49 protein-coding genes and 3 tRNA genes (1 of these 52 running past the window's edge) are annotated in these 56,831 nt (G+C 65.4%); 17 read left to right on the top strand and 35 right to left on the bottom strand.

Features of this window, described 5'->3' with window-relative positions:
- Positions 1-184, top strand: partial view of a hypothetical protein gene (locus KK488_RS08330; RefSeq protein WP_214622706.1) — the 3' portion only. It extends 110 nt beyond the left edge of the window; the window shows 184 of its 294 coding nt (coding positions 111-294); its start codon lies beyond the left edge, outside the window; it ends in the stop codon at positions 182-184.
- Between the two features lie 62 nt (positions 185-246).
- Here the strand turns inward: KK488_RS08330 and recR are convergent, their stop codons facing one another.
- Positions 247-843 carry a recombination mediator RecR gene (recR, locus tag KK488_RS08325; RefSeq protein WP_214622705.1) on the bottom strand — a complete coding sequence of 199 codons (597 nt, stop codon included), beginning with the start codon at positions 841-843 and terminating at the stop codon, positions 247-249.
- 52 nt (positions 844-895) lie between these two features.
- On the opposite strand from recR, the gene fmt reads away from it, so the two are divergent.
- The 3 genes from fmt (at position 896) to KK488_RS08310 (ending at position 3,042) form a co-directional block, all read left to right on the top strand.
- Positions 896-1,801 carry a methionyl-tRNA formyltransferase gene (gene fmt / locus KK488_RS08320; protein WP_214622704.1) on the top strand — a complete coding sequence of 302 codons (906 nt, stop codon included), beginning with the start codon at positions 896-898 and terminating at the stop codon, positions 1,799-1,801.
- A complete protein-coding gene (gene truA / locus KK488_RS08315; RefSeq protein ID WP_214622703.1) occupies positions 1,798-2,541 on the top strand; it encodes a tRNA pseudouridine(38-40) synthase TruA in 744 nt (247 codons plus the stop codon). The genes fmt and truA overlap by 4 nt, the downstream gene beginning before the upstream one ends.
- 87 nt (positions 2,542-2,628) lie before the next feature.
- Positions 2,629-3,042, top strand: a complete 414-nt coding sequence (locus tag KK488_RS08310; RefSeq protein WP_214622702.1) for a hemerythrin domain-containing protein — start codon at positions 2,629-2,631, stop codon at positions 3,040-3,042.
- Between the two features lie 46 nt (positions 3,043-3,088).
- Here the strand turns inward: KK488_RS08310 and KK488_RS08305 are convergent, their stop codons facing one another.
- From KK488_RS08305 to KK488_RS08245, 13 genes are all read right to left on the bottom strand, one after another.
- Complete coding sequence (locus KK488_RS08305) at positions 3,089-3,994, bottom strand: NADP-dependent oxidoreductase (RefSeq protein ID WP_214622701.1); 906 nt, start codon at positions 3,992-3,994, stop codon at positions 3,089-3,091.
- A gap of 238 nt (positions 3,995-4,232) precedes the next feature.
- Complete coding sequence (locus KK488_RS08300; protein WP_214622700.1) at positions 4,233-6,131, bottom strand: XrtA/PEP-CTERM system amidotransferase; 1,899 nt, start codon at positions 6,129-6,131, stop codon at positions 4,233-4,235.
- 11 nt (positions 6,132-6,142) lie between these two features.
- Positions 6,143-7,705: an exosortase A gene (xrtA, locus tag KK488_RS08295; RefSeq protein WP_214622699.1), complete on the bottom strand. Its 1,563-nt coding sequence runs from the start codon at positions 7,703-7,705 to the stop codon at positions 6,143-6,145.
- On the bottom strand, positions 7,702-8,958 hold the full coding sequence (locus KK488_RS08290) for a TIGR03087 family PEP-CTERM/XrtA system glycosyltransferase (protein WP_214622698.1): 1,257 nt from the start codon (positions 8,956-8,958) through the stop codon (positions 7,702-7,704). The genes xrtA and KK488_RS08290 overlap by 4 nt, the downstream gene beginning before the upstream one ends.
- On the bottom strand, positions 8,958-10,016 hold the full coding sequence (locus tag KK488_RS08285) for a FemAB family XrtA/PEP-CTERM system-associated protein (RefSeq protein ID WP_214622697.1): 1,059 nt from the start codon (positions 10,014-10,016) through the stop codon (positions 8,958-8,960). The genes KK488_RS08290 and KK488_RS08285 overlap by 1 nt, the downstream gene beginning before the upstream one ends.
- A 14-nt stretch (positions 10,017-10,030) precedes the next feature.
- Positions 10,031-10,894 carry an XrtA system polysaccharide deacetylase gene (locus tag KK488_RS08280; RefSeq protein ID WP_214622696.1) on the bottom strand — a complete coding sequence of 288 codons (864 nt, stop codon included), beginning with the start codon at positions 10,892-10,894 and terminating at the stop codon, positions 10,031-10,033.
- Positions 10,895-10,931: 37 nt separating this feature from the next.
- Positions 10,932-12,104: an XrtA/PEP-CTERM system-associated ATPase gene (locus tag KK488_RS08275; protein WP_214622695.1), complete on the bottom strand. Its 1,173-nt coding sequence runs from the start codon at positions 12,102-12,104 to the stop codon at positions 10,932-10,934.
- Between the two features lie 20 nt (positions 12,105-12,124).
- A complete protein-coding gene (locus KK488_RS08270) occupies positions 12,125-13,855 on the bottom strand; it encodes a TonB-dependent receptor (RefSeq protein ID WP_214622694.1) in 1,731 nt (576 codons plus the stop codon).
- A complete protein-coding gene (locus KK488_RS08265; RefSeq protein WP_214622693.1) occupies positions 13,852-14,826 on the bottom strand; it encodes a P-loop NTPase family protein in 975 nt (324 codons plus the stop codon). The genes KK488_RS08270 and KK488_RS08265 overlap by 4 nt, the downstream gene beginning before the upstream one ends.
- A gap of 17 nt (positions 14,827-14,843) precedes the next feature.
- Positions 14,844-16,358, bottom strand: coding sequence for an XrtA system polysaccharide chain length determinant (locus KK488_RS08260; protein ID WP_214622692.1), 1,515 nt, complete (start codon positions 16,356-16,358; stop codon positions 14,844-14,846).
- Between the two features lie 32 nt (positions 16,359-16,390).
- The gene (locus tag KK488_RS08255; RefSeq protein WP_432653845.1) at positions 16,391-17,044 is read right to left on the bottom strand and encodes an XrtA/PEP-CTERM system exopolysaccharide export protein; all 654 of its coding nucleotides are present in this window, start codon (positions 17,042-17,044) and stop codon (positions 16,391-16,393) included.
- 263 nt (positions 17,045-17,307) lie between these two features.
- The gene (locus KK488_RS08250) at positions 17,308-18,537 is read right to left on the bottom strand and encodes a pyridoxal-dependent decarboxylase, exosortase A system-associated (protein ID WP_214622951.1); all 1,230 of its coding nucleotides are present in this window, start codon (positions 18,535-18,537) and stop codon (positions 17,308-17,310) included.
- Positions 18,538-18,557: 20 nt separating this feature from the next.
- A complete protein-coding gene (locus tag KK488_RS08245; protein WP_214622690.1) occupies positions 18,558-20,090 on the bottom strand; it encodes an acyl-CoA ligase (AMP-forming), exosortase A system-associated in 1,533 nt (510 codons plus the stop codon).
- Between the two features lie 56 nt (positions 20,091-20,146).
- On the opposite strand from KK488_RS08245, the gene KK488_RS08240 reads away from it, so the two are divergent.
- From KK488_RS08240 to KK488_RS08230, 3 genes are all read left to right on the top strand, one after another.
- Positions 20,147-21,262 carry a GNAT family N-acetyltransferase gene (locus KK488_RS08240; protein ID WP_214622689.1) on the top strand — a complete coding sequence of 372 codons (1,116 nt, stop codon included), beginning with the start codon at positions 20,147-20,149 and terminating at the stop codon, positions 21,260-21,262.
- Positions 21,263-21,302: 40 nt separating this feature from the next.
- Positions 21,303-21,605: a phosphopantetheine-binding protein gene (locus KK488_RS08235; RefSeq protein WP_214622688.1), complete on the top strand. Its 303-nt coding sequence runs from the start codon at positions 21,303-21,305 to the stop codon at positions 21,603-21,605.
- A 156-nt stretch (positions 21,606-21,761) separates the two neighbouring features.
- Positions 21,762-22,067 carry a hypothetical protein gene (locus KK488_RS08230; protein WP_214622687.1) on the top strand — a complete coding sequence of 102 codons (306 nt, stop codon included), beginning with the start codon at positions 21,762-21,764 and terminating at the stop codon, positions 22,065-22,067.
- A 54-nt stretch (positions 22,068-22,121) separates the two neighbouring features.
- Here KK488_RS08230 and trxB read toward each other — a convergent pair whose 3' ends face one another.
- The 5 genes from trxB to KK488_RS08205 form a co-directional block, all read right to left on the bottom strand.
- A complete protein-coding gene (gene trxB, locus KK488_RS08225; protein WP_214622686.1) occupies positions 22,122-23,084 on the bottom strand; it encodes a thioredoxin-disulfide reductase in 963 nt (320 codons plus the stop codon).
- A gap of 907 nt (positions 23,085-23,991) precedes the next feature.
- On the bottom strand, positions 23,992-24,729 hold the full coding sequence (locus KK488_RS08220) for a proteasome-type protease (protein WP_214622685.1): 738 nt from the start codon (positions 24,727-24,729) through the stop codon (positions 23,992-23,994).
- Between the two features lie 45 nt (positions 24,730-24,774).
- Entirely contained in the window at positions 24,775-25,614 is an 840-nt protein-coding gene (locus KK488_RS08215; RefSeq protein WP_214622684.1) for a transglutaminase family protein, read from the bottom strand.
- 21 nt (positions 25,615-25,635) lie between these two features.
- Complete coding sequence (locus KK488_RS08210) at positions 25,636-26,568, bottom strand: alpha-E domain-containing protein (RefSeq protein ID WP_214622683.1); 933 nt, start codon at positions 26,566-26,568, stop codon at positions 25,636-25,638.
- Positions 26,569-26,596: 28 nt separating this feature from the next.
- Positions 26,597-28,003, bottom strand: coding sequence for a circularly permuted type 2 ATP-grasp protein (locus KK488_RS08205; protein ID WP_214622682.1), 1,407 nt, complete (start codon positions 28,001-28,003; stop codon positions 26,597-26,599).
- Positions 28,004-28,352: 349 nt separating this feature from the next.
- On the opposite strand from KK488_RS08205, the gene leuA reads away from it, so the two are divergent.
- Complete coding sequence (leuA, locus tag KK488_RS08200) at positions 28,353-30,047, top strand: 2-isopropylmalate synthase (RefSeq protein WP_214622681.1); 1,695 nt, start codon at positions 28,353-28,355, stop codon at positions 30,045-30,047.
- Between the two features lie 163 nt (positions 30,048-30,210).
- Here the strand turns inward: leuA and KK488_RS08195 are convergent, their stop codons facing one another.
- The gene (locus tag KK488_RS08195) at positions 30,211-32,256 is read right to left on the bottom strand and encodes a TonB-dependent receptor (RefSeq protein WP_214622680.1); all 2,046 of its coding nucleotides are present in this window, start codon (positions 32,254-32,256) and stop codon (positions 30,211-30,213) included.
- Positions 32,257-32,342: 86 nt separating this feature from the next.
- Between KK488_RS08195 and KK488_RS08190 the strand changes: the two genes are divergently transcribed.
- Positions 32,343-33,335, top strand: a complete 993-nt coding sequence (locus tag KK488_RS08190) for a helix-turn-helix domain-containing protein (RefSeq protein ID WP_214622679.1) — start codon at positions 32,343-32,345, stop codon at positions 33,333-33,335.
- Between the two features lie 41 nt (positions 33,336-33,376).
- On the opposite strand, the gene KK488_RS08185 is transcribed toward KK488_RS08190, so the two are convergent.
- From KK488_RS08185 to KK488_RS08145, 9 genes are all read right to left on the bottom strand, one after another.
- The gene (locus KK488_RS08185) at positions 33,377-35,098 is read right to left on the bottom strand and encodes a PQQ-dependent sugar dehydrogenase (protein WP_214622678.1); all 1,722 of its coding nucleotides are present in this window, start codon (positions 35,096-35,098) and stop codon (positions 33,377-33,379) included.
- Between the two features lie 19 nt (positions 35,099-35,117).
- Positions 35,118-36,092, bottom strand: a complete 975-nt coding sequence (locus KK488_RS08180) for an SMP-30/gluconolactonase/LRE family protein (protein ID WP_214622677.1) — start codon at positions 36,090-36,092, stop codon at positions 35,118-35,120.
- An 88-nt stretch (positions 36,093-36,180) separates the two neighbouring features.
- Positions 36,181-37,146: an NHL repeat-containing protein gene (locus KK488_RS08175; RefSeq protein ID WP_214622676.1), complete on the bottom strand. Its 966-nt coding sequence runs from the start codon at positions 37,144-37,146 to the stop codon at positions 36,181-36,183.
- A gap of 53 nt (positions 37,147-37,199) precedes the next feature.
- Positions 37,200-38,192 carry a bile acid:sodium symporter family protein gene (locus KK488_RS08170; RefSeq protein WP_214622675.1) on the bottom strand — a complete coding sequence of 331 codons (993 nt, stop codon included), beginning with the start codon at positions 38,190-38,192 and terminating at the stop codon, positions 37,200-37,202.
- Between the two features lie 127 nt (positions 38,193-38,319).
- Entirely contained in the window at positions 38,320-39,084 is a 765-nt protein-coding gene (locus KK488_RS08165; RefSeq protein ID WP_214622674.1) for an HD domain-containing protein, read from the bottom strand.
- 285 nt (positions 39,085-39,369) lie between these two features.
- Positions 39,370-40,842, bottom strand: a complete 1,473-nt coding sequence (locus tag KK488_RS08160; protein ID WP_214622673.1) for an aldehyde dehydrogenase — start codon at positions 40,840-40,842, stop codon at positions 39,370-39,372.
- A gap of 209 nt (positions 40,843-41,051) precedes the next feature.
- Positions 41,052-41,936 (bottom strand): SDR family NAD(P)-dependent oxidoreductase, encoded by an 885-nt coding sequence (locus KK488_RS08155; protein ID WP_214622672.1) that lies wholly within the window; start codon positions 41,934-41,936, stop codon positions 41,052-41,054.
- A 230-nt stretch (positions 41,937-42,166) separates the two neighbouring features.
- Entirely contained in the window at positions 42,167-43,633 is a 1,467-nt protein-coding gene (locus tag KK488_RS08150; protein WP_214622671.1) for an ArnT family glycosyltransferase, read from the bottom strand.
- A gap of 92 nt (positions 43,634-43,725) precedes the next feature.
- Positions 43,726-45,009, bottom strand: coding sequence for an HD-GYP domain-containing protein (locus KK488_RS08145; protein WP_250890221.1), 1,284 nt, complete (start codon positions 45,007-45,009; stop codon positions 43,726-43,728).
- Between the two features lie 198 nt (positions 45,010-45,207).
- On the opposite strand from KK488_RS08145, the gene ybaK reads away from it, so the two are divergent.
- Positions 45,208-45,681 (top strand): Cys-tRNA(Pro) deacylase, encoded by a 474-nt coding sequence (gene ybaK / locus KK488_RS08140; protein WP_214622669.1) that lies wholly within the window; start codon positions 45,208-45,210, stop codon positions 45,679-45,681.
- Between the two features lies 1 nt (position 45,682).
- Here the strand turns inward: ybaK and KK488_RS08135 are convergent, their stop codons facing one another.
- From KK488_RS08135 to cpdR, 3 genes are all read right to left on the bottom strand, one after another.
- Positions 45,683-45,832 carry a lmo0937 family membrane protein gene (locus tag KK488_RS08135; protein ID WP_214622668.1) on the bottom strand — a complete coding sequence of 50 codons (150 nt, stop codon included), beginning with the start codon at positions 45,830-45,832 and terminating at the stop codon, positions 45,683-45,685.
- Between the two features lie 117 nt (positions 45,833-45,949).
- A tRNA-Val gene (locus KK488_RS08130) sits at positions 45,950-46,024 on the bottom strand.
- A gap of 64 nt (positions 46,025-46,088) precedes the next feature.
- Positions 46,089-46,466: a cell cycle two-component system response regulator CpdR gene (gene cpdR / locus KK488_RS08125; RefSeq protein WP_214622667.1), complete on the bottom strand. Its 378-nt coding sequence runs from the start codon at positions 46,464-46,466 to the stop codon at positions 46,089-46,091.
- Positions 46,467-46,620: 154 nt separating this feature from the next.
- Here cpdR and KK488_RS08120 point away from each other — a divergent pair, with 154 nt between their 5' ends.
- Entirely contained in the window at positions 46,621-47,526 is a 906-nt protein-coding gene (locus KK488_RS08120) for an N-formylglutamate amidohydrolase (protein ID WP_214622666.1), read from the top strand.
- 318 nt (positions 47,527-47,844) lie between these two features.
- Here KK488_RS08120 and KK488_RS08115 read toward each other — a convergent pair whose 3' ends face one another.
- On the bottom strand, positions 47,845-48,624 hold the full coding sequence (locus KK488_RS08115) for a SapC family protein (RefSeq protein WP_214622665.1): 780 nt from the start codon (positions 48,622-48,624) through the stop codon (positions 47,845-47,847).
- A 78-nt stretch (positions 48,625-48,702) separates the two neighbouring features.
- Positions 48,703-50,151, bottom strand: coding sequence for an FAD-binding oxidoreductase (locus KK488_RS08110; RefSeq protein WP_214622664.1), 1,449 nt, complete (start codon positions 50,149-50,151; stop codon positions 48,703-48,705).
- 149 nt (positions 50,152-50,300) lie between these two features.
- Between KK488_RS08110 and KK488_RS08105 the strand changes: the two genes are divergently transcribed.
- Positions 50,301-50,837 carry a hypothetical protein gene (locus KK488_RS08105; RefSeq protein ID WP_250890193.1) on the top strand — a complete coding sequence of 179 codons (537 nt, stop codon included), beginning with the start codon at positions 50,301-50,303 and terminating at the stop codon, positions 50,835-50,837.
- Positions 50,838-50,861: 24 nt separating this feature from the next.
- Here the strand turns inward: KK488_RS08105 and KK488_RS08100 are convergent, their stop codons facing one another.
- Positions 50,862-51,311, bottom strand: coding sequence for a GNAT family N-acetyltransferase (locus KK488_RS08100; protein WP_214622663.1), 450 nt, complete (start codon positions 51,309-51,311; stop codon positions 50,862-50,864).
- 188 nt (positions 51,312-51,499) lie between these two features.
- Between KK488_RS08100 and KK488_RS08095 the strand changes: the two genes are divergently transcribed.
- From KK488_RS08095 to KK488_RS08075, 5 genes are all read left to right on the top strand, one after another.
- Positions 51,500-52,936 carry a DEAD/DEAH box helicase gene (locus tag KK488_RS08095; RefSeq protein WP_214622662.1) on the top strand — a complete coding sequence of 479 codons (1,437 nt, stop codon included), beginning with the start codon at positions 51,500-51,502 and terminating at the stop codon, positions 52,934-52,936.
- Positions 52,937-52,951: 15 nt separating this feature from the next.
- On the top strand, positions 52,952-53,998 hold the full coding sequence (locus tag KK488_RS08090) for a phosphotransferase family protein (protein WP_214622661.1): 1,047 nt from the start codon (positions 52,952-52,954) through the stop codon (positions 53,996-53,998).
- Positions 53,989-54,064, top strand: a tRNA-Ala gene (locus tag KK488_RS08085). The genes KK488_RS08090 and KK488_RS08085 overlap by 10 nt, the downstream gene beginning before the upstream one ends.
- A gap of 241 nt (positions 54,065-54,305) precedes the next feature.
- A tRNA-Glu gene (locus KK488_RS08080) sits at positions 54,306-54,380 on the top strand.
- A 98-nt stretch (positions 54,381-54,478) separates the two neighbouring features.
- Positions 54,479-56,386: a DUF6538 domain-containing protein gene (locus KK488_RS08075; protein WP_214622660.1), complete on the top strand. Its 1,908-nt coding sequence runs from the start codon at positions 54,479-54,481 to the stop codon at positions 56,384-56,386.
- Positions 56,387-56,831 lie beyond the last annotated feature (445 nt).

The raw sequence follows: 56,831 nt of genomic DNA, 5'->3' as shown, positions 1-56,831 counted from the left end.
GCTCAAGGTCGAGGTCAAGGACCATAAGGGTAAAACGCTCTATTGCGTCACGCAACAGGTCACGGGCTCGATCATGCCCCAGAAGACATGCCGCACGCGCGCCCAGTGGATCGAGGCTGGCGCCACTTTTCGCACAACCGCCAAGCTCGCGCTGAACGAGACCGAGGCGAACAAGCGCGACTGAGCTCGGTATGATCGGCGTCGCGCATCCCTCCCGCGCGGCGCCGGCCGATTAGGGTTATATGCTTAGCCGATGGGCCGCCGCGCCCGGAGCGCCTGTGCCAGCGTGCCCTCATCGAGATAGTCAAGTTCGCCGCCGACCGGTACGCCGTGCGCGAGCTGGGTCAGCCGGATCGGATAGGATTCCAGCCGTTCGGCGATGTAATGCGCGGTGGTCTGGCCCTCCAGCGTCGCGTTCATCGCCAGCACCACCTCGTCGATGCCGCCCGCCGCGACGCGCTGGATGAGCGCGGCGATCGACAGATCCTCCGGCCGCACGCCGTCCAGCGCAGAGAGCCGCCCGCCCAGAACATGGAAACGCCCCGGAAAGAGCCGTGACTTGTCCAGCGCCCAGAGGTCGGCGACATCCTCCACGACGCACAGCGCGCGCGCATCACGCCGCGGATCGGAGCACACGCCGCAGGGATCGACCGTGTCGACATTCCCGCACACCGAGCAATGTACCATGTTTGCGTTGACGCTCTCCAGCGCGCGCAGCAGCGGGGTCAGCGCGGTGTCGCGCCGCTGGAGCAGATGCAGCACCGCACGGCGGGCCGATCTGGGGCCAAGTCCGGGCAGTCGGGCGAGCGCCTGGGTCAGGGCATCGATTTCGGGAGAGGACATGGCGCTCAAATAGGGGCTTGCGCTCGCGCGTTACAAGCGTTTCAGCAGCGCCATGCGGATCATCTTCATGGGAACGCCGGATTTCGCGGTGCCGACACTCGATACGCTGATCGCAGCCGGGCACGAGATCGTCGCGGTCTATACCCAGCCGCCTCGCCCTGCCGGCCGCGGCAAGGCGCAGCGTCCAAGCCCGGTGCAGGCGCGCGCCCAGGCGCTCGGCCTCCCCGTCCGCTCGCCCGCATCGCTTCGGGATGCGGCAGAGCAGGATGCGTTCGACGAACTCGATGCCGAAGTGGCGGTGGTCGCCGCTTATGGCCTCATCCTGCCGCTGGCGGTGTTGCATGCGCCGCGCCTCGGCTGCCTCAACGTCCACGCCTCGCTCCTCCCCCGCTGGCGCGGCGCCGCGCCGATCCAGCGAGCGATCCTGGCGGGTGACGTGGAGACCGGCGTCACCATCATGGCGATGGGTAAAGGCCTCGACACCGGGCCGATGCTGGCCAGGGTGACGACGCCCGTCGCGGGCAAGACCGCCGGCGAGTTGACCGAGGAGCTGGCGCGAAGCGGCGCGGCGTTGATGGCGCAGGTGCTCGCCGATATTGGCGCCTATCCGCCCGTCGTGCAGCCGGAGGACGGGGTCACATATGCCGCCAAGATCGACAAGGCCGAGAGTCGGATCGATTTCTCGGCCGGGCCGATCCAGGCCGAGCGACAGCTGCGGGCCTTCAATCCAACGCCCGGTGCCTGGACCGCGCTGGGCGAGGAACGGATCAAGATCCTCGCCGCGACGATCGATGCAGCACCGGGCCAGCCGGGCTTCGTCCTGGATGATGCGCTGCTGATCGGCTGCGGCAACGGCTCACTTCGGCCGACCCTCGTGCAGCGGGCCGGCAAGGGCGTCATGAGCGCCGAGGAGCTGCTGCGCGGCTTCCCCATCCCCGCTGGCACCCGGCTGGCATGAGCCGGTTCGCCTTCACTGTGGAGTTTGACGGCCGGCCCTATATGGGCTGGCAGCGGCAGGCCCATGGCGCCACCGTTCAGCAATGCATCGAGGAAGCGCTCGGCCGCATCACCGGCACGGAACCAGTGATCCATTGCGCGGGCCGCACCGATGCCGGCGTTCATGCGCTCGGCATGCGCGCCCATGTCGATCTCGACAAGGAGATCGCCCCCTTTCGCCTGATGGAAGCGCTCAATGCCCATCTGCGTCCCGAACCAATCGCGATCTTGGGCTGCGAGGTCGTGCCGGAGGACTGGCACGCCCGCTTCTCCTGCATCGCGCGCGCTTACGAATATCGCATCCGCAATCGCCGCGCACCGCTCACGGTCGAAGCGGGTCTCGTCTGGCGGGTGCCGCAGGTGCTGGATAGCGAGGCCATGCACGAGGCCGCCCAACAGCTCCTCGGCCGCCACGACTTCACCACGTTCCGCTCAGCTCACTGCCAGGCCGACAGTCCGGTGCGCACCCTCGACCGGCTCGACGTGACCCGCGCGGGCGAGCGCATCACTGTCCAGGCCCAGGCGCGCAGCTTCCTGCATCACCAGGTGCGCTCGATGGTTGGCTGCCTGGCGCTGGTCGGCATGGGGACATGGTCGGTGGCGGATCTCAAGGCGGCGCTCGACGCCCGCGACCGCGCCGCGCTCGGCCACAATGCGCCGCCGGATGGGCTCTACTTCATGCGAGCCGATTACCCGGGGTGATACGGTCCTAAGACAATCTAAAGGGATGACGCATAAATTCGTGTCCGAACGATTGGCGACATATGCGCCAACGACGGAACCGGTCGCATGGAAGTCGATTTCCTGAAGGCCGAGCACGCCGCCCTGATGGATCTGCGGGCTCGATTGCTGAACCTGCTGGACGGCCCGCCCGATCCAGCCGTCGTCACGCAACTGCGCGCGACGATGAACCGCATCCTCCTCAGCCATCTCGCCAAGGAAGATGCGCATCTCTATCCCTATCTCAAGCGCGATCCCGAAACGGCACCGGTCGCCGAGCGCTTCGAGCGCGAACTGGGCGGCCTCGCCCTGAGCTGGGGGGCACTGATGACCGACTGGACACCCGAGCGGATCGCGACGGACTGGCGCGGCTTTGGCGCGACGGCGCGCCCGGTGCTCGATATGCTGGCCGAGCGCGCCCGACGCGAGGAGGAAGAACTGTACCCCCTTCTCGCGAAGAAGGGCTGGTCGGACGCAGCTTAGCAGGACTCCGCTCGCAGGGAGGGCACGGAACGAGCTTTTTTGCCGTCTAGTCGACACGGACGATGAGCTTGCCAGTAACGTGGCCCGATTGGCTGGCCTCCTGGGCCTCCCTTGCCCGATCGAGCGGATAGGTCCGCTCTATGCGCAGCGTGAAAGCGCCGATCGCGCACAGGTGCGCCATGTTGGCAAACAGCCGGACGGGATCGGCCGGCGGCCCCCGCGAGAATTTCGCGCCATATTGCTCGGCCGAGAAGTCGGCGACGGACAGGACGCGCCGGGGATCGCCGACGATGCGGATCAGCTCAGGAATGATCCCCGAGCCGGCGACGTCGATCGCGGCATCGACGCCCGCTGGCGCCAGTGCGCGCAGGCGCGCCTCCAGCCCGGCGCCATAACTGGTGGGCATGGCGGCAAGGGTGCGAAGATAGTCGTGCTTCGCCGCGCTCGCGGTGCCGATCACGGCAATGCCGCGCCGCTTCGCCAGTTGCAGGATCGCGGTGCCGACGCCGCCCGCTGCGCCGCTGACCAGCAGGGTCTGCCCCTCCCCGACACCGACCTGATCGAGCGCGCGAGTGGCAGTGTCCGAGATCACCGGCAGACCCGCCGCAACCTCGAACGAGAGATCGTCAGGCTTTTTCGCCCAATGCGTGAGGATCGCCTGTTCGGCCATCATGGCGACGCCAAATCCGAACACCGCGTCACCGGTCGCGACGTCGGTGACGCCCGCGCCGAGCTGGTCCACGATGCCTGCGCCTTCCACGCCCAGGCCGGCAGGGAAATCCACCTCCTCGAAGGCGCGATATTGCCCTTCGCGCCGTTTCCAGTCGGAGGGGTTTACCCCGGCGGCACGAACCCTGATCCGGACCTCGCCGGGTCCGGCATGGGGTGCCTCGACCTCGACCATGTGCAGCACCTCGGGACCGCCATATGTCTGGAATTCAATCGCCTTCATCCTTGCGCTCCAACTGTCACGGCGTCGGGTAACGCCCGGAAAGTGCCTGTGGCCGGCAGGCCAGAGACGAATTGTTTGGAGACGCTGGCCGACCATCGCGAACGGATGATTGGCTTGTATTCGAACGATGAGGGTAAGAGACCTATCCTCGATCAGTCGTTTTTCGCGACATTGTTCATGTAAAGCGGCCGCGTGGACGAAGCAACCTCAACGCTGTGTCGCCAGCGATCCGCCCGCCTCACCCCAGCCCGAACAGTCGCCCCAGCGACTTGTCGAGCATCACCAGTTGCCAGAGCAGCCGGCCATGGTCCGACGTGCCGTTGCGATGCGCCTCGGCGAGCCGCGCGATGCGGCGCATGTCGAACCATTCGGTACGCGCCAGCGCCGACCCACCGGCGATCGCCCGCGCCTCGCTGGCGAGCGCGCCGCGGAACCAGTCGCTGATCGGCGTGACGAAGCCCATCTTCTGTCGATAGAGAATGTCCATCGGTAGCATGTCTTCCATCGTTTTCTTGAGCAGATATTTGCCGGACTTGCCGTGGATGCGCTGGCGCACCGGCAAGCGCGCGGCGAACTCGATCAGGCGATGGTCGAGCAAGGGTTCGCGCGCTTCAAGGCTGACCGCCATGCTCATCCGGTCGGTTTTGGTGAGGATGTCGCCGGGCAGCCAGATCTTGAGATCGGCATATTGCGCGCGGTCGATCGAGTCGCGCGTGGGCGCATCGCGCATCGCCTTGATGTAGCGATCCTCGGCACGATGGCCGTTGAACGCCGCCTTGGCTTCGTCGGTGAAGAGCTGCGCGCGGATCGCGGCGGGCGTGATGCTGACCGAGGCGGCATAGGCCTCGGCGCCATCGGCCGCGAGCCCCTGAAAGGTCGATTTGGCGCGCAGGAAGCGCGGCGCCCAGTCCGCCTTGGGATAGAGGCTGCCGAGCGTGCCGAACAGGCCGCGCCGCACCGGCCCCGGGATGAGGCGGCGGATCATCTCCTCACGATGCTGGAAGAGATGGCGCCGATAGCCGGCAAAGCCCTCGTCCGCGCCGTCGCCCGACAGAGCCACCGTCACATTCTCGCGCGCCAGCTCGCAGACCCGATAGGTCGGCAGGGCGGAGGCATCGGCGAAGGGCTCGTCGAAATGGCCGGCGATCGTGTCGATCAGGCCATAATCGTCGGGCGAGACGATCCGCGTGCGATGGTCGGTGCCGAAGCGCCGTGCGATCCGCTCGGCATAGTCGGTCTCGTCGAGCGCCGCGACGTCGAAGCCGATCGTGCAGGTCTTGACCGGCTGGCTGCTGACCTCCGCCATCAGCGCGACCACGGTGCTGCTGTCCACGCCACCGGATAGGAAGGCGCCGAGCGGCACGTCCGCCACCATGCGCGAGCGCACGGCGTCGCGCAGGCGCGCCAACAGCTCGTCCTCGAGATCCTCCTGCCGGCCCTTCTCGCGATCGGCAAAGCTGATGTCCCAGTAGCGCCGCGGTGCCGGCAGCGGACGGCCCCGGACAACGAGCAAGGTCTCTCCGGCTCCGAGCTTCTTGACGCCCTTCACGATCGACGTGTCGTCTGGCACATAGCCAAACGCCAGATAATCCTCGACCGCGCTGAGCTCCGGCTCGCGCCGCATCGCGGGATGGGCGAGCAGGCCCTTCATCTCCGAAGCGAAGATCAGACCTCCGTCGGACAGGCTCGCATAGTGCAGCGGTTTGACCCCGAACCGGTCGCGCGCCAGCCACAGCGACTGGGTGCGCGCGTCATACAGCGCCAGCGCGAACATGCCGTGCAGATGCTCGACACAGGCCTCGCCCCATTGCCGCCAGCCATGCAGAATGACCTCGGTGTCGCTCTCGGTATGGAAGACATGGCCGCGCGCTTCCAACTCCGCGCGCAACTCGCGATAATTGTAGATCTCGCCATTATAGGTGACGGTGACGTCGCCCTCGGCGGTCTGCATCGGCTGGGCACCACCGCCCAGATCGATGATCGACAGGCGCAGATGGCCGAAGCCGACGCCCGGCCCCGTCCAGGCTCCCGTCCCGTCCGGCCCGCGATAGGCCATCGGCGCGAGCATGGCGCGCACACGCCCCTCATCGACCGGCTTGGCCGTCTGGACGTGAAAGATCCCCGCGATGCCGCACATGGCGAGAGCGCCTAGCGGATCGCGAGGCTGCGGTCAGCCAAATCTTCGACCGGACCGAGCGCGGCGAGGAAATCGGCCAGGGTCTGCGCCGCGCGCACATCGCCCTGCTGCTCGCGCTGTGCCACCGTGCTGACGATAATCGCCATCGCGCGCTGATCCCGCCCGAGCAGCCGGGCCTTCAACGTTTCCAGCTTCACGCGCCCAGACTGGCCAGTGAGCGTGCCGTTTACGTCGTAGAAGGTGTAGGCCAGACGCCGCTGCGCCTGCGGTCCGGCCAGCATGTCGCCGCGCGCATCATCGGGCGCCTGCGCGGGCTCGGCCCAGATCCAGCCGGCCGCCCCGTCTGGCGCAGCCGCTCCCTGGCCGAAGCCGACCAGCTCCTTGCCATCTTCCTGATGCGCGAAGAAGACCAGTGCCAGATCGACAACGCGATTGGTGGAATCGCGATAATGATAGACGAGCATCCGGTCCGCGCCGCTGAAATGCGGCTCCCAGCCCGGGATGAGGCCGACCGGGTCCAGCGTCCAGCCCGGCACCGCCGGCGCGCCACGCTCCGGCGGCAGGGGCGTCGCGAAAGCGCGTGCTGCGACCGACCAGCCGACCGGCAGCAGCATCACCGCCAGCGCTGCCAGCATCAGCGTGGGGCCGAGGCCGCGCGGATTCTCGACCGCGCCCTGCAGCCGGGACGGATCGAACCAGATGTCGAACGGCGAGCGATCGAAGAAGGGCCAGCCAAGCGCCAGCACGAGTGCGATCACGCTGGCGAAGAACAGCCAGCCATAGACGACATGATCGACGACCACCGCCGAATGGACGCTGGTCTGGAAGGCGATGTAGATGATCCCGAAGGCGCGCACGCTGTTGGCCAGCAGGCAGACGAGCAGCGCACCGCCGATGAACAGCAGCCGCCGGAGCATCGACTTGAAGCAGAGATGCGCGACCAGGGTCGAGAAAGCGGCCATGGCGATGAGGAAGCCGGTGCCGCTGCACGCCTCGGCGACGCGGAAATAGCCATTGGGCGTCGTGATGAAGATGCCGGAAATCTGCGCCGGGACGCCGACCAGCCAGAGTATGCGCACCGCCATGCGTGCCGTGAAGATCTGCAGCACCGGCTCGGCCTCGGTACCGACCGGGATCATGAAGAAGGCGTAGAAAAGCGGAAAGGTCAGCGCGCGCGCCACCGCCGGCCCCAGCGCAAGCAGCACGAGGCCCTGCCCCATCACCACCACCCCGGCGTGGCGGAACAAAGCGACGCCGGCCGCCCAGCCGAGTAGCCAGGCGAGCGCGCCCAGTCCCAGCCAGGCAAGCGCCGGCCACCAGCCGCGGGGTTCCAGCCGGGCCAGCCCCTCGCGCCGCTGCCACACGAGCCAGCCGATGATGAAGGGCAGGAAGACGCAATGGCTGTAAGGCTGGCTGTTGAGCCAGACCCGCACCATGCCGATGATGTCGGCGTGGAAGATCAGGGTGAAGCAGGCCGCGAGCAGAACGAGCCGCGCGAGCGACGCCTGCCAGCCGCTGGCCTCGCGAAGGACGAGATGCTGCCAGCGCGGACGCGGGGGCGACGGCGCGGTCATGCCGCCTCGATCGGGGCGGCGACTGTCCTGGACGATCTGCCGAACAAAAGCTCTTCCAGCGGCGCCATCGCAGCCGCCCAGCTATAGCGCGCCTCGACCCGTGCCCGCGCGGCTCGGCCGATCGCCGCCGCCCGTGTCGGATCGGCCAGCAGATCGAGCACCAGCCCCGCCTCCGCATCGGGATCGCGCGCGACCAGCAGGTCGCGCCCCTCGACCGCGTCGATGCCTTCGGCCGCCTGCGTCGAGGCGATCACCGGCCGGGCCATGGCCATGGCCTCAAGAATCTTGTTCTGGATGCCACGCGCGATGCGCAGCGGCGCCACGACGACATCGGCCGCGGCGAGCCAGGGCCGCACATCGTCGACCGCACCGGTCATCACGACGCCCGCCTCGCCGCACAGCGAGCGAACCTGCGCCACGGGATTGCGCCCGACGATCGCGAAGCGCGCATCCTTGTAGACGTTGCGGATCGCCGGCAGGCTGCGCTGGGCGAAATCGATCACCGCCTCGATGTTCGGGCGATAGTCCATCTGCCCCGTGAACACGATCAACGGCCCGCTTCCCCGCTCTCCCGGGAGCAGCGGTATCATGGTCGCCACGGACGAGAAATAGTCGAGCGCGACGCCATTCTCGAGTGCGATAACGCGATCCGGGGAGAAGCCATGCAATTCCCGGAACAGTCCGGCCTCGGCATCGCTGACGAACAGCGACCTGTCAGCCTGACGCGCGATCTGCCCCTCATAGGCGCCGAGCACGCGGCCCTCGCGCCGGTGCACCCAGCCCATCGGGCCGCCTTTGGCCACTCCGTAGCTGGCGAACTTGGCGGAATCGATGTCGACGAAATCCATGACGAAGCGGCAGCCGGCGGGCAGATCATGCACATATTGGGCGATCTGACTGGAGAAGCCAAAGACCGCACGGATTGGTCGATCCCGGAGCGTCCGGCGCACATAATCCTGCATCGCCGCGCTCTCGAACAAGGCGACGGAAAGCGGCGCATGCCGGGCCAGCCCACGCAGCGCCGCGACCGGCTTCCTGCCCGGCCGCCGCATGATGCACTGGCTGGCGGTGATCTCCGCCATGTCCGGGCCGAAACTCTCATCACGCGCATCGTCGGCAAAGCAGCCGACATGGACCGGCGCCAGCGCCGCCAGCGCGCGCAACTCATGATGCGAGCGGATCTTGTCGCCCCGATCGGGCGGCCAGGGAATGCGATGGCTGAGGAAGAGGATCTCTCCCCGATCGGCGGACATCAGCCAAGGCCCCGCGCGATCCACGGCCCAACGAAATCCGCCACCCCTTTGGGCAGCGCCTTCCACAGCGCGACCTTGCGCGCATATTGCGGCGAGAGCGGATTGATGTCGCGCGGCTCGTGGCCCGGCGCCGCGTGGATGTGATAGGCGAGCGGGGTCGGCTCGAAGCCCCAGTTGCGCTTGTAGTTGGCGGTGCCGGTGCCGACCTTGGAGCGGCCGAAATCGAACGTATGGCAGCCGCGCTCGCGGCCGCGCCGCATCAGCGCGAAATAGGCGATCTCGTTGGAGCGCGCCGCGCGGGCGTTGCGGTCGGCGCCGGCCCAGTAGGGCATGACCTTGCCGCCATGATAGAGCGCGGCGACCGCGGTCAGCGGCTCGCCGTCCCTGGAGACCATGACGATTTCGGCATCGTCGCCGAAGGCATCGAGCACCTCCTCGAACATCGCGCGCGGAAAGACCGGCGTGCCGAGATTATGCACCGTGCGGCAATAGAGCGCGTAGAAGGGATCGCGAAGGCTCTGATGGCTGCCGAAGCGGATGTCGAGTTCGTTGGCGAGGCCCTTGCGCACCTCGGCGCGATGCTTGCGCGGGCAGGCCTCCAGTTCGGCCTCGTCGTCCGCCGCAATCGGACGGGTGAAGCCGAGGTAGGAGTCGGACTTGGTGATCCAGCCCGCGCCGGGCGCATCGCCGCCGCGCAGCTCGATCGTCGGGCAGGACCAGGTCTCGGCGAGCCGCACGACCTCTGCCGCCAACCCGCCGGCCACGCGCGCATCATCGGTTAATATGCCGCCGTCGACTGCAAAGCCGGACGACACCAGGGCGCGTCCGAACAACGGGCTGTGAATGCAGTTCAGCGGCAGGAGGCCGGTGATGGCGCCGGCATCATCCCGCGCGACCAGCATATGGGCGCTCTGGCCGTTGCCGCGAGCGACCGCCTTCAGCCAGGCCGGGCGATGAAACGGCGTCGAATCCGGCCGCGCAAGAATCCAGCGTTCGATCTCCGCAACGGTCTGCGGATCGTCAAGATCGGCCTGGGCGATGGAGAAGCCGGCGGACATGATGGGGGACCACTTCAAGCTGCGACCGGGAAGCTGACGGCGCGGGCGCGTTCACCCTCGACCAGGCTGTCGATGCGCGCCCAGCGGAAATCGCCGAGCAGCCGCTCCAGCTTGCCCTGCATGGCGCCGAGATTGGTGTAATGGCGGACCTTGGAGCGCAGCGGCGCCTTGGCGACGCGCGGCTGGCCCGGATCGATCTCCCACGGGTGGAAATACAGGATCGCCGGCCGCTGATCCTGCTGCGTCACCTGCGTCATCGCCCAGTGCGAGAAGCGATAGGGCAGCAGACGGAAGAAGCCCCCCCCCCCGGCCGCCACGATCCGCGAGCCGAGCCGAGCCGTCGTCACCGGCAACTCGACCAGATCGCTGCCCGCCACAGGCAGGAAGGCGAAGCGCGGCGCCTGCGGCCAGCCATAATGATCGTGGACGATCGGCGCGACGCTGCTCGAATAGGTATAGCCCGCCTCGGCGAGCATGTGATGCGCCCAGGGCGTGCGCTGGTCGATCGAGAAGCTCGGCGCGCGATAGCCGGTCACCCTGATGCCGCCCGCCTGCTCCAGCAGATCGCGCGCCTTGGCAAGATCGGCGCGATATTGCTCCGGCGTCATCGCGAACACCCGCTGGTGATCATAGCCGTGGCTGGCAAGTTCATGGCCCCCCTCGACGATCCGGCGGATCAGCTGCGGGAAGCGCTCGGCAACCCAGCCCAAGGTGAAGAAAGTGCCGACCACGCCCGCTTGCGCGAACATGTCCATGACCGCCTGCGTGTTGCGCTCGACACGGCTCTCGCACCCGTCCCAGTCGGCACGATCGATCACACGCTCGAAGGCACCAACCTGAAACCAGTCCTCAATGTCAACTGACAAACCATTGAGCACGGGTCTTTTCCTCAACCAGAACCAGCGGCGAAATGCCTCAGGCGACGCGGCTCGTGAACGGGCCGTTCTTCGAATCGCGCTCCACCCATTCGATGAGCTTGGAGAGGATGCGGCGCAACACTTCGTCCTGCTCGTCGAGGCGCGCCTCCGCGCGGGCCAGGCGGCCCTCCAGCTCGGCGACATGACCGGCATCATCGCTCGGAGTTGCGATTTCCTGCGGCGCCTCGTCGTCGCGCGAGATCGCGGCGTTGAGCGCCTCCACCTCGGCCTGCAGGGCGCGCAGGCGATCGACATCGGCGCGCTCCTCGCGCGCAACGCCTGGCGCCTTCACGGGCGCCGACGCTGCGCCGGTCACGGACTGTACGGGCAGATCGGCGTCGCTCTCCGTCTCCGGGTTGATGTCGCCGCCCAGGTCGGCAACCACCGCCTCGGTAACGCGCTCGTCGATGATGTCGAGCTGGTCGATCGCGCCGAGCAGCAGCACCCGGCTCACCAGCGCGTTCAGGCGGCGCGGCACGCAGCCGCTGGCTTCGGCCAGCAGCGCATAGGCCTCCGGCGTGAAGCGCGGATTGCCGGTCCAGCCGACCACGCGCAGGCGATGCTCGATATAGGGGCCGACTTCCTCGGGCTGCATCGGCTCGAGATGATGGGTCGCGATGATGCGCTGACGCAGCTGCTCCAGCACCTGGCTGCCCGAGATGCGATCGCGGAACTCGGGTTGGCCGAGCAGGAAGATCTGCAGCAGCGACTGGCCGCCGAGTTGGAAGTTGCTGAGCATGCGCAGCTCTTCCAGCGCCGTCGAGCCGAGATTCTGCGCCTCGTCGACGATCAGCAGGGTGCGCCGGCCAGCGCGCGCCTGATGATGCAGGAAGGCCTCGATGCGGCTGAGCACATGCGCCTTCTCGACATGATCGGTGGCGATGCCGAAGGCCTGCGCGGTGAGCCGGAGCATGTCATCGCCCTCGACCTGGGTCGAGACGACCTTGACCGCTGTCAGGCGCTGCGGGTCGATCGTCGCCATCAGGTGGCCGACCAGGGTGGTCTTGCCCGCACCGATGTCGCCGGTGATGACGATGAAGCCTTCGCCCTGCGCCAGGCCATAGCCGAGATAGGACATCGCCTTGCGGTGCGTCGCGCTCTCGAAATAGAATTGCGGATCGGGCGTGAGCTGGAAGGGCCGTCCGGTGAAGCGATAATATTTGTCGTACATCTTCGAAAGTCTCCGGACGATCAGAACTGGTAGCGTAGCCCGATCTGGGCGAGCAATGAAACGAAGGCTTCGTGGCCTTTGCGATCCAGCGAGTCGATGCCAACCGCGCCCGAGAGCTGGAGGCGGCGCATCAGGTTGCGGCGGTAGCTCAGATTGGCACCGATATTGGTCACGTTCCCAACCCCGTTGGCCACGGAGCTAAAGTAGTTCCAATAGGCCATCGCGTCGATGGCCGAATCCGCGCCAAGCTGGCGGTTGAGGCCGGCCGAGGCGAAGTAGTTCTCGTCGGTCTGGCCATCGACCGACGCCAGCACCGAGACACCCCCGGACAGGAACTTGCGCTGGGTATAGCCGGCGCCGAACCAGTAGCCCCACATGTCGCTGCGGTGCGCGAACTGCGCGACCACGCCGCGGCTGCGGAAATTGGCCGCGCTGATGCCGGTCAGCATGTCGTTGATGCAGACGCCGTTGGCGCCGCCGCTGCTGAACGCGCAACCGGTCAGATCACCCGAAAAGGGATTGCGCCCGATCGTGAAATCGGTGCCGAGATTGGCGAGGCCGCCGTTCATCGAGCGGCCGAAGCTGTCGACGCTGTCGAACAGGGCCGCCCCGATGGAGGTGCGCCCGTTCGGCTGCCAGGTCAGCGAGCCGGTATAGCTCATCGAGCCGTAGCGATGGCCGATCCGGGCCTCGGCCTGCAGGCGTGGGCTCGGGCGCCACATCACGCCGGCATCCCAGATCAGGCCATCCTGATCATAAGAGAGGCGGCGCGGCGACGCGGGATCGGTGATGAAGCCGCCATTGCCGTTGACCAGCGGCACGCCATTGGCGTCGCGCAACGCATCCTTGCTGCTGATCTGGATCTTCTCATAGCCCACGCCGCCGACCAGGGCGACTGTGAAGCTGACCGGCACCGTGACGTCCGCGCGGACGAACTTGTCCTCGAAGCGCTGCGAGAGCTGCTTGCTGGTCTCGCGCACATAACCGCCGCCGACCGACCAGCCGAAGGCCAGCGGCCCAGGCTGCATGCCGACCGAGAGATTGATCGTGTTGATCCAGCTGCTGTCGAACGTGCCGGCCGGGCCGACGACGGCGCCGCTGCCATTGTCGACGCGGTTATAGCCGAGGCGATAGGCGCCGGTGACGGTCAGGTCACCGATCGGCGCCGAGAGATTGGGGCCAACATAGAAGCTGTAAGCGTTACTCGTGTTGTTAACCCCCGCGAGCGAATTGTTGCCCCCGGTAAAGCCGTCCGAGCGCACGCGGGTCGCCAGCGCGCCGCCTTCGACGCTCAGCATGTTCGCGACGACATCGGCGCGGGCATTGACGATGCCGCTGATGATGTCGTTGCTGGCCTGACCGCGGTTCCAGGCAAACTCATGCGCATAGCGCACGTCCGCGCCCACGGAGACGCTCTGCGTCTCGATCGACGCGGTGACGCCGGCCGAGACCGTCGTATAGGTCAGCGTGTCGCCATTGCCGCCCTTGAGATCCCAGATCGCGGTCTGGTCGACTTCCAGATAGGGCGAGATTTCGACATGGCGTTTGCCGCTCTGGCTCCCGCGCGTCCGCCGGTCGCGGCGCTCGCCCTGGGATGCGGGCGATGCTTCGCCGCCGCTGCCCTGGCCACTGCTGGACACGCCGGAATCACCGAGTAGGCCCCCGCTCTGGGCACGAAGCGGCACGAACGGCGTGGCAAGAAGCGCCAGCGCCAGCAGGCCGAGCGATGGAAGGGAAGCGGCGCGCATCATGATGCGGTCTTTCCATAATAAGTGCCGAACTGGCGGCCGCTTGACGAGAATTTGACGCCGTTGAGCAGCAGGCGGATGTTCGGGCAGGCACTGATGAGGTTCACCGCGTCGCGCAGGGCCGCCTCGGTGGTCCTGTCGGCACGCACGACGAGCACGGTCTGGCCGACATGGCGGGCGAGCTCCGAGGCGACCGACGCGGCGAGCGCCGGCGGGGAATCGAGGATGACGATGCGGCGCGGATGGCCCGCCACCAGACGATCGAGCACCTGACGCGTGCGTTCGGACGCGACGAACTCCGTATCGTTGGTCACATGACGGCCGGTGGGTAGCACGCTCAGCGAAGGAATATCAGTGCGCAGCACCGCCTGCTCGATCGGCAGATAGGGGTCGACCAGCGCGTCCATGAAGCCTGTGCCTTCCGGCAGGCCCAGCCGCTCGCACACGCCGGGCTTGGCGAAATCGCCATCGACGAGCAGCACGTCCATGTCCTGCTCCGCAGCCAGGCTCATCGCGAGGTTGATCGCGCACCAAGTCTTGCCCTCGTTGGGATGCGCCGAATTGACCAGCACCAGATTGCCGCGATCCTTGGGATGACCTTCCTCGAAAGCGGCCGAGAGTATCCGGCGCTTGACGATGCGAAACTCCTCACTGGTCTCGGTCGCTTCGCTGTCCGGCACGATGATGCCAACCTGCGCAAGCTTCTCCCGGTCGATTGGGTGGCGGATGCCCGACCAGGCGTCGACCTGCGGCACGAAGCTCGTGGGCAACGGCACCACCGGCGCGGGTACGGGCACGATGTCCGGCGTGAACGGCGGAAGCGGCTGTTCGATCGCCGGGATCGGCTCGAACGCGGATGGCATCGGCTCGACCGTGTCGCCGGCGTTGCCGCGCAGGGCGGAGCGGAAATCATAATGGTCCGCAGCGCGCTCGATCAGCGAGCGGGGCTTGCGATGTGCGGATTGACCGGCCATTTTCTTCTTGTCCCCGTTCACGCGCTCATGCCGCGCTGAATGAATTCGACGGCGAGCAGGACCATGCACAGCGCGCCGAGGCCGCCGCTGGCAGCGTAGAACCAGCGGAGCTGGCGCTTGTTCTGGTCCACCCGGTCGGGCGTCTCGACCGCGGAAATTCCGCCGATCACCGGCAGGCCGGTGGCCTTTTCGAGCCGGCCGATCGTCGCATAGGTCGTGCGGACCTGACTGAGACCGAAGGCTGAGCCGATGCCGACCGCGATGCCCGCGACGAGCACGGCGAAGAGCAGCAGCGGCCGGTTCGGCGATGCCGGAATGGTCGAGGCCGACGGCGGATCGATCACGCGGAACTTGAGCGTGCCGCCCTGATTCTGCACGTCGCCGGCGAGGCGGACATCCTCACGATCGCTTAACAGCTTATCATATTGCTGCTTGATCGCGTCATATTCGCGGTTAAGCCGATCCTGATCGGCGGCGAGACCGGGTTCCTGCACCTGCTTCTGCGCCATGCTGTTGAGATCAGCCTGGATCTGCGCCTTGCGCGTCTGCAGGGCGGAGACAGTCGCAGCCCGCTCCGCCTGGATCGACTTGAGCGACATATAGGCCGGATTGGGCGTACGCGTGCCGCCGGCACCGCCGCCACTCACACGGCGCAGCATGTCGATCTGGCGCTTGAGCGCGACGACATCGGGATGGCTATCGGTCCAGCCATTGGCGCGCGCCGTGGCGAGTTGCCCCTCGGCCTGCGCCAACGCGGAGAGCCCTCCGCTGGGCCCCACGGCCGACACGATCTCGGCCGGCGTGCTGGCGAGCTGACCGTTAATACCGGCAAGCGTGCTCTGGGCGGACATGAGCTGCGAGTCGATCTGGCTCATTTCTGTGCGCATCGCGTCGGCACGCGATTCGATCGAGCCGCCGCCCGGAATGGACCCCAGATGCTCCCGCTCGAAATCGCCCCGGCGCTTCTCGGCCGCCTGCAGCTCCTGGCCGCGCGCGGCGATCTGCTGATCGAGGAACTTAAGCGACTGGCCGGTGTCGGCGATGCCGCCGGCCACATTGGCTTCCTGGAAGGCCTTGATGAGACCGCCGGCCGCCTGCGCTGCCATGCGGGCATTCTCCGCCGCGCCCAGCTTCTTGTCCGACCATTTGGCGGTAATCTCGAACAGGCTGTCCTGCATCGAGGCGACGGTGACATTCTGGCGCAGCATGCCGACCCTGGCGCTGACATCCTGATCCGAGACCGCGCCCGCGCCGATGTCCGTATTGCGCACCACGCGCTCCAGCACAGCCGCGCTCGTCATCGTCTGACGGACCTGATCGAGCGCCTTCTGCTGGTCGAGCGGCGTCGCGCTGTTCGGCATGATCGAATCCATCTGCACGAACACGCGGGCGCGTGACTGATAGACGTTGGGGATCAGCGCCACGGCCAGCCAGCCGAGCAGGCACACAGCCCAGGCGACGCCCATCGCCACCCAGCGCCGCTGCCAGATGCCATGCCAGATGATCTGAATTTCTTCGTAGAGATTATTCATGCTTGGTCTGAGCCCCCACGCCCTCTCGTCGCTTAGAACATGCTCTCTGGGATGATGATGACATCACCCGGAGCGAGGCGGACGTTGGCCTTGCTGTCGCCCTTTTTGAGCAGGTCGCCGATGCGGACCTTGAACTCCTTTTGGGTGCCGCTCGCCTTGTCGTAGCGCACCAGGCGCGCGCGGTTACCTGCGGCATATTCGGAGAGGCCACCGACCGCAATCATCGCGTCGAGCAGCGTCATGTTGGCGCGATACGGCAGCGAAGCGGGCTTCTCGGTCGCGCCAACGATACGGATCTGCTGCGAATAAGTGCCCGAGAAATTGTTCACGATCACCGAGACGATCGGATTCTCGATATATTGCGAGAGCTGGATCTTGATGTCGTCGGCGAGCATCGCCGGCGTCTTGCCGACCGCCGGCATGTCCGTGATCAACGGCGTGGTGATGCGCCCGTCGGGGCGGACCTGCACCTTGGCGCCCAGCTCGGGATTGCGCCACACGAAGATGGTGAGCTCGTCGAGCGGACCGATGACATATTGGTCGCCCGGACCTTCGCTCGTGGAGACGAACGCGGCCGGCGGCAGCTGCGGGTCGGTGCCCGCCGTCCCGCTCGAGCAGCCGGAAAGAACCGTGGAAACGGCCATTCCGGCAAGCGAGAGCGCCATGATTGTCCGCGTTGAGCGCATCTTCATTCACCTTCTCTTTGCCACGAAACCCGTTGAAACAACGCGAGCGGCACGCTGTCGGGCCCAGTCGAGCAAGGCCCGGCTATGGCGGAAAAGGGTGAATATTGCGTTAGGGCCAGTCGCTCATCGGCTCCTGCCCGCCCACGACACGCGCATTGCCACCGTTCGGCAGCCTATCACGCGTCTGCGATACGGCTTCGGGTCAAATCCCGGCATGCCCCAGACACTGGGCGGATTTTACAAGTGACTCCCTCGACGCATGATCAGTCTTCTCCCACCAGAATCTCGGTCGCGGGCGCATGGCCCAGAAAGGCGGCCGGGCTCGCGCTCGCGCCATAGGCACCTGCCAGGAAGACCGCGACCAGATCGCCCGGCACGATCGACGGCAGTGCGACGGCATCGCCCAGCCGGTCGAGCGGCGTACAGAGGCAGCCCACCACCGTCACCGGCTGGTCGGTGGCCGGCATGCCGAAGCGATTGGCGAGCGCCAGCGGATAGTTGCGCCGCACCACGGTGCCGAAATTGCCGCTCGCCGCGAGCTGATGATGTAGGCCACCGTCGACCACGGCGAAGCGCTCGCCCTGACTCGTCTTCACGTCCACGACACGCGTGAGATAAACGCCCGCCTCCGCGACGAGATAGCGGCCAAGCTCCAGCGCGAAATCACTGCTCCCGAGGCTGGCGGGACGCCGATCCAGTGCCTCGCCCAGCGCATCGCCGATTGCTTCGAGAGCGATCGGCGCGTCGCCGGGGAAATAAGGCACGCCAAACCCCCCGCCCAGATTGACCAAAGGCGGCGTCTCCCCGACTGCGTCCGAAAGCCGCGCCGCTAGCGCGACCGTCGCTGCCTGCATCTCGATGATCGCCTCGGAATCAAGCGCCTGCGATCCCGCGAAGATGTGCCAGCCGCGCCACTCCGCCCCGGCCGCGATCAGGTGCCTGGCAACGGCAGCCGCCCGATCCGCATCCACGCCGAACGGCTTGGCGCCGCCGCCCATCCGCATGCCGGACCCCTTGAGCTCGAAATCCGGATTGACCCGCACCGCCAGGCGCGGCGGGATGGCCAGCCGGTCGGCGATCGCGAGCGCCCGCTCCGCCTCGCCCACCGATTCCAGATTAAGCGTTGCGCCGGCAAGGAGCGCGGCCTCGATCTCGCGGTCGCGCTTGCCCGGCCCGGCAAAGCTGATCCGATCGCCGGTGACGCCCGCTTCCAGCGCCCGCGCCAGTTCCCCGGCGGAAGCGACATCGAAGCCGTCGACCAACCCTGCCATCAGCGCCAGCAAAGGTGGGAAGGGATTGGCCTTCATCGCATAATGCAGGCCGACGCCTCCCGGCATTACCTCCCGCAGATCGGCCACGCGCCGACGGATCATGCCGGCATCATAGACGAACAGGGGCGTCTCCCCCGCCTCATCCGCCAGAGCAGCCGCGCCGCGCCCGCCGATCAGCAGCATGCCCTCCTCGCTTTCGAAACCGGGCGGGATCGGCCCCATGAGCTTCGTCTTCTGCGCGCTCATGCTGCACCCTCCAGCGCCATGGCGGCAAGCGCGACGCGGTCGACCTTGCCATTGGGATTGCGCGGCAGATCGTTCAGGATATGGATTTCCGCCGGTTGCATGAAGCCGGGCAAAGCATGGCGCAGCGCCGCGCGCAGTCGATCCGGGAGGGCATCCCGGTCGGTCTCGCAAAGCATCGCTTCGCCGCGCACGTAGAGGATGATCGCCTGACCCAGCTTTTCGTCCGGCCTCCCCAGCGCGCTTGCTTCGGCAATTCCCGCCACCGCCAGGGCCGCCTCCTCGATCTCGCTCGGGCTGATCCGGTTGCCGGCGCTCTTGATCATCGCATCGTCCCGGCCGACGAAGCGCAGCAGTCCCTCGCCATCACGCACCACCGTATCGCCCGACCAGACCGCGATGCCGCCATAGATGGACACGGCCGGCGCCGGGCGGAAGCGCTCCGCAGTCCGCTCCGCATCGCGCCAGTAGCCCTGAGCGACCAGCGGCCCGGCATGGACCAGCTCGCCCGGCTCGCCCGCATCGGTCAGCGATCCATCCGGGCGCACCACCAGCACCTCCGCGTCGGGAATCGCGCGACCCATGCTGTCGGGATGCGTGGCAAGCATGTCAGGCGGCAGGTACGTAGAGCGGAACGCCTCGGTTAGGCCATACATGGCGTAGATGTCGACCTGTCGGAATGTCTTCCGCAACCGCGCGATTAGCGGCCGGCTGAGCGCGCCGCCGCTGTTGGTGATGCGCCTGAGGCTCGCCAGCGCCTCTGCCGGCCAGTCCGCTTCGACGAGATGCACCCACAGCGGCGGAACTCCGGCCAGGGTCGTGATCCCATAGGTGCGCGCCACCTTCACCACATCGCGTGCCAGCAGGTAATCGAGCGGTACAACGCAGCCCCCCGCCCACCAGGTCGAGAAGAGCTGGTTCTGACCATAGTCGAAGCTCAGCGGCAGCACCGCGAGCGTCCGGTCATCGTCGCCAAGCTTGAGGTAGGACGCAACCGAGCGCGCACCGATCATGAGATTGGCATGGCTGAGCATCACACCTTTCGGCCGCCCGGTCGACCCGGAGGTGTAAAGGATCTCGGCCAGAGCGTCGGGATCGGCACCGCTCGGCGGCAGACCCGGTAGCGCCGCATCGGCCATGATCGCGTCGATCGCGCTTTCCTCGACCAACGCGACACCCATCGGCACGTCGCCCGGCTCCAGCGTCGCGAGCCGGGGCGCGACCGAGATCAGCATCGCGGCACCGCTGTCCGCCAGGATATGCGTGACCTGCGCGCGCTTGAGCAGTGGATTGACCGGCACATAGACGAGGCCCGCCCGCGTCACGGCCAGCGGCAGGATCGCGGCAGCAATGCCCTTGGGCAGCCAGGCTGCGATCCTGTCGCCCGGCGCGAGCCCTCGCTCCGCCAGCCATAGCGCGAGCCGGCCCGTCATCTGCTCCATGCGGGCATAGCCGACCGCGCCGAACTTGCCGGCCAGCGCAATCGCGTGGGGTTCCCCGAATGTCGGCAGATGGTCGAGCGGTTGGATCATCGCCGCGCATTAACATGATCGATGGACTTTATGCGATAGAGAGAGCGGCGAGAGCCATGGCGACCGAGATCCAGCTACGCTGTTACAACAGCTTCGCGCAGCTGCGCGCCGATGCCGCTGGCCGGCTCGATGGCGGCGCGCAGCCCGGCCCCTTCGATCGGCTGGACTGGTTCGAGGCGCTGCACGCCCGCGCTTTTGAGGGAGAATACCCGCTCGTCCTGCAAGCGAGCCGGGGCGATGCCTATGCCTGGCTGTTCCTCACCGGCCCCACGGGCGGCCCGTTGCGCGGCATCGCCAACTGGTACAGCTTCGTCTTTCGCCCGCAATTCGCCAGTGCGGCCGACGGGGCAACACGCCTCGCCCTGCTGACCGCCATCGCGCGAGACTTGCGCGGCAGGAGCGTGCAACTGCGCTTCCATCCGATCATCGACGACACCCCTGCTGACGACGCGCTACTCACCAATGCCTTCGAAGCGGCGGGCTGGCGCGTCATCTCGCGCGTCATGGCCAGGAAGCGCCTGCTTCATCTCCCGCCCGACGCCTGCTTCGAGGACTATTGGGGGCAGCGGCCCGGCGCGCTGCGCTCCACCTTCAAGCGCAAGGCTCATCGTCATCCGCTCGACATCGCGATCCACGGCAGCATCGACGACCAAAGCTGGGCGGCGCTGGAGGCGTTATTCGGCGCGAGTTGGAAGCCGGAGGGGGACGATTTCGCCTTTCTGCGCACCTTTGCCGAGTCCGAAGCGGTGGCCGGGCGCCTGCGCCTGGGCCTGGGACGGTTGGACGGGCAACCCGCCGCGGTCGAGCTGTGGACTATCGAACAAGGCCGCGCCTATATTCACAAGCTCGCCTTCGACGAGCGGTTCGCCCATGCCTCACCCGGCACACAGCTTAGCCACGCCATGTTCCGTAACGCCATCGATGTCGACAAAGTGAGGCTCATCGACTTCGGCACCGGCGACAATGATTACAAAGCCAACTGGATGCCCGCGGCGGTGCCGATGCGCCAGGTCGACGCCTTCGACCTGCGCCACCCGGCGAGCTGGCGGCCGGCCTTCGCGGCCTGGCTTTCCGCGCTGTCTCAGCCGGGCGGCGAAGGCACCCATATCGAGAGCAAGGCCAGCGGCGGACGGCGAGCGGCGCTGGACCTGGCCGTGCGCGGCAAGGCCTGAGGCTTTTCAAACCGGCCCGAACCCGCTAGGCGCACGCGCCATGCGCTCCCATTCTCCGCACGACAAATCCTCGCACGATCGCGCCGCCGACGAGGCCCTGCGCCAGTCACTGATCGAGACGCTCGCGCTCGACGCCGGACGCGTCGCGGCGTTCGAGGCCGATACGGCTTTGTTCGGCGCCTTGCCCGAACTTGATTCCATGGCCGTTGCAACGCTCCTGACCGACCTCGAAGACCGTCTCGGCATCATCATCGACGATGACGATCTCGATGCCGAAGCCTTTGAGACGTTCGGCCGCCTCCAAGCCTTCCTCACGCGCAAGCTCGACGCCCAGCGCACCTAAGCCGCTGGAACCGGCAATTCTTTGCAGTGCAATTATTGCATCTGCACGGACGTCCTTTGCGTTTGCCCGTTATGCCGCATTGCAACAAAGTCGACCTGCCAGAACAAAACAGGATGCTGAACAAGGCTCTTTCGTAGCAATACAAGGAGATTGTTCGTGAACAGATTCACTTTCTCAGCCGCTCTTCTCGCCTTTTCTCTGACGTCGCCGGGTCATGCCAAAGAGCAGCCGATGACCTTCAGCCACGATGGCGTGAAATACACCTACACCGTCCGCAACATTTCGGAGGACCGCCGCATCATCAGCGGAACGGCCACGCCGGGCACCGATTTTCGCCTTGATGTCGCCAAGGGTCTCGTGACCGGTTATGCCAACGGCTCGGTCGTCTCGTTCCGTTTGAAGGACGTGAAGGTCAAGACGGCGTCCGCCAGCCCCGCTTCGCTGGTCGTCGCGGCACGCTAAGCGACAGATTTGCGAGCGGCCGGCGCGGGATCCCTCGCGCCGGCCGTTTTCGTGTCAGGCGTGTACCATGGCCTCGAAATCCGCCTCGGCCAGGAAGCGCTCGGCATCCAGGGCAGCCATGCAGCCCATGCCGGCCGCCGTGACGGCCTGACGATAGATTTTATCGGTCACGTCGCCCGCGGCGAACACGCCGGGGATGCTGGTCCGGCTCGTGCCCTTCTCGACCACCAGATAACCCTCGTCGAGCGGCAGCTTGTCGACGAACAACTCGGTCGCCGGCTTGTGACCGATCGCGACGAAAGCGCCATCGGCGCTGATATGGCTCTTTTCGCCAGTCACGGTATCGATCAGATCGAGGCCGACCAGCCCTTCCGGATTGCCGCCGCCGACGAAGGTCTCGACCGCCTTGTTCCACAGTATCTTGATATTGGGGTGCGCGAACAGGCGATCCTGCAGGATCTTCTCGGCGCGGAAACTGTCGCGGCGGTGGATGATGGTGATGTCGTGGCTGTGATTGGTGAGGTAAAGCGCCTCCTCGACCGCGGTGTTGCCGCCGCCGATCACGACCACCTTCTTGCCGCGATAGAAGAAGCCGTCGCAGGTCGCACAGGCGGAGACGCCCTTGCCCTGCAGCAGATGCTCGCTCTCGAGGCCGAGCCACTTGGCCTGCGCGCCGGTCGCGATGACCAGCGTGTCGCCGAAATATCGATTGCCGCCATCGCCAGTCAGCTTGAACGGGCGTTCGGAGAGATCGATGTCGATGATATGGTCGTACATCATCTGCGCGCCGACATGCTCGGCCTGCGCCTGCATCTCCTCCATCAGCCAGGGACCCTGAATGACATCGCGAAAGCCCGGATAATTCTCGACATCGGTGGTGATGGTCAGCTGGCCGCCGGGCTGGATGCCCTGCACGACGATCGGCGCCATGCCCGCGCGCGCCGCATAGATGGCGGCCGACAGACCGGCCGGGCCGGAGCCGAGGATGATCATGCGGGAACTGTGGGTGGCGGGCATGGGCAGGTCTTTCGTCTGGAATGGTTTCGCGCAGCAGATCGGCGCACAGATCAGCACTTAGGCGGCCATGGGTGCAAAGCAAGGCCGGGGAAGGGCGTCAAGGCCCGAGATTATATTGGCTCGGCAGAAGCGCGCATTGGCTGGCCGATGCCGGTGCCGATCGGCGGCCGGCGCCCCGAAAGGTCACACAAAGGTCACACTATCGCGGCGCCTTTCCGGCACCGGTCGTTGGGCATCGTCGCCCTGCCGCTTGCGGAGAGGGTCAGGGCGGATCGCGCTTCAGCGCTGATCGAGAGAATCGATCAAGGTCGCGTAATTTCCGTGCGAAGTTCACAATGGTCACGGGGAAAATAAAAAATTTCGCGCCGATGCGGTGAGGCCCGCAAGGGACTGATCGAGAAAAACGATTTTCAAGCTGAGAAAGAGCCCGCGCTCAACCGGCGCGAGATGCCGGGCGGATGCGAGTCCGGGATGCTGGCATGATTGCAGGGCCGTAGGACACCGAAATCGTCTGGCGCTTTTGCGCGGCTCAGAGAGTTTCGAACGGCGGCCATTAACGAACCCATGCCGGCAAACGGACTGTCGGACACGACGGCGGACATTGATTTGCCGCCACCCCGGACTTGATCCGGAGTCCAGCTTTTCCTGTGCGATATCGAAGCATGCCCAGAAGGTACGAAAAAGAACAGCGGGACCCCGGGTCGAGCCCGGGGTGACGTCGGTGGGAGCGGCAGTGTCTGCCCACCACCCCAATCTCGCCATTTGAGTGCCACTCGCAGCCGCCCGAGGGCTGACACTACCCGCGTACCATGCTTGCGAATGCCTCCATAACCTCCGCCACAATCATGAGGCCTTGGCGGATATTGTGTTCCGCATTTGCAGAAACGACGAGAAACGCGCGGCCTGCTCAGTCGATCATCGACGGCAGGCTCTCGAAGCCATGCGACAGCGCCGCACCCCATGCCTGAGAAATTTTCGAGAATTCAGGGTCATGTGCCTCGATCCTGCGACGCAGGCTGAACTTATACTCGTCACGCGGGATGATGCTGAGGTCGAGCGGCATGCCGACTGTCAGGTTGGAGCGCAGGGTCGAATCCATCGAGACGCAGACCGCCTTGGCGGCGTCCGAAAGCGACGTCGTCGGCTTGATCATGCGATCGAGGATCGGCTTGCCATATTTATGCTCGCCGATCTGGAAGAAGGGCGTGTCGGCGGTGGCCTCGATAAAATTGCCTTCGGAATAAACGAGGTAGAGGCGAAGTTTGCCACCTTTTCTCTGGCCAGCGACGAGGATGTTGGCGAACAGCGACACGTCGCCCGCCGCCATGCCGGCCCGCATCTCCTGCCGTACCGTCTTCATCGCCTCACCGACCAGATGCGCCGCGCGATGCAGCGATGCGCAATTGAGGATCGTCTCGATCTCGGGATTCTCGACCGAATCCTTGAGCGCGCGGGAGATCTTGGCTTTCACTTCCTGCGTGATCGAGAGATTGCCCGAGCAAAGCAGCGCAATCGCCCGCTCATCCGGTTTCTCATAGGTGAAGGTCTTGCGGAACATGCCGATATTGTCGAGCCCGGCATTGGTCCTGGTGTCGGAGAGCATCACGAGGCCAGCCTCGACCCGCAACGCCACGCAATAGGTCATGATTTACCCCTTCGTCGGCTCACCCTCGACGGTCGCCCCCGCGACTCACTGCTGCGTCTGCGCCTGTGATGTGCCGTCTAACGGAAGCGCTTCGATCTGAACATCATGAGACAGTTGGGTTTCTGCACCCAGCAGCATCACCCCGCGAATTGGCGCGGCATCTGCGGCATCGAGGCCACAGGCCAACCGCACATGCCCATCCATGGGACAGCGGCCCAGCGTGCAGTCGAAGCCGATCCACCCCAGCCCGTCGACGAATGCCTCCGCCCAGGCATGGCCCTGATGCTCGTCGTCCGGCCGCTCGGGATCCTGGAGATAGCCGGTGACATAGCGCGCCGGGATGCCGAGGCTGCGCGCCGCCGCGATGAAGATCTGGCTCTGATCCTGGCAGACGCCTGCTTTCAGCGCGAAGGCGTCGGCAGCGGTCGTCTCCATGCTGGTGACACCGGCCCGGTAAACGATCTCGTCGTGAACCAGATCCTTGAGCAGATGCAGGCTGGCGAGCGGCCCGTTCGGGCTGCGGGCGCGCTCGGCGAACGCGCCGATCGCCTCGTCCGCTTCCGCCAGCGGCGTGTGTCGCAGGAACAGGGCGGGTCGCGGCGCGCCGTCGGTGGGGCGCAGGATGCCCGCCGCGTCGACCGTGCGCACATCGCCCTCGGCCACGATCGTCACCGCCTCGATCCGTGAACCGGCCCGCCAGACGGCCTCGGCATCGCCATAGCCATTGAGGATCCAGCGCTCGACCGGCTTGCCGTTGACGCTGACCGACCAGCGCTCGACGGTCTGTGCGTTGCTGCTTGCCGGTTTCAGGCGCAACCGCATGACGACGCCGCCGGCCGGCTCGGCATAGTCATAGCGCGTTTCATGCCGGATGCTGATCCGCATTGCCTTATCACCCCCTTCGCGTCAGCCGAAGTGATAGGCTTCGGCGATTTCGACGCCAAGCGCATTGCATTGCGCAAGTTTGCCCTGGATCGTCTCGTGCAGCCCCTTTCGGAAGATATCGCCGCTGTCCGCGCCGGAGAGCGTCTCGACCATTTCCTCGCTGCGCAGGTTGGCAGGCGTGCGCTGGCCGTGCCAGTGCGCCAGCCGCTGCAGGCGATAGGCGAGCTGATCGAAGCAATACAGCACGCTGCGCGGGAATTGCCGATTGAGCATGATGAAATCGGTGATCTGCGCGGGCGTGTAGGAGCCGCCATAGACATGATGATAGGCGCGGCTGCCGGAGAGCGCGTGGAGTACCGAGGTCCATTGATAATGGTCGCGATGCCCGCCGATCACCTCGGTCTCGGGCAACAGCACATAATATTTGACGTCAAGCAGCCGCAGGGTCATCTGCGCCCGCTCCAGTGCGCCGCCGGTGCGCAGGAAATCATGGCCCTCGTTGCGCAGATGGCCGCTCTCGGTCGCGCCGCGGAACATCATCGCGCGATTCTTCACCCAGTCGACCAGCTCGGCGAAATCGCGCCGCGCTTCCACCACGCCATAGGTCTCGAGCTTGCGCCAGCCCTCGTTGAGCGATTCCCACATCTCCTGCGTGAGCGCGGTGCGCACCGACTTGCCGTTCTGCCGGGCCATGGCGAGGCAGGAGCGGATCGAGGAGGGATTGTCGGGATTGAGGATGAGATGCTCGACCACGTCCGCCTCGCGGATCACGGCGTCCTTGCCGAACACCTCCTCGCAGTCCGTCACCTGCGCGACCGATCGCCACTCGTCGCGCATGGTCGCGCCGGGCAGGATCGCCATGCGCTGGCCCATGGTGAGCAGCCGCGCGGTGGATTCGGCCCGCTCCATGTAGCGCGCCATCCAGAAGAGATTTTCCGCCGTGCGGCTCAGCATGGGCGCGCTCCCCTCATCGCAGCACCCCTCATCGCAACACCCATGTATCCTTGACGCCGCCGCCCTGGCTGGAATTGACCACCAGCGACCCCTCGGTCAGCGCCACGCGGGTCAGACCACCCGGCACCAGACGAATATCCTTCCCCACCAGGCAATAAGGCCGGAAGTCGACATGGCGCTGGACGAGCCCCGAAGGGCCGAGCGTCGGCGAGGTCGAGAGATCCAGCGTCGGCTGCGCGATGAACTCGGCGGGATTGGCGCGGATGCGCGCGGCATAGGTCTCGATCTCGGCCTTGCTCGCCTGCGTGCCGATCAGCATGCCGTAGCCGCCCGAGCCATGGACTTCCTTCACGACCAGCTCGGCGAGGCGCTCCATGACATAGGCATAGTCGTCCGGCTTGCCGCATTGATAGGTCGGCACGTTCTGCAGGATCGCCGTTTCGCCCAGATAGAAGCGGATCATCTCGGGCACATAGACATAGACGGCCTTGTCGTCGGCAATGCCCGCGCCCGGCGCCGAGCAGAGCGTCACGCCGCCGCCGCGATAGGCATTGAAGAGGCCCGGCACGCCCAGCATCGAATCCGGCCGGAAGGCGAGCGGATCGAGGAAATCATCGTCGATCCGCCGATAGATGACATCCACGCGCTTCGGCCCGGAGGTGGTCTGCATATAGACGAGGCCCTCGTCGACGACGAGATCGGCCGGCTCGACCAGCTCGACGCCCATCAGGTCGGCGAGATAGCTATGCTCGTAATAAGCGCTGTTGAATGAGCCCGGCGTCAGCACCACCACCGTGGGCACGCCGTCGCAGGCCGGCGGTGCCACTTCCTGCAGCGTGCGCAGCAACTGGCTCGGATAGTTGTCCACCGGCGCCACCCGTTCGCGCACGAACAGCTCGGGGAACATCCGCGTCATGATCTCGCGATTTTCGAGCATGTAGGAGACGCCCGAGGGGGTGCGGCAATTGTCCTCCAGCACCATGAAGTCGCTGAGGCCCGTGCGCACGATGTCGATGCCGACGATATGACTGTAGACGCGCCCGGGCGGCGTGAAACCGGCCATCTCGGGTTTGTATGCCTTGTTCTGATAGACGATGTCGGCCGGCACGATCCCGGCCCGGATGATCTCGCCGCGATGATAGATATCGAGCAGGAAGGCGTTGAGCGCGGCGGCACGCTGGCGGATGCCCGCCTCCAGCCGCGACCATTCCAGCGCCGTGAAGATGCGCGGCAGCAGATCGAAGGGAATGAGCCGCTCCGGGTCGCCGCCCTCGCCATAGACCGCGAACGTGATGCCGATCCGCCGGAAGATCGCCTCGGCCTCGCCGAGCCGGCGGTGGAGCCCTTCTATGCCGGTTTCCTCAACCCATTGCTGAACGACCGCGTAGCAATCGCGTATCTCGTTCCTCTCGCCCAGCATCTCGGAGAAGGTCATAGGGTTGCGCGTTTCTCGGCCTCATTGTGCATTGCAACATACTGTCGCAGCCAAAAGCAAAATCAAGCGCTAAATCGAACGTTCCCATCCCGCATAAATAGATTTCACGCCTTTGGTCGATTGTTGCTGGACGCGGAGGCTTTTTGCGGGCATTTTCCGCGCCAATGTTGGACAAGAGGCTCATTGCTCGCCTTACGCGACTTACGCGCCCTTAGGCGCGAACATGCGGTTGCCGCAGGCGGCACCATGCGCCTAAGGGCCCTTCCAAAGCTAAAGAGTCGAAACCTAAACCGGGCAAAGTCGGCGTAGCCTGACCGCCGCTTTCCGCTGAACGACGAAATGCAGACCCATGATGCTGAGCGATCCTTCCCGCAAATACCGCCCCTTCCCGCAGGTCGACCTGCCGGACCGGCAATGGCCGAGCCGCACGATCACGCACGCGCCGCGCTGGCTCTCCACCGACATGCGCGACGGCAATCAGGCGCTGATCGACCCGATGGACACCGAGAAGAAGACCCGCTTCTTCGAGATGCTCTGCCGCATCGGCCTCAAGGAAATCGAGGTCGGCTTCCCCGCAGCGGGTGCCACCGAATTCGATTTCATCTCCGGCCTCGTGCAGTCCGGCCGCATTCCGGACGATGTGATCGTCCAGGTGCTCACGCAGGCCCGGCGCGATCTCATCGAGCGCAGCTTCGAGAGCCTGCGCGGCGCACCCAGGGCGATCGTGCACGTCTATAATGCCGTCTCGCCGGCCTGGCGTCGCATCGTGTTCGGCATGGACCGGCCGCAAATCAAGCAGATCGCGATCGACGCGGCCAAGATCATCCGCGACGAGGCAGCGAAGCAGCCGAACACCGACTGGCACTTCGAATATAGCCCCGAGACTTTTTCGACCGCCGAGCTCGATTTCAGCGTCGAGTGCTGCGAAGCGGTGATGGACATTCTCCAGCCGACGCCGGAGAAGCCGATCATCTTCAATCTGCCGGCGACGGTCGAGGCAGCGACCCCCAATATCTACGCCGACCAGATCGAATGGTTCGGCCGCCATATCCGCAACCGCGACTCGGTGGTCATCTCGCTCCATACGCATAACGACCGCGGCACCGGCGTCGCGGCGTCGGAACTCGGCCTGATGGCTGGTGGCGACCGCGTCGAGGGCTGCCTGTTCGGCAATGGCGAGCGCACCGGCAACGTCGACCTGGTGACGCTGGGCCTCAATCTCTACACGCAGGGCGTGGCGCCGGGCCTCGACTTCTCGAACCTGGAAGAGATCGTCCAGACCGTCACCTACTGCAACCAGCTCCCCGTCCACCCACGCCACCCTTATGCGGGCGAACTGGTGTTCACGGCCTTCTCCGGCAGCCATCAGGACGCGATCAAGAAGGGCTTCGCCGCGCAGGAATCGCGCAACGACGAACTCTGGGACGTGCCCTATCTGCCGATCGACCCAGCCGACATCGGCTGCTCCTACGAGGCGGTGATCCGCGTCAATTCGCAGTCCGGCAAGGGAGGCGTCGCCTGGGTGCTGCAGCAGGACAAGGGCCTCAAGCTCCCCAAGCGCATGCAGGCGGATTTCTCCAAGGTCGTCCAGGAGCTGGCCGACGCGAGCAGCCGCGAGTTGCACGCCAGCGATATCTGGGATGCGTTCGAAGGCCATTACTGCCTGAGCGATGGCCAGTCCTACAAACTGGTCGATTATTTCGAAAGCGGTCCGGCGGGCAATCGCGTCTTCACCGGCAAGATCTCGCACAATGGTGAAGAGCGCAGCATTTCCGGGCGCGGCAACGGCCTCATCTCCAGCGTCCTCCATGCGCTGCGGGAGGAGCTGGGCATCGGCATCGACGTGATCGACTATAGCGAGCATGCCATCGGCATTGGCGGCGATGTCCGCGCCGCCGCCTATGTCGAGTGCAAGACGGACGATGGGCGCACGATCTTCGGCGTCGGTCTTGATGAGGACATCGCGACCGCCTCAGTGCAAGCGGTGCTCTCGGTGGCCAATGGGCTGGAGCGCAGGAACACGACGGCGGCGAAGGCGGCCTAGTTCTTTAAAGCCTCTCCCCTTCAAGGGAGGGCGCAACAGGTCGGTCATGCCCCCGGCATGACCTAAACAGCGCGGGGCGCTGTTTACCGGATGCGAGGTGGGTGTCGCGACGTTGCAACCCCCACCCCAACCCCTCCCCTGAAGGGGAGGGGGCGAGAGAAGTTCACCCGCCAAACTGAACGCCGATCCAGAAGGTCTGCGGCGTTCCCAGATCCACGCTGGTGCCGACCTTGCGCGTCAGCACCGTCACGTCGAACAGATTCTCGACGCGGCCGACCAGCGCCACCTTCTTGCCCAGCGGCACGCGCGCATAGCCGTCCACGGTCGTCGCGCCCGGCATCTTGTCGATCTGCAAGTCATCCTCATATTGCGGCCCGACATAGCGCGCCGTGATCGCGAGCCGCGAATCGGCCGGCCCGTGCCAACCCAAGGTCGCGCTGGCGCTGTGGCGGGGACTTTGCGCCGGCTGCTTGCCATCGAGCTGCGCTCCTGCCCCACTCGCCTCGACCTTGCTGTCGTTGGACGCATAGGAGCCGGACAGTTCGAAGTGGCCGAGGTCGACCGACCCGGAAAGTTCGACGCCCTTGGCGAGGATCGCGTCGACATTGCGGCGCTGGCGCAGATTGGTACCGATCGTGACGTTGGCGATGGCATCGCCGAGCCGGTTGTAGAAAGCGGTCGCTGAGAAATGGACACCGGGCAGCGGAGTCAGGTCGACGCCCGCTTCCGCGCCTTTGAGCCGCTCCGGCGCCAGATTGCCATTGGCCTGCGTCATCACCGGGAAGACCTGAAAGCCGCGATACAGCTCGTTGATCGTCGGCAGGCGAAAGCTGGTATAGCCCGCCGCACGCAGGGCGATCGCGTCCGAGGCATGCCAGAGCAGGCCGCCGCGGAAGCTGGTCTCCCAGCCGTCGCGCTTGGGGAAGACCGTGTTCGAGGTGATCGCGTTGGTCGTGCCGTTGCGCTCGGTGAAGCGGCCGTGGGTGATGGTCCAGTAATCGGCCCGCGCTCCGCCGGTCAGGACGATGGACCCCAGACTCCAGTCATCCTCGACATAGAGCCCGCTCACCACCTGCCGCCCGGTCGCGTCGCGTCGCGCCGTGGTGGCGCCCGTGGTCGCGTTGAGCGCATCCTCGTACATGTCCGCCGTCGCGAAGCGGCTGTCGACGCCGATGCGCAACAGATGGTCGCCGCCCACCGGCGGGCGCAGCTCGATCTTGCCGCCAAGCCCGGTCGAGGGCGTGTTGCGCTGGTTGAGCGTGGGTTTGAAGCTGGTCGCGCTGATCACGACATTGTTGAAATTGCGCAGCTGGACATAGGCCAGCGCCTCGACCTTCCAGTCGCCGCGCGAGAGGAAGCGCAGGCTGGCATCCTGTCCTTCCTGGCCATTGTCGGCGCCGGCGAAGCGCAAGGTGCGCTCGTCCTGGAACAAGGCGACGCGCGTCTGGATCTCGCCCGCATCGCCCACTGGCGCGACACCCTGCAGCGTCGTCGACCAGCTCTTGTAGCGCGCCCGCACGTCTGCCGGGCCGCGCTGCGCGGTCGGCGTGGTCCAGAAGCCATCACCGCGCGCGAAGCTGCCCGAGAGCGAGACATAACCCGCGCCGAGATCAGGTGAGACCGAGCCGTTCAACTGAACGGCATTGTCCGAGCCATAGAAGGCGCTGGCGCTGAATGGCGGCAACTGGGCGCGATCCGCCGTGAACAGCTCGATCGTGCCCGCCACCGTGCCCGATCCGAACGCCCCTGCCCCACCGCCGCGCGTGATCCGCGCCGCGCCGATCGTGTCGAGCGGGAGGGTGCTGAACGGGATCGAGCCGAAGAAGGGATCGGCGAGCGGCACGCCATCGAGCAGCACGAGCGCGCGGCTCGTCGCATTGCCGCCGAGCGCGCGCAGGGTGACCCCCTGCGACGAGGGATTGGCCGAGCGGCTGTCCGACCGGCGGAACTGCTGGAAGCCCGCGACATCGTCGAGCGCATTCTCGACCGTGCCCGACGCATCCTCGCTCAGCCGGTCCTTCCGGATCGTCACCGAGCCATAGGCCGGCGTGCCCGGCGGCAGCTCCAGCCCCCGGCCCAGCACGATGATGTCGCCGGGCTGCGCGGCCTCCTGCGCATGCAACGGTGGCGTTGCGAGGACGGCGGCGCCGAGCAGGAGGGCGATGTGGGGCGAGCGGCCGAGGATCAGGCCAGGGGAGCGCGGGGTCATGCCCGGCCCATGCCGCAAGGGTTGCGGATTGGCAACGGTCGCGGTGTTAACCGCTTATCCTTTTGACATGCCATCTGGTTTAACCGATGATTGATCAAAGGGTGATGGAGATGGATCAGGTAAACCTAGAAGGGCTTTCGTCGGTTCTCGACCTTGCGGAGGTCGATCGGGAGCGGCGCGTTGATACCTGGATGGGTGCCGCCACCACCATCTTCCCCGGCCTGGCGCTCAAGGGCCTCGCGCCCAATCCCAGCATCGGATCGATCCAGCACAGCCGCATGGGGCCGGGCTCGCTCTTCGCCATCGCCTCGGCGCCGATCGAGGTCAGCTATGTGCCGCGCGGCGTGGCGGAAGCCAGCCAGTTTCTCACCCTGATGCTGCAGGCCGAGGGCACGACCATCGCCCACCAGCGCCAGCGCAATTGCGAACTCAATCGCGGCGACATCTGCTTCATCGACGAGCGCCATCCGTTCCGCCTCGTCGGCGTGGATTGCAGCCAGCTCCTGCTGCTGCGCATGCCGCGCACACTGGTGATGAGCCGCTTCCCCGAGATGGAGCATCTCGTCGCCACGCTGATGCCGGGGCGCGATCCGGGCACCAGCCTGCTGGCCCACACGCTCCTGCAACTCCTCCATGTCGCCAATGACCTGCGCGAGGCGCAGCAGCATGCGGCGATGAATGCCATCGTCCATCTGCTCGGCGCGACCTCCGGCCTCGCGGTCGAGTTGGAGAACATGCCCTGGCGCGTGCAGAAGGCGCTCGACTATATCGAGCTCAACCTGCCGATTCCCGGCCTAACTGCGGAGCAGGTCGCCCAGGCCCAGCATATCAGCCGGCGCCGGCTCGACCAGCTGATGCGTGATGCGCTCGGCCTGTCGATCACCGGTCATATCTGGAGCCGCCGCCTGCAGCGCGCCGCCGACGACCTGCGCGACCAGCGCTGGGCCGGCGCCTCCATCTCGCAGGTCGCCTTCGCCAACGGCTTCGAGGATCCCGCTCACTTCGCTCGCGCGTTCAAGCGCCGCTTCGAGGCGACGCCGGGCCAATGGCGCGCGATGGCGCGTACGCTGACGCATTGAGCCCCTCCTCCCCCCTCCCGCTTGCGGGAGGGGGACCAAGGTCATTTCCCGTGACTCAGGGTCCACACATAGGCCGCGACCGCCTGCACATCGGCGTCGCTCAGATCCGCGCCACCCTTGGCCGGCATACCGCTCGGATATTGCTTGGGCGTCGTCACGCCCTCGCCGATCACATGCGCGATCGAGACGACCGAGCCGTCCGCCCACAGCCATTTCTCGCCGGTGAGCGCCGGGCCGATCGTCGAGCCCTTGCCATTCTCGCCATGGCAGCCCTGGCAAGTGCCGCCCCGCTCCAGTCCGCTATAGATGCGGCTGCCGAGCGCGACCTGATCGGCGGTGAAGCCCGGCGGCAGCGGGGTCGGTCCGGTGGCCGCCGCGGCCTGCTCGTAGATGACCGCCTTGGCATCGGTCAGCGCGGCGTTGGCCGGGCCCTTGTAACTGATCTTCCAGATCCGGCCCGCAACGTCATCAGAGACATAGAGCGCGCCGTCCGGCCCGACGGCAATGCCGGTCGGACGATGCGTCGCGCCGCCCGTCGCCTTGCCCGGTCCGGTGACGCCGTCCGCGAACAGGATCGCCGGCGCGCTCGCCTTGCCGTTGACGAGCGGCTGGAACGTGACGCGGAAGCCCTCCTGCGGCAGCGGCGCGCGGTTCCATGATCCGTGGAACGAGATGAAGACACCGCCCTTATAGGCTGACGGGAACTGGCCACCGGCATAATAAGCCAGGCCCGTCGGCGCGAAATGCGCCCCGAAGGCTGCGACCGGCGGCTTGGCCGAGGCGCAGCGGCCGATGCTCGTGCCGCCGTCGCCGCCATATTCGGGCGCCAGCACCAGCTTCTTCTGCAAGCCGTCATAATAGCAATAAGGCCAGCCGAAATTGTCGCCCTTGTTGACCTGGAGCAGCTCCTCAGCTGGCAGTTCGGCACCCTGCCGATTGTCGTAGAGCGCGGGCCAGCTCTGCGCCAGCTGATCGCGGCCATGCTGCACGGCGAACAGCCGCCCGGCGCTGTCGAAGGTCAGCCCGCCGGTGTTACGGATGCCAGATGCATAGCGCTCCTTCGCCGAGAAATGCTGGCCCGCCTTGGTCGCGCTGTACATCCAGATGCCTGCGCGCGTTTCCAGCTCCTCGCACGGGTCCTTGCCCAGCGATCCGGGCTGGCGATTGGCCTTCTCGCAGACGTTGGAGGGCGAACCGCTGTTGATGAAGAGATTGCCGGCCTTGTCGATAAGGATCGGCTTCATCATGTGATCGCCGCTCATCGGCAGTCCGTCGAGGATGACAGTGGGTGTGCCACTCGGCACGCGCTCGCCCGGCTTCAGCGTGTAGCGCACGATCTTGTCGTCGACCTCGGCATAAAGGCCGTCCTTCCAGATCGTGATGCCGGTGCCGCCGCCCATCCCGTCCGCGCGCGGCAGGGAGCCGAAGCGATCGACCTGCTCCGCCTTGCCGTCGCCATCCTTGTCGCGCAGGGCGACAAGAAAGCCACCGGCCGCCGGAGGCGTGCGGAAATACTGGCTCATCCAGGTGTTGACGTAGAGCGTGCCATCCGCCGCCACGACCATCTGACGCGCATGGCCGACATTGTCGGCGAAGATCGTCGCGCAGAAGCCCGGCGGCAGGCTGAGGCCGCCATCATTGCTGCAGGTCGCATTGTCTGCGGCCTTCGCGGTGCCGCCCGCGAACGGCTGGGCGACCATGAGCGCGGTGCCGGCCAGGACGGCGGCGCCACCGAGAGCGAGCAGGGAGACGGGCTTGGCCATGATCTGTCCTTCCGGGGGGTCAGGGATGCACTTGCAGGGAGGCCGGCACCGCGGCCGGTTCCAGCTTGAATGGGGGCGGCGTCCGGCCACGTTTGGCAGGGTCGAAGAAATAGCCGAACTCGGCCTGCACGTACCAGATCGCGCCCTCATAGAGATCGGCGCCGGTCGGCCCCGAGAGCCCGTCCTTCACCACCGCTACCTGCGCCTTGTCGCCCGAGACGGTGACGATCGTCACCCTGCCCTTTGATTCCGCCTGGACGAACCGCATGCCGCCGATCGCGCGCAGCCCGTCGGGCGTGGCGAGCGGCTGCGAGGGCTGCAGCACGGTGGTCTTGCCTGCCGAGCCGTCGGGGCGGATCTCCACCCGCGCTATCACATTGGTCTGCCAGTTGTTGACGTAGAGCTGCCCGTCGCCGCCCAGCGCGATCCCGTCCAGGCCGATGCCCTTGTCGTTCGCATAGGCGACATCATGATGCCAGTCCTCCAGCATTCCCGCGCCCTTGCGCAGGCGCAGAATATGCGAGTTGTTGGTGTCAGTGACGTAGAGCGTCCCGTCGGGCGCGACCGCCATGTCGTTGCACATCGGATTGGCGCCCGGCAGCGCGAAGCTGAAGCGCCCCTTGCCGGTCCTGAGATCGAAACCCTTGAGGGTGCTTTGCGGGTCAGCACCCGCGATCCTGGCGCTCATCGGCGTACCGGGATTGCTGCACGCCCATAGGATGCGGTTCACGCTGTCGACGAACACGCCGAAGGTGGATCCCGTGCCGAAATCGCCCGGCTTCACGAATTGATCGACCTTGCCGCTGGCGAGCGACACGCGCAGCACCCCGCCCCGCATCCCGCCAACATAGGCAAAGCCACCGGGCGCGATGCTGACGCTTTCCGGATGGAGCCGCGCGCCCGGCAGGCTGATCGCGGCCGGCTCCCTGGCGAACGCGATCGACGCCTGAAAAAGGAAAACGACGCCTGCTGCCGCTCTTGCCGATCGCCGCAACGCCCGTCTCCCGCCGATACCTATCTTGCTACGAATCTATAAGAGCGCGGCGTCCGCCTGTCCATCGCGGCGCGATGCGGCGCCCGCGTCAGTGGCCCGCGTACGGAATGGCCGGCGAGAGCGCGAACGGTGGCGGCGTCTGCGTCTTCTTCACCGGATCGAACAGATAGGGGAAGTTGGCGCCGGTATACCAATAGACGCCGTCATGAACGTCGACCGTGGTCGGCGATGCCAGCCCTTCGGCCACCGTCTCGATCTGCGCCGTGTCGCCGTCGATCGTGACCACCGCAACCTTGCCGCCGCGCCCTTCCGCCTGGACGAAGCGCAGGCCACCCAGCGCGCGCAGGCCGTCCGGCCCGTTGATTGGTGCGGAAAGCGCCAGCGCGGTGGCTTTGCCCGGCGTGCCGTCCGACTGGATCGTCACGCGGGCCATCGTGTTGCCCTGGACGTTGTTGACGTAAAGATTGCCATCGGCGCCGACCGCGATGCCGTCCAGCCCGCTGCCCTTGTCAGTGCCCAGCACCGGGTCATGATACCAGTCCTCCAGCGTGGCACCGCCCTTCTTCCAGCGCAGGATGTGCGAGGTCGAGGTCTCCGCCACATAGAGCGTGCCATCCCTGGCGACGGCCATGTCGTTGCAGAGCGGCGAGGCACTGACTGCGGGCAGCGGCAGGCTGAGCTTGCCGACGCCGGTCTTGAGATCAAAGGCATGCAACACGGAGCCGGGCTGCGCGCCTTCGATGGTGATGCCGCGCGCGCTCTGATCGTTGCTGCAGACCCAGAGCAGGCCGTTGACCGTGTCGGCGAGCACGCCGAAGGTCGAGGAGCTGCCGGCCGCGCCCGGCTTGATGAACGGCGCGGCCTTGCCCGTCTTCATCGATATGCGGACCACGCCGCCCTTCAGGCTGCCGGCATGGGCAAAACCGTTGGCGATGCTGATGCTCTCGGGATGCTGGCGATCGGGCAATTTGATCGCGCTCGGCGCCTTGGCAATGGCGGGCGTCGCCAGCAGGAGGAAACCCAGAGTCGTTACCGCTCGTGCCGATCGCCGCATTGCCATCACTCCCTTGTCCGTGGCGACGGAGATATATCAGCCCGGCTACAGCTTCAGGAAGTCGTTTCTTGCGCCAGCGCCCGCTTCTCGTAGCTGCGAGCGAGAAAGGCGCAGACGATGAGCTGGATCTGGTGGAAGATCATCAGCGGCAGCACGATCGCGCCGACCGTGGCGGCGGGGAACAGCACGCTCGCCATCGGCACGCCGGTGATCAGCGATTTCTTCGATCCGCAGAAGACCAAAGCCGTCTCGTCGCCATGCGACAGATGCGCGAAACGCGAGACGCCGGTCAGCGTCACCATCACCAGCCCGAGCAGGGCAATGCAGACGAGGACCAGCACCGCGAGATCGGCGGCCGAGACGCTCTGCCAGAGGCCATCAATCACGGCCTTGCCGAACGCCGCATAGACCATGATCAGCACCGAACTGCGATCGACCATGCCGAGCTTGGGCTTGTTGCGCTTGATCCAGCCGCCGATTCGGCTGTGCAGCATCATGCCGAGGCCGAACGGCAGCAGGATCGTGCCGACGATCGACCAGATCGCGTCAATCGAGATCGCGCTCTGGCTGGAGAGCAGCAGGCCGGTCAGCATCGGCGTCAGCACGATGCCGAACAGGTTGGAGGCCGAGGCAGCGCAGATCGCCGCCGGCACATTGCCCCGCGCGATCGAGGTAAAGGCGATCGAAGACTGCACCGTCGAGGGCAGGCAGCAGAGGAAGAGCAGGCCGGTATAGAGCGCCGGGTCGATCGCGCGGCCGCTCAGCGGCGCCAGCGCGAGGCCGATGATCGGGAACAGGATGTAGGTCGCGGCGAGCACCATCAGGTGAAGCTTCCACTGCCCGAGCGCCTGCACGACCGCCTCGGTCGACAGGTTGGCGCCGTGCAGGAAGAAGAGCAGGATGATCGAGATGCGGCCGATGATATCGACCAGCGGCACGAAAACGCCCCGTGCCGGCAGGATGGTTGCGAGCAGCACGGTGCCGATCAGCATCAGCGTGAATTTGTCCAGTCTCGGCCAGGCGAAGCGGCGTGGTGATGTGGCCATTGACAACCCCCTGCCGTTCGGTTCGAGCGGCTGTCGAGCGAAGCCGAGACGGCTGTCGAGAATTCTTCCCGACACCGGTTCTCGACTTCGCTCGAACCTCAATTCGAAACGAACGGGAATTTCAGTCTCAAAGCGCCCGCGTGGGCATGCTGATCGTGCGCCACATGTGCGCGGACGGGCTGTGGTCGAACCCAAGCCCCTCCTCCGGCTGCCGGAAGTTCCGCGCGATGATATCCTCGAACTCCTCCAGCTCGACCCGCACACTGGGATCGAAGGCATAATAGTCGTTCAGGCAGATCAGCCGCCCCGTCATATAATATTTGTGATCCTTGAACAGCTTGTAGGCCTCGTGGACGTAGGGCTCCGGCGTGAAGTCCGGGCCGAAATATTTGATGTAAGCTTCGGGATATGTGTACCCGACGGATTCGTCAGGGAAGAAGCGCAGGATCTGGTGCGCGCGGATCGCCCAGCTCACTTCCTCGTCGACATAGGGCTCGACCAGCGCCGCGCCCCAATAGCCATGATCGCCGTTGATGAAGCCGGTGACGCTGATGTCGTGCAGCAAGCAGGCGAGCACCACTTTCTCGTCATGCCCCGCGTCGCGCGCCAGCTTGGCGCTTTGCAGGACATGCTGCGTGTTGCCGAAGCGCATGCGGAAAAAATCCTGCAGGGTCGGCTTTTCCGGCATCGCGGGGATGCGCGGGTCCGGCCCCATCAGGAACCTTTTGCCGGCCGCGAGGGCGTCGAAGAGGTCATGCCGGGGGCTGGCGGGGTCATATTCGCCAGAAACGTAGATTGCCGAGCGAATGGGCTGGATCTGCGCAACCTTGCGCTCCAGCTCCACAGCCATGTCATGTTCGAGCGCGTCGGCGCGCTCCGATAAGGAAGCCATGATGCTCTCCTGATTTGGTCATTGGCTGACCCTAGCTGCCACGGCGCCGCGACGCCAGCGCAGCGTCCGGTCGCGCGCGTTTCATGGCGCCGATCTGGGATTTCGCGCCGTAATTTCAATGCGTGGCGACGCAACTCATGAACGCGGAGAGCTCCCTGCCGGTCGTGCGCAGGCCCTGCGGGAGCGCAGAAAGGTCGGCTTCAGGGCGGCGGCACCCGCTTGCGCGGATAGAAAAGGCGCCCGGAATTGCTCCCGGGCGCCCGGTCATGAGCCGGTCGTCGGCAATCAGGCGAAATAGACCGCCTTGGTCTCGGTGTAATTCTCCAGCCCCTCGATGCCGCCGTCGCGGCCAAGGCCGGACTGCTTGAAGCCGCCGAAAGGCATGTGGATGTCGACGATCATGCCGTTGATCGTGACCGAGCCGGCGCGATATTCGCGCGCGACCGCGAAGCCGCGATCCTGATCCTGCGTATAGATCGCGCCGTGCAGACCGTAGATCGTGTCATTGGCCTTGGCGATCATGTCCGCCTCATTGTCATAATCGACGAACGAGACGACGGGGCCGAAAATCTCCTCCTTGAAGATGGTCATGCTCGGGTCGACGTCTGTGAAGACGGTCGGCTCGACGAAGAAGCCGCGGTTGAGATCGGCCGGGCGACCGCCGCCCAGTGCGAGCTTGGCGCCCTCGGTCTTGCCCTTCTCGATATAGCCCAGCACGCGGTCGAGCTGACGCTCCATGGCGAGCGGACCCATGCCACTGTCGGCGGCGAAGGGATCGCCCACCTTCACCTTGGAAACGGCGTTGGTATAGGCGTCGATCATCTCGGCCTTGCGGCTCTTGGGCACCAGCACGCGGGTCAGCGAGAAGCAGACCTGGCCGGTGATCGGCATGGAATAAGGCACGAGGCTCTTGAGGACATGCTCCATGTCCGCATCCTCGAGGATCATCGCCGCCGACTTGCCGCCCAGCTCCAGCGACACGCGCGCCAGCCGCTCGGACGCAACGCCGGCGATATGCTTACCCGCAGCGGTCGAGCCGGTGAAGCTGATCTTGTCGATGCCGGGATGGCGGATGAGATGATCGCCCACCTCGCGACCCGCTGGCAGCATGTTGAACACGCCCTTGGGCAGGCCCGCTTCGGCAATGGCCTCGGCGAGAATATGCGCGTCGATCGGCGTCTCGGGCGAGGGCTTGCAGACGAAGGTGCAGCCTGCCGCGAGACCGGCCGCGACCTTGTAGACCAGCAACACGAGCGGCGCGTTCCACGGCGTGATCGCCGCCACGACACCGGCCGGCTCCTTGACCACGGCCACCCTGTTCCCGCCCATCGAACCGATGCGCTCGTCCACGAACTTGTAGGTGTCGCACAGCTCGCCATAATATTTGAACAGGCCGGGTACCTGATAGCTGGCCTTGCCGGTGAAGCCGATTACGGCGCCGACCTGGCCGGTCCAGGCTTCGGCCAGTTCGGGCATGCGGGCCATCAAGATCTCGGAGACCTTCTTCAGATAGACGCCACGCTCGGCTGGCGCCATGCGCGGCCAGGGCCCCTTGTCGAATGCCTCGCGGGCGGCGGCGACGGCCGCGTCGACATCGGCCGTGGTCGGCTCGAAATAAGTGAGGACAGTCTCTTCGTTGTGCGGGGTCACCACGCTCAGCTCGTTGGAGCCGCTGCTCTTGCGCCACGCGCCATTGATGAAGAGCTGATCGACACCGCGATCCTTGATGCCTTTGAGCGTCTTGCTGAACTGTTCCATCCCAAATCTCCTAAGAACGAGTCGCCTTTGCGTACCGGTTGCAACTGGCAATTCAATCGCGTCGGCGCAAGGGCGGACTGGCGGATTTCCGGCTGAGGCAGGCCATGTGGCGACAATATCCGGTTGTCATGACGACGCCTGCGGCGCGGTTCGTGCGCGAGCCGGCGTTCGACCGGCCGATCGAGTGAGCGCGCCGGGATCGCCGGCGGTCAATCCTTCGCTGGCATCGCGAAGAAACTGTCGACTGTCTCGCGGCGGAAATTCTCGAAGTCCGCACGCGCCTGCGGGACCGGCAGTTCAGTGATGAACGCGTCCTCGATCGTGCGGTGGCGCGCCTTCACCTCGTCGAGGAACTCGGTGTGAGTGAGGATGTGAAAGCGATTCTCTCGGATCGCATCCATGACCAGCCGGCCCATGTCCATCGGGTCGACCGCGACGCGCATTGCCGCCCAGAGATTCTTGGTGAAGTTGCCGATCTCGCCCGGAGGGGCGCCGCTGTCATCCTCGGGAATGTCGATGAGCTGGGTGCGCACTGCGCCAGGATAGAGGCAGGAGACGCCGATTCCATGCGGCGCCAGATCCATGCGCAACGCCTCGGTAAAGCCGCGCACCGCATATTTGCTGGCCGAATAGGCGCCCATATGGGGGAGCGGCACCATACCGGCCATGGATGATGTGTTGACGATGTGCCCGCCCTCGCCCTGCCCCATGATGATGGGTGCAATGATCTTGACGCCGTTGACGACGCCGCCGAGGTTGATTGATATCACCCGGTCCCATTCCTCGAAATCCGCATCGACGGTCGTGCCGCCACCCCCTACGCCGGCATTGTTACACAGCACATGGATCTTGCCGAAAACATCCAGCGTCTCCTGCGCCGCGGCGCGCAGGCTCTCGCGATCGGAGACGTCGACCTTGGCGAGATGGGTGGCATTATTGCCCTTCAGTATCTCGCGGGCCTGATCGAGATGCGCCTCGTTATAGTCGGCGATGACGACCTTCATGCCCTCGGCCAGGAAATTGCGCGCCATGCCAAGACCGATGCCGCTGGCCCCGCCGGTGACGAACGCAACCTTGCCTGCGAAATTCTTCATGGGCTTTCCTCTCCTGTAAGACACGGTCTCGATGCCATCGCCGCTCTCGACCCTATGGCTAACCGAGCGCTCCCACTCCGCCAAGCCCCGAAGGCCGTTGGCGGACCATAGATTTCGCTTTCGTGCACCTCGCGAAATTCTGCGCGAAGTCGGATGCGGCGTCGCCCAGACGCTCGCGTCGCCGATCCAGTTATCGATCCATCCGAGCGGGATCGATCGCGGCCTTCGGTTCAGTCCGCCTTGCGACGCCAGACCATGCGGAAGCGGCCTTTGCCCGTCTCTTCCTTAAGCGCGAGGCGATAATGGGCGGCGAGTTCGCGATCGACGACCGCATTGCTGCCCAGATTGCGCATCGACCAGAGCGGCCAGTCCGTAACCACCGCATCCGGCCGGGAGGCCATGATCCGCTCGACTTCCTTGACCGGATCGATGCCGAGACTGCCGGCCTCGACCACGCTGTTCAGATGCCCCGGGAACAGGAAGCGGCCGGGGAGGCAGGAGCGCGTCTCCGAATAGAGCGCGGGGAAGCCGTCCAGCACGAAGATGCAGTGCGGCGCCGGGCCGATCGCGGCGACGAGATGATCCATCGTGTCCCTGTCCCCCTTTGACCAGATGAAGAAGCCAATCAGCACCTGCCCGACAACCGCAGCCAGCACGGTAATCCCGATTGCGAAGCGGCGCATCTGCGCAAGCGCCGGGCTCGCCAAGATCGCGAGCGAGGGCACCAGCGGGATAAAATAATGCGGCGAGAAGCTGCGCATCGGGACCATCGCGAGAAACGCGATCAGCGCCCACAGCGCGACGAAGCGTTGCGCCAGTCCGTGCGCGCGGCGCCAGCCGAACCATGCCGCGACCAGCAGCAACAGAATCGTCGCAACACCGCCGGCCATCTCACCGAGCAGATCGTCGAGCGGCATGGGCGCGCGCAGGAAGACGGAGGTGATGTTGGCGAACAGCCAGATCTGCCCTTGCCCCGCCACGGCATAGCTGCCCCAGGCAAGCGCGGTCGGCAGCAGCGCGAGGCTCGCCCAGAGGACGGCGAGCACGGCAAGGCGCATCAGTCCGAAGCCGGCTCGCGAGCCCAGCCACAGCAAGGTCAGTCCGAAAAAGAGACCTTCAAGCAGGACGGTATATTTGATCTGCAGCGCCACGCCGATGAGCAGCATGGCGAGCGCCCCGTCGCGGCCGAGCCGGGAGGGCGCCGCGCCGCCGTCGACATGACGCAGGACGAGCAGCGCGGCCGCACAGGTGGGCAAGGTCGTAAAGACGGAGGCTTGCCCCCCCTCGCCCTGCAGCAGGTTCAGCCAGAGGATATACAGAGCAGCCGCCACCAGCGGCCCGCGCCAATCAGGACACAGCCGCTGCGCCATGAGGAAGACCAGCCAAGCGGTGCCGGCGACAAACAGCAGCGCCACGAGCTGGTAGGCCAGCGCATGCTCGCCCCCGGTCAGAGCGGCGAACGCGTAGATCAAAAACAGCCCGATTGGCTTGCGATCCCAGATGTCGACGAAGGGCACTGTGCCGTCGAGCATGCGCTCGCCGATCAGCCGATAGAACTGCTCGTCAAATTCGATGACCGGATTGCCGAACGTCTGCGCGCGCGCCAGCGTGGCAATCAGCAACAGGATCAGCGGAAGGCGCAAGCCTCCCAGCCAGGCAGGCCCCTTCGAAGCGGGCGCAGGCGCAGTCGCGATCATCCTCCGCTCATGAAGAGGAGTGCGCGGCGACTCAAGGGTCGTTATTGGGACGTGATCGTGCCCCTGCCGTCGTCGGAGCGAAAAAATCTATTTCAGTGCAATGCCTTGCAGGCGCTATTGAACACCATTTCGCGGATCGCCGGGAAATTCTCGATCTCGAATCCGGCGGCGTCATCGCTGCAGACGATTTCGACGCGGCCCTTGCACAGGCGCAGATCCAGGTCTTCCGGTTTGATGACGCGGCGGGAGCCAATGTCATAGAAGGACCAGACGCGAGGACGCGTATAATCATCCACATTCTGGTCCACGACCAGCGCCAGCCGACCATTGGTGAGGCGCACCACCGAGCCGATCGGATAGACGCCGACGCTCTCGATGAACTGATCGAGCAGATCCTCGTCGAACTGCCCTTCCATGCCGCGCATGATGGCGAGCGCGGCATTGGGATCGATCCGGGGCCGATGCGGCCGGTCCGATGTCATCGAGTCATAGACGTCGCAGATCGCCGCCATGCGGCCGAACAAGCCGATCTCGTCGCCGACGAGCTGGTTGGGATAGCCGCTGCCGTCGAAGCGCTCATGATGTTCCAGGCAGACCCGCGCCACTTCCTCGGAAAGTTCGCCGCCCATATTCAGGAACTCGTAGCCAAGCGTCGTGTGCGTCTGGACGATCTCGCGCTCCGCGTCGGACAGATCGTCCAGGATCGTCGAGACGTCGATGGGCAGATGGCCCATGCCGACATCCATCAGCAGCCCCGCCATTCCGGCTTCCTTCACATGATCAGGCGGCAGGCCCATCTGCCGGCCGAGCGCGATCATGAGGGCGCTGACCGCGAGACCGTGCGCGTAGAGCGAGGTATTTTCGCGACGGATGCGCATCAGACCATTGAAGGCATGCGGATTGCGCTGGATCGATGCGAACAGGTCCTCGATGACCGGCTCTACCTGTCCCTTGGAAATCGCCTTGCCGAGGCGCGCCTGCTCGAACACGCCGGCAAGAACGCGGCTTGCCTTGGCCACCACCGCCTTGGCATGGCCGACTTCGCGCGCCACGCTGAGCGGCGTTGTCGAGCGCGGATCGAAGGCGACGGCGTTACCCATCGGAGGACGTGAAATCGGCTGGGCGTGGAGGCGATCGAGCCTGGCACGATCAACGATGCTGATGCCAGAACCGCCGCTGTCGCCAGAAATCAGCGGGCGACGCCGCGCCGGCTCGCCGCTGCGGGCGCCGACATCTTCTCCCTTCTCGACATCGATATAGACCCCGTCGACGTCGCTGGCCCGCAAATCGGCCAGGATCTGTTCGTCGGTCAGAAGAAATTTGGTCCGCCAGAAGGGATGCTTGAGCCAGTTCCCGTCAAGCTTGTGGATGAACATGCCGAGTTGGACTTCGGCAACATCGATTCGTTTCAGCATGTGCCCGTTTTCTTTCTGTCCCTATGAGGCGGTTTCTGCCCACGAGACATATCGAAGCGCTTAATCCGCAAGGTTACCGGAGCGTTTGCCATGCTTTGCCGCGACCGGTTATATGCGCCGCGCCACACACGCTGAACACCGCGCCCCGGAGCTTTTCTTATGTCGAAGATGACCCCCGCGACCAACGCGCTGGCGCGGGCCGGGACGTCCTTTTCCGTTCACATTTATGATTATGACCCCAGTGCCGAGCGTATCGGCGTCCAAGCTGCGCAGGCGCTGGGGGAACGTCCGGATCGCGTGCTCAAGACCCTGATGACGCTGGTCGATGGCAATTCAGCCTGTGTAATCCTGCCATCGGATCGCGAAGTCTCGATGAAAAAGCTCGCGGCGGCGCTTCACGGCAAATCGGCGGAAATGATGAAACCCGCCGATGCCGAGCGCATCACCGGTTATAAGGTGGGCGGAATCAGCCCCTTCGGCCATGCGCGTACCGCCTGGACCGTGATCGAGGCGACGGCCATGACCCATGACCTCGTGTACATCAACGGCGGCCAGCGAGGCTTGCAGGTACGGCTCTCACCCCGCGACGCAGCCTCCCTGCTGGATGCCATCGTCGCCCCGATTATCGCCTAGTTTAAACGACGCGCTGCCCGGTGACGAGGCGATAGACGACCACAACCGCAGCGATCACCAGCAGAAGGTGAATAAGGCCTCCACCGACATGGAGCGCGAGGAAACCCACGGCCCAAAGGACGAGAAGAATGACGACGATCGTCCACAGCATGGGGAACCTCCTGAAAGTATCTTTCCTGCGATCGATAACGCAGGCGAGGCGCGGAGAGTTCCAGGAGGGTGGCAATAGAAAAGCCCCGGAGAGCTTTCGCTCTTCCGGGGCTTGTCATGGTGGGCGTGGCAAGGATTGAACTTGCGACCCCTGCGATGTCAACACAGTGCTCTACCACTGAGCTACACGCCCACTGAGGGAGCGGCCTTTACGCAAGCGATCATGCCCGCGCAAGCGCTAAAGTCGTGCCGGGGATTTAGGGTAAACCGCTGGCGCTGTCGCGATCGAAGATGCGGTCCACTTCCATCACCAGATCGCGCAGGTGGAACGGCTTCGACAGGACCTTCGCTTCGGGCGCCATGCGGCCCGCGCGCAGCGTCACGGCGGCGAAGCCGGTGATGAACATGACGCGGGTCTGCGGCGCCACCGAGGCGACATGCTGGGCCAGCTCGATGCCGTCCATCTCCGGCATGACGATGTCGGTCAGCAGCAGATCGAAGCGCTCGGACGCGATCAGAGGCAGCGCGGCGGTGCCGCGATCAACCGCGACGACGGCGTAGCCCGACCGCTCGAGCGCGCGGCACAGATACTGCCGCATCGAATCATCGTCTTCCGCCACAAGAATGCGAATCATGCGCCCGCCTTGCCCCCGCTCTTCCCTCGTTCGTGCTGACAAACCGCCAGTCAACCGCTTGGGCTTGGCGTCGCGGCTATTCTTATGCGACAAGCCCTTAAGATTTTCCATCGGCGGACACGGCCCCTCGGAAAAAAGGACGGTAGATCGCAGAATGTCAAGCGCGGGACCGCTCGAGGCCGATCGACTGCAGGGCCACGAGGCCTATCTGCAGTTCGGAACGCCCGGCATGCATGGTCCGCTGGTCTTCGCCGTGCCCCACGCCGGTCGCATTTATTCGAGTGCCCTGCTGGGCCGCGCCCGGGTTTCGCAGGAGACGCTCGCCCGGCTGGAAGATCGGCTCGCCGACCATCTCGTCGCGCACCTGATCGACCAGGGCCATCATGTGCTGATCGCGCGCCAACCCCGCGCGCTGATCGATCTCAACCGCGATGAGCGCGAGGTGGATGCCCGTGGCATCTGTGACGCGCCGTGGAGCTTCCGGGGCCAGACCAGCGCCAAGGTGCGCGGCGGGCTGGGCCTCATTCCCGAACGACTGACGCACATCGGCAATCTCTGGCGTCTTCCCCTGCCCTACAAGACGCTGCGCGCCCGCATCGAGGATATTCACCGCCCCTACCACGCCGCGCTCGCCACCGCACTGGAGGAGACACGGCGACGCCACGGCGTCGCATTGCTCATCGACGTTCATTCCATGCCGCCGCTGCGCGCCGCGCCGGGGCTCGGCGAGCCGGCCCCGCGCATCGTCATCGGCGACCGGTTCGGGCGCAGCGCCACCGATCGGCTGACGGACCTGTGCGCAGACCTGGTGCGCCGTCAGCAGATCCCGGTCGCGATCAACTCGCCTTATTCGGGCAATCACATCCTTGAGCATCATGGCCGGCCATCCACTGGTGTGCATGCCATCCAGATCGAGTTCGATCGCACACTCTATCTCGATGCGGCACTGATGGCTCCGGGCGACGGACTTGCCGCAATGCAGCGGCTGCTCGGCGAACTGGCGCTGGCACTCGGGCAGGAGCTCTCCGCCGGCTCCGCCGCTCCGCTCGCCGCCGAATAAAAAACCACCCCGCGCGTGTGGCACGGGGTGGCCAAGGTTCAGGGAGGAGACGTCCCGAAAGGGCGGGACGCCCGCGCAAAGGCTCGAAAGGGGGAACAAGCCTCTACGCCACGCCAAAATAGGCCCGGCCTGCCGCTATTACAAGGGCGGTGTCGTGATGACCGTCCAAATAGTTGATTATGTCAATGCGATGACACAGGCGACTCGCGCACTTCCGCGCATCCTGCTCGCAACAGCAGCAGGGCGGTGGATCATCAGCCCGGATAAATTCTTAACAGGCCCGAGTCGGGAGCCGAAACTCCCGACCCGCCGCGCCGATCAGCTGATCTGGAAGGCCGGCACCGGGCCGAGGCCCTGCGCGCGCTGCCGGTTGAAGATGTCGGTCATGTTCTGCAGCGAGAAGAGATGCGCGTAGAGCAGCGGCAGCATGCCATTCTGCATCATCTTGCGGAGCTGATCACCGCGCAGCTCGCGCAGCTTCTCCTCATTGACCATCAGGAAGCCACGATAGACGAACGGATCGTTGCTCTCCGGAATCTGGATGGAAAGCTCGCCATCCATCAACAGGCCGGTTTCCTTGAGCTCGGTCATGAACATATTGGTGCGGGCGGCCGATTCCTCGAACTGCTCGCAGAACTGCAGCAGATCCTTGGTCATCTGCGTCGCTTCGCCATCGGCGATGAGCGGCTCACCCTCCTCGAACTCGCCGATCATGTCGCAGGTCGGATCGAAGCAGAGCGACATCTCGTCCTTCTCCGGATCGAGGCGCACCAACATCCAGGGATAGCGGCGGACATAGGCTGGCACATAGCCATCCTCGCGGTGCAGCTTGCCCTCGGCATCGACCAGCGTGTTGGCGCCCTCGTTGAGGCCCATCAGCGCCAGCGGCACGGGATTGTCGCCGGCGGAGAAGACGATCGGCATGAAGCGCTGGCAGGGCGCGAATTCCTCGATCGTCAGGGGCACCGCGTGGACACCGACAATATAAGGCGCCTTGTTCTCGACGCGGACCTTGAAGTTGCTGTGCATCTCCACATTGAGCGGCACCAGGTCGTTGTAGAGCATGGGCAAAGTCTGGGTCTGTGGCGCGCTGGCCATGGCATCGGTCTCCTGAAACGGGCTTAAAACAGCGCGTCACCCGATGGGCGGGCTGATCGACGGACGGCCATAATGGGGTCAACTGGCAGAGGCAAGAGGCACGAGTTTACCCGGATTGAACAGCCCGTGCGGATCTAACGCCCGCTTGATCGCGCGCACCGCATTGAGCTGGGCCGGCGCGGTCAGTCGCGCGAACTCGTCGATCTTCATCTGGCCGATGCCATGCTCGGCCGAGATGGAGCCGCCCATCGACACCACCAGATCATTGACGAAGCGCGTCGCTTCCGCGCCGGTCGTGGCGATCCAGTCGGCGCCCCTGCCCGGCCCTTCACCCTGCGGCGCGCGGACATGATAATGGACATTGCCATCGCCGAGATGTCCGAAGGACGAGGCCGTCGCGCCCGGAAAGCGCGCCTCGCAGGCCGCCGCCGCCTCGACCATGAAGCGCGGCATCAGCGCGATCGGTACACTGACGTCGAACTGCAGTGCCGGCCCCTGCGACCGCTCGGCCTCCGAGGCGCTCTCGCGCATCCGCCAGAACTGCTCCGCCTGCGCCTCGTTGGCGGCGATCGCGGCGTCGACGACCAGGCCGCGCTCGAAGGCGGCGGCGAGTGCCGCTTCCATGCGGTCATGCGCGCCCGGGCCATCGGCGGCGGCATCCAGATCGATTTCGATCAGCGCGTTCCAGGGCGTCACCGTCTCGATCGGCTGGCGTGTGCCGGGGATGACGTCGAGCACGAAGCGCAGCGTGTCGGCTGCCATCACCTCGAACCCCTCGACCACCGGCCCGACCTGCGCCTCCATATGGCGCAGGAGCGCGAGCGCCTGCTCGGGATCGGTCACGCCGACCCACGCCACGGCGCGATCGGCGATGGCGGGCGCGAGGCGCAGGCTGGCGGCGGTTACGATGCCGATCGTCCCTTCCGCCCCGATCAGGAGCTGCTTGAGATCATAGCCGCGATTGTCCTTCTTGAGCGCGGCGATGCCGTTATGGATCGCGCCATCGGGTAGCACCGCCTCGATCCCCTCGACCAGCGCGCGCATCGTGCCGTGGCGCAACACCTGGGTGCCGCCGGCATTGGTCGAGATCAGGCCGCCGATCGTCGCCGAGCCCTTGGCGCCGAGGCTGAGCGGAAAGCGCCGGCCGGCTTTCTCGGCCGCCTCGTGGAGATTGGAGAGAATGACACCGGCCTCGCAAATGGCGAGATTGGCGGCGATGTCGATGCTGCGGATATGGTTCATCGCGCGCGTCGAGAGGATGAGCGCACTGCCGTCCACGGGGGGCGTGGCGCCGCCGACCATCGAGGTGTTGCCGCCCTGCGGCACGAGCGGCACGCCAAGGTCGTTGGCCGTGCGCACCATCGCGGCGACTTCCGCCGTGGTGCGCGGCATCAGGATCGCCGCCGCCTCGCCATGATATTTACCGCGCCAGTCCTCGAGCCAGGGCGCGATCAGATCGCGATCCTCGATCAGTCCCTTGGGACCGGCAATGGCACGAAAGGCGTCCAGAGTGGCGGCTGAGATCATGCGGGCCTTATGCCGCCTTGCTCGGGTCAAGGCCAGAGGGGGGGGTACGGAAAAGGCCACGCAGGACAGCCTCGTCCAAAGCCGCCCGTCAATTAATCGACTGTTCAAGCTCGAACCGCTAAGGCATGCTCTACCCTGGGGTTCGATCATTGCCAGCGATCACGACGTCTCTTCTCCTGCCGATCCTGCTCGCATCCGGCGCGAAAGCCGCGCCGGACGGGGACGACGCCCCTGCCCCGCCGCCCAACGCGCGGGGATCGCAATGGTCGCAAGTCACCATCGAGCAGCGCGTCATCATCCGCATTCCGACGATCCGGCAGCGCCCCTCCCGGCCAGCCTCGGTGACCGAGAATGGCCTGCCCCCTCCCCCCCCGCCGCCGCCGATCCGGTGGAAAGAGAAGAAGGGCCCCAAATGCCTGCCGCTCAACCGGATTCGCGGCGCCAGCATCACCACGCAGACCGGCGTGACGATGCTCACGCTGAACAACGAAGCGTTCCGCGCGCATTTCGGCCGCGCCTGCCGGTCGGCGGATTTCTATGCGGGCTTCTACATCCAGCCGGACAGGGACGGCGCGCTGTGCGCGGGCCGCGACGTGCTTCACGCTCGCAACGGATCAACCTGCGAGATCGAGAAATTCTCCAGGCTCGAGCCGGAGCGGCGCGACGAAGATGAGGACGACAGATAGCCGCAACCCCACCGGCCGTGCGGATCAATCCAGCCAGCGCATCTCGAAGAAGGTCTTGCCGCCCCGCGTGAAGCCGGCCCGTTCATAGAAACGCAATATGCCTTCCTCGCGGCGGCCCGCGGCCAGCATCAGCTTGTAGCAACCGGCCGCCCGCGCGCGCTCCTGCGCGAGGTGCAGCAGGCGGGTCGCCAGGCCCTGGCGGCGGAAATCGGCATGAGTGACGACATTCTCGATAATCGCGAAAGGGCGCACGCCCCGCGTCAGATTGGGAATGACGAGCAGCAGGCAGGAGGCGACGAGCACGCCCGCCTGATCGGCGACCAGCAGATGGGCGAGCCGCGAGGCCAGCAGCGCCTCCAAAGCCGCCTCCGCCGCTGCCGGATCGGCCGGCGGCGCATCCGGATCGAGATGCCGATAGAGCGCCTGCATGGGGGCCAGATCGGCCTGAGTGGCGGTGCGCAGGATCGCGGTCATGCCAGCCGAATAGGGCCAAGCCGCGCCCGGGAGAAGCCCGGATGGCACGAACATCACATCTCCGCCCCCGCATGGCCCGGAATTTCTTGACATGAGCCGCGCTGTTGCTCATGGCGCGAGCGGTTGACCGCGCGCGTTTTCATAACGCCGCCCAGCCCTGTTGCGCTCTCCAACATCACGGAACCTCAATGCTCTTTGCCGATCTCGGCCTGTCAGACGAATTGTTGAAAGCCGTCGCAGAGGCTGGCTATACCGAGGCGACGCCGATCCAGGCGCAGGCGATCCCGTCGGTGCTGATGATGCGCGACATCGTCGGCATCGCCCAGACGGGCACCGGAAAGACGGCAAGCTTCGTGCTGCCGATGATCGATATTCTGGCGGAGGGCCGCAGCCGCGCGCGCATGCCGCGCAGCCTGATCCTCGAGCCGACGCGCGAACTGGCCGCGCAGGTCGCCGAGAATTTCGAGAAATACGGCAAATATCACAAGCTCACGATGGCCCTGCTGATCGGCGGCGTGTCGATGGGCGACCAGCTCGCCGCGCTCGAAAAGGGCGTCGACGTGCTGATCGCGACGCCGGGACGCCTCATGGACCTGTTCGGCCGCGGCAAGATCATGCTCAACGGCTGCTCGCTGCTGGTGATCGACGAGGCGGACCGGATGCTCGACATGGGCTTCATCCCGGACATCGAGGAAATCTGCACCAAGCTGCCGGCGCAGCGCCAGACCCTGCTCTTCTCGGCGACCATGCCGCCGGTGATCAAGAAGCTGGCCGACAAGTTCCTGAGCAATCCCAAGTCGATCGAAGTCGCCCGGCCCGCGACGGCGGGCGCGAACATCGCCCAGATGCTCGTCCCCGTCGCCGAGCGCGACAAGCGCGAGATGCTGCGCAAACTGCTCGCGAGCGAAGGCGTCGACAGCGCGATCATCTTCTGCAACCGCAAGACGATGGTGCGCGAGCTCAACCAGAGCCTCAAGCGCCACGGCTACAAGTCGGGCGAGATTCATGGCGACATCGACCAGGCCTCGCGCATTGCCGAGCTCGACCGGTTCAAGAGCGGCGAGATCAACCTGCTGGTCGCCTCGGACGTCGCGGCGCGCGGGCTTGACATCAAGGGCGTGAGCCACGTCTTCAATTTCGATGCACCCTGGCACCCGGACGACTATGTCCACCGCATCGGCCGCACCGGCCGCGCTGGCGCCACCGGCAAGGCCTTCACCTTCGTCACCAGGAACGATGCCGAGGCGGTCGAGAATATCGAGAAGCTGATCGGCACCAAGATCCCGCGGCTCGACACCGGCGTCGATGTCGTTCCCGCCGAGGGGGATGCCCCGCGTGGCCGCGCGGGTCGTGGTGGCGCGAAGGGCGGCAAGAAGGCGGCGCCGGAGCGCACGAAGGACGAGGCCGCAAAGCCCGAGCGCACCGAGCGCGCGCCTGCACGGGGCCGCGAGGACCGCGAGGAGTACCCTGCACCGGCACGCGCGACGCGCGAGGAGCGGCCGCCGCGCAACGAGAAAGGCCGTGCCAAGCCCGCGCCGCGCAACGACAATCGCAACGACGACGGACCGGACGACGGCTGGAACGGCCCGATGCCGGGCTTCCTCTCGGTCGGCTTCGACGGCTGATCCTGTACCACGTCGATGTCCATGATCAGCGAGAGCCAGATCTTGGACATGGTCCAGCGCGCGCGTCCCCGTGCACAGCCTGTCGGGATAACGCCCCTCACCGGCAGCAGCACGGCCGTGGCCTATCGCATCGACCTCGACAGCGGCGAGACACTGGCGCTCAAGACCTATGCGGCGGAACCGCGCTGGCGGCCGGCCAAGGAAAGGCTGGTCATGGACTGGATCGCCGGCAAGGCGCTGCCCGTCCCGGTCCAGGCCTGCCTTCTGCTCGACGATGATCGCACCGACTTCTCCAGCAGCGCGGCGCTGCTGACCTGGCTGCCGGGCGCGCCGCTCAAGGACTTTCGCGGCGATCCAAGCCTCCCGCAGGCCTATCGGCAGACGGGTGCGCTGCTGCGGCAGGTCCATGGGATCGCGATGCCGCACTATGGCCATGTCTTCGCCAATGGCGTCGACGAGCCGCATCCCGACAATGAGAGCTATATGGCGGCGACGTTCGACAACGCGTTCCGCCGCTACCGCAACCGCGACGGCGACCCCGATCTGGGCCGGCGGATCGAGCGGGCCGTCTGCGAGCGTCGGGCGCTGATGGCGGAGAGCGGAGGCGCGGTGCTTTGCCATGACGACATCCACCCGGGCAACCTGATCGGCGATCGGGACGCGCAGGGCACGATCCACCTCACCGGCCTGATCGACTGGGGCAATGCGCGCTGCGCCGATCCTTTGTTCGACCTCGCCAAGGCTCTGTTCTGCTGCACGCATGACGATCCGGTCAGCCCGGTGCCGATCCGCGAGGGCTATGGGCCGATCGACCATAGCGATCCCGACGGCGCGCTGTGGCTCTATACGCTCCATCACCGCGTCTCGATGTGGGCCTTCCTGCCGGACGGAAATCCGGGCCGGGCCGGCCTCATCGCCGATCTGCACGCGATGCTCGGCGAGGCAGCGGCCCGCGCGGGAACCGCAAAAAGCCGCGTGTATCCGCATCGGAAATCGCCTGTTGAAAACGCATTGCAATGCGTTTCGTCGCCGCTTATAGGCAGCCCTCCCTGGGGGCTGTAGCTCAGTTGGGAGAGCGCGTCGTTCGCAATGACGAGGTCAGCGGTTCGATCCCGCTCAGCTCCACCAGGGTCTCTCTCCTCCCCGTTCCGGCCCCAGGCCCCGCTCCCTCCCTTGCGGGACATGGGCAAAGGCTGCCTGATGCACCGGCCTCGCCTGTCCTCCGGGCCGGCGACCGGTGCAGATGCGGGTTTCGGCACGAATCCACCGCGCGGCGATGCCGCTCGTTGCGCGTTTTAGGACTTGCCTCGACGTGCAACGCGCGGCATAGGCGCCGGACTTGCCGCCGGTGCCTCGCCCCGGCGGGCATGGCCCCTTCGTCTAGCGGTTAGGACGCGGCCCTTTCACGGCTGAAACACGGGTTCGATTCCCGTAGGGGTCACCATCCTTCCTTCAGAAGCATGGTTTTGCGCGGGACACCCGCAATTTCTCGATTTGTTAACTGCCCAGTGGTACAAAGGGGTGGTACAAATGAGGTTGCCTGTGGCCGGTATCTGGCAGAATCCACGGTCGAAATATTTCTGGTTCCGCATGGCCGTTCCAGAGCGATTTCGAGACCGGGTTGGCAAGCGCGAATTCAAATATTCCTTGGAGACAACGGACCGCGATGTCGCGCGCCTGAGGCATGCCGAAAAGCTGAGCGAAGTTCGTGCATTGCTGGCTCAACTTGAAGCAGAAGAGCTCGTGTGTGTTGACAGGGAGGCGAAGGCGATCTGCCAACGTGGCCTCGACGCACTGGCCAAAGGCAATCTGGGCGCGAATGACGATGGCGTTACGGACCTCTTGGCAGCGAAAGACAACGTCGCGCATGGCTTGCTGACGTTTTTGGCTTACAGGACGCGACTGACTTGGGGCCGAGATCATGCCAATCTGGCGGAGCTTGAGCTGACCGGAGAAATCGCGGACCCAAGGGAGGATGATATTCCTGCCTCGCCTGTCGGCTTTCTCAACAAAGAAGAGCAGGATGCGTTCGTAGCCCGTTTGCGCGCTTTGGATGGCGACCTGCGCTATCAGAGCTACACCAATCGCGACATCGCAAGAGCCCTGCTGGCTCGGCGAAGTTGGGCAGCCGCCGAGTATGAGGTTCTATTAATCGCTAGCGCTGCCAATGCGTCCGTGAAAATGCGAACTCCGCTTTTCGATGCCTTGGCTGAATGTGTCCTGCGGTATTTAGCCGAACATCGCTTCCAGTTCTGGCCAAAGAATATCGATCGACTTATTCCGCAGATGGCCATCAATGAGGCCGCCGCCTCAGCACCGGAGGCGACAACGTCAACTGCCGGCGTCTATCATCTCTCCGATTGCCTTGCGCAGTGGCGCGTCAATCACCGGTTGAGACCTAGCGACGTCCATAAGACCTATGACGAATGGAAGCTGGCAGTAGACCGTTTTATTGAGGTTCATGGCGACATTCCGCTCGACCGTATTACACGGGCGATGGTTATCGATTACCGCGATCTTATTAAGGGCATGCCCACCCGTCCTGCAAAGAACATCGCGAGACTACCGGTTCGTGATCAGGTGGCGCTTGCCGAGCGTCAAGGCCTACGAACGCTGGCACCCGCGTCGGTGAAAAAGCATGTGACCGCGATCCGCTCCCTTTTGGAGATTGCAACGATCGAAAGGGAATGGATCTCGAAAAATGTAGCGACCAAGATCGAGGTCGCGGGCTCGCAGTATAACGGCCACGAGCGCGACCGCCTTTCGGACGCGGACATGCAGACCATTTATGGCTCGCGCTACATGACTGACCCGGACGCGTGTAGCGACACGATGTTCTGGATCATGTTCATGGCGCCTTTTCAGGGCGCCCGCCCCGGTGAACACTGCAAGCTTCGCCCGCAAGATGTTGTGAGGGAAGATGGAGTTGCGACTATTCGCTTTCGCAACAGTTCTTCTGCAACTGGCGGCGAAACGGACCTGCCCCAGATCAAGCAGAAGACCGGCAGCTCCATCCGTGACGTGCCACTACACTGGATTATTGCAGAAGGCGGCTTCATGGATTTTGTGGCCTTGCGGCAGAGCCGTAAAGCCAAATGGCTTTTTGAAGACCTTGAGGCCGATAAATATGGAGATCGCTACAAATATCTCTCCAGGCAGATCAACGACGCATTGGACGAACTAGGCGTCGATGCGAGCGACAAAGCCTTTTACAGCACGCGGCATACCAGCAAGCGCGAAACGCGACGCCAGCGCGTCTCCGAACAGAGCGCCGACCAGTGGCACGGGCATTCCGACGGCCGTCGCGTTGGACGGAAATATGGTCAGGGTGTCAGTATCGAAGACCTGAAGGAAGACATTGACAAACTGGAATATGCAGGGGTCAATTGGGACGCTGTAGTAGCCTGCGCCAGATACCGCGTTTCCCGCCTTTTCGCGAAACATGGCTGATCGTTAAACCGCTAAGCAGCCGGGGTGCAGGCTGTCTCATAACCGGATGACTTTGATTTGGACCGTCGTCCCTGCGCTCCTGGCTCGTCCTGATACGACTAGCCAGGAGAGACTTTTATCAAGGTTGGAAGGAGGCGATCTCTCCAGTTACAGGTGATCGCCTTTTATCTTCCGCCTCGAGCCTCCCTATTCATATCTCTCGTAGGCAGTGATCTGCTTCGTTTCAGGACAAATTCGGAAGCAAAGTCCCAACAGCCATTTCCCCTCCGCATCCGCTCCTTCCGAGGGCATATCGATCCACCAACAACGCTCCGTGGCTGACCTGCTCCCCAGATTGTCCGCGATTATAAGTTAGCTCTGTTCGCGTTATGGGCCTCTGCGGCCCGGGTTGCATATTCCGCCGGCGTGAGTCCGTCGAGGCTCGTGTGGGGTCGGTGCTGGTTAT

The sequence above is a fragment of the Sphingobium nicotianae genome, assembly GCF_018603885.1.
In the GTDB taxonomy this organism is placed as follows: domain Bacteria; phylum Pseudomonadota; class Alphaproteobacteria; order Sphingomonadales; family Sphingomonadaceae; genus Sphingobium; species Sphingobium nicotianae.
The sequence above is the reverse complement of the archived record's forward strand: the minus strand, read 5'-3'. Positions and strand labels throughout refer to the sequence as shown.

What these genes read in the sequence shown, in the direction of transcription:
- recR (WP_214622705.1), bottom strand. Translation starts at nt 843, where the DNA reads ATGTCCTCTCCCGAAATCGATGCCCTGACCCAGGCGCTCGCCCGACTG.
- fmt (WP_214622704.1), top strand. Translation starts at nt 896, where the DNA reads ATGCGGATCATCTTCATGGGAACGCCGGATTTCGCGGTGCCGACACTC.
- truA (WP_214622703.1), top strand. Translation starts at nt 1,798, where the DNA reads ATGAGCCGGTTCGCCTTCACTGTGGAGTTTGACGGCCGGCCCTATATG.
- KK488_RS08310 (WP_214622702.1), top strand. Translation starts at nt 2,629, where the DNA reads ATGGAAGTCGATTTCCTGAAGGCCGAGCACGCCGCCCTGATGGATCTG.
- KK488_RS08305 (WP_214622701.1), bottom strand. Translation starts at nt 3,994, where the DNA reads ATGAAGGCGATTGAATTCCAGACATATGGCGGTCCCGAGGTGCTGCAC.
- KK488_RS08300 (WP_214622700.1), bottom strand. Translation starts at nt 6,131, where the DNA reads ATGTGCGGCATCGCGGGGATCTTTCACGTCCAGACGGCCAAGCCGGTC.
- xrtA (WP_214622699.1), bottom strand. Translation starts at nt 7,705, where the DNA reads ATGACCGCGCCGTCGCCCCCGCGTCCGCGCTGGCAGCATCTCGTCCTT.
- KK488_RS08290 (WP_214622698.1), bottom strand. Translation starts at nt 8,958, where the DNA reads ATGTCCGCCGATCGGGGAGAGATCCTCTTCCTCAGCCATCGCATTCCC.
- KK488_RS08285 (WP_214622697.1), bottom strand. Translation starts at nt 10,016, where the DNA reads ATGTCCGCCGGCTTCTCCATCGCCCAGGCCGATCTTGACGATCCGCAG.
- KK488_RS08275 (WP_214622695.1), bottom strand. Translation starts at nt 12,104, where the DNA reads ATGTACGACAAATATTATCGCTTCACCGGACGGCCCTTCCAGCTCACG.
- KK488_RS08270 (WP_214622694.1), bottom strand. Translation starts at nt 13,855, where the DNA reads ATGATGCGCGCCGCTTCCCTTCCATCGCTCGGCCTGCTGGCGCTGGCG.
- KK488_RS08265 (WP_214622693.1), bottom strand. Translation starts at nt 14,826, where the DNA reads ATGGCCGGTCAATCCGCACATCGCAAGCCCCGCTCGCTGATCGAGCGC.
- KK488_RS08260 (WP_214622692.1), bottom strand. Translation starts at nt 16,358, where the DNA reads ATGAATAATCTCTACGAAGAAATTCAGATCATCTGGCATGGCATCTGG.
- KK488_RS08255 (WP_432653845.1), bottom strand. Translation starts at nt 17,044, where the DNA reads ATGCGCTCAACGCGGACAATCATGGCGCTCTCGCTTGCCGGAATGGCC.
- KK488_RS08250 (WP_214622951.1), bottom strand. Translation starts at nt 18,537, where the DNA reads ATGGGGCCGATCCCGCCCGGTTTCGAAAGCGAGGAGGGCATGCTGCTG.
- KK488_RS08245 (WP_214622690.1), bottom strand. Translation starts at nt 20,090, where the DNA reads ATGATCCAACCGCTCGACCATCTGCCGACATTCGGGGAACCCCACGCG.
- KK488_RS08240 (WP_214622689.1), top strand. Translation starts at nt 20,147, where the DNA reads ATGGCGACCGAGATCCAGCTACGCTGTTACAACAGCTTCGCGCAGCTG.
- KK488_RS08235 (WP_214622688.1), top strand. Translation starts at nt 21,303, where the DNA reads ATGCGCTCCCATTCTCCGCACGACAAATCCTCGCACGATCGCGCCGCC.
- trxB (WP_214622686.1), bottom strand. Translation starts at nt 23,084, where the DNA reads ATGCCCGCCACCCACAGTTCCCGCATGATCATCCTCGGCTCCGGCCCG.
- KK488_RS08220 (WP_214622685.1), bottom strand. Translation starts at nt 24,729, where the DNA reads ATGACCTATTGCGTGGCGTTGCGGGTCGAGGCTGGCCTCGTGATGCTC.
- KK488_RS08215 (WP_214622684.1), bottom strand. Translation starts at nt 25,614, where the DNA reads ATGCGGATCAGCATCCGGCATGAAACGCGCTATGACTATGCCGAGCCG.
- KK488_RS08210 (WP_214622683.1), bottom strand. Translation starts at nt 26,568, where the DNA reads ATGCTGAGCCGCACGGCGGAAAATCTCTTCTGGATGGCGCGCTACATG.
- KK488_RS08205 (WP_214622682.1), bottom strand. Translation starts at nt 28,003, where the DNA reads ATGACCTTCTCCGAGATGCTGGGCGAGAGGAACGAGATACGCGATTGC.
- leuA (WP_214622681.1), top strand. Translation starts at nt 28,353, where the DNA reads ATGATGCTGAGCGATCCTTCCCGCAAATACCGCCCCTTCCCGCAGGTC.
- KK488_RS08195 (WP_214622680.1), bottom strand. Translation starts at nt 32,256, where the DNA reads ATGACCCCGCGCTCCCCTGGCCTGATCCTCGGCCGCTCGCCCCACATC.
- KK488_RS08190 (WP_214622679.1), top strand. Translation starts at nt 32,343, where the DNA reads ATGATTGATCAAAGGGTGATGGAGATGGATCAGGTAAACCTAGAAGGG.
- KK488_RS08185 (WP_214622678.1), bottom strand. Translation starts at nt 35,098, where the DNA reads ATGGCCAAGCCCGTCTCCCTGCTCGCTCTCGGTGGCGCCGCCGTCCTG.
- KK488_RS08175 (WP_214622676.1), bottom strand. Translation starts at nt 37,146, where the DNA reads ATGCGGCGATCGGCACGAGCGGTAACGACTCTGGGTTTCCTCCTGCTG.
- KK488_RS08170 (WP_214622675.1), bottom strand. Translation starts at nt 38,192, where the DNA reads ATGGCCACATCACCACGCCGCTTCGCCTGGCCGAGACTGGACAAATTC.
- KK488_RS08165 (WP_214622674.1), bottom strand. Translation starts at nt 39,084, where the DNA reads ATGGCTTCCTTATCGGAGCGCGCCGACGCGCTCGAACATGACATGGCT.
- KK488_RS08160 (WP_214622673.1), bottom strand. Translation starts at nt 40,842, where the DNA reads ATGGAACAGTTCAGCAAGACGCTCAAAGGCATCAAGGATCGCGGTGTC.
- KK488_RS08155 (WP_214622672.1), bottom strand. Translation starts at nt 41,936, where the DNA reads ATGAAGAATTTCGCAGGCAAGGTTGCGTTCGTCACCGGCGGGGCCAGC.
- KK488_RS08150 (WP_214622671.1), bottom strand. Translation starts at nt 43,633, where the DNA reads ATGATCGCGACTGCGCCTGCGCCCGCTTCGAAGGGGCCTGCCTGGCTG.
- KK488_RS08145 (WP_250890221.1), bottom strand. Translation starts at nt 45,009, where the DNA reads ATGTTCATCCACAAGCTTGACGGGAACTGGCTCAAGCATCCCTTCTGG.
- ybaK (WP_214622669.1), top strand. Translation starts at nt 45,208, where the DNA reads ATGTCGAAGATGACCCCCGCGACCAACGCGCTGGCGCGGGCCGGGACG.
- KK488_RS08135 (WP_214622668.1), bottom strand. Translation starts at nt 45,832, where the DNA reads ATGCTGTGGACGATCGTCGTCATTCTTCTCGTCCTTTGGGCCGTGGGT.
- cpdR (WP_214622667.1), bottom strand. Translation starts at nt 46,466, where the DNA reads ATGATTCGCATTCTTGTGGCGGAAGACGATGATTCGATGCGGCAGTAT.
- KK488_RS08120 (WP_214622666.1), top strand. Translation starts at nt 46,621, where the DNA reads ATGTCAAGCGCGGGACCGCTCGAGGCCGATCGACTGCAGGGCCACGAG.
- KK488_RS08115 (WP_214622665.1), bottom strand. Translation starts at nt 48,624, where the DNA reads ATGGCCAGCGCGCCACAGACCCAGACTTTGCCCATGCTCTACAACGAC.
- KK488_RS08110 (WP_214622664.1), bottom strand. Translation starts at nt 50,151, where the DNA reads ATGATCTCAGCCGCCACTCTGGACGCCTTTCGTGCCATTGCCGGTCCC.
- KK488_RS08100 (WP_214622663.1), bottom strand. Translation starts at nt 51,311, where the DNA reads ATGACCGCGATCCTGCGCACCGCCACTCAGGCCGATCTGGCCCCCATG.
- KK488_RS08095 (WP_214622662.1), top strand. Translation starts at nt 51,500, where the DNA reads ATGCTCTTTGCCGATCTCGGCCTGTCAGACGAATTGTTGAAAGCCGTC.
- KK488_RS08090 (WP_214622661.1), top strand. Translation starts at nt 52,952, where the DNA reads ATGTCCATGATCAGCGAGAGCCAGATCTTGGACATGGTCCAGCGCGCG.